This is a genomic window from Arthrobacter sp. Y3221087 (genome assembly GCF_059089905.1).
In genome coordinates, this window is record NZ_JBNHFE010000002.1 from 1 (window position 1) to 55808 (window position 55808).

Sequence of the window (55808 nt, forward strand, 5' to 3'; positions counted from 1 at the left end):
GTTTGCCGTCGCTGGTGAGGTCGCCGGCGGCGCTGATGGCGGTCATGTTGTTCCAGCCGTCGCCGGCGCTGGTGGGCCAGCCGAGGTGGCCGGTGCCGGTGCCGGGGTAGATCAGGAGGGTGCCGTTGGTGTTGCGGGCGACGAGGTCTGGTTTGCCGTCGCTGGTGAGGTCGCCGGCGGCGCTGATGGCGGTCATGTTGTTCCAGCCGTCGCCGGCGCTGGTGGGCCAGCCGAGGTGGCCGGTGCCCGTGCCGGGATAGATCCAGAGGATGCCGCTGGTGTGGCGGGCCAGCAAATCCGATTTCCCGTCTCCCGTGTAGTCTCGTGCGGCCGGGAACGGGGCAGGCACCGCGCCGATGTTCAGCAGCCGGTTTGGAGTGCCTGCCGACGCGTTGCTGATGACGCCGGGGGTGGCCGTGGAGGACAGCTCGGCTGTCATTTCCGCCGGTGTGGCCTCGGGAATCCGGGACAGGATGACGGCGGCGGCACCCGCTGCGTGGGGGGCTGCCATGGAAGTGCCGCTCACTGTTGCCGCGGCGGTGGTGGACGAATGGATGGCGGACGTGATGCCGACGCCGGGCGCAAACAGGTCAACGCAGCCGCCGTGGTTCGAGAAGGTGGCCTGCCGGTCCGAGGAGTCGCTCGCTGCGACCGTGAGAGCTTCGGCAACCCGCGCCGGGGAACTGGTGCAGGCGTCCACGCCCGAGTTCCCGGCCGCCACTGCAGCCGTAATGCCATCGGCCATGACGCCGCGGACGGCGGAGTCCACCATGGTGCTGGCGGGACCGCCGAGGCTCAGGTTGGCAACAGCGGGGGTTCCGGCGCGGTGATGGGACACGATCCAGTCAAGGCCGGCCACGATATCGGACATGTAGCCGTTGCCGTTGCAGTCCAGAACCCGGACCGGGACGACGGTGGCGGCCTTGGCCACCCCGTAGGTCCGGCCGGCGACAATTCCGGCAACGTGGGTGCCGTGGCCGTTGCAGTCGCTGCTGCCCCGGCCGTCCTCAACAGCAGTCCAGCCTGCCGCCACCCGGCCCCCGAACTCCTGGTGCTGGGCGAGGACACCGGAATCTATGACGTACGCATTGACGCCTGCCCCGGAGGACGGAGGCGTGAAGGTGCCGGAGAGCGGAAGAATGCTTTGGTCCACCCTGTCCAGGCCCCACGGGGGCGATTGCTGGGTATCAAAGACCTGGACCGGCTCATCGGGTTCGACGGCGGTCACGCGGGGCGAGCGGGCCAGGGCAGCTGCCTGTGCTTTGGTGGCTGTTACGGCAGCTCCCCGGACCGCTGCGGAGAACGTTTTTCCTACCTGGACACCTTGGGACCGGAGGGACGCGGCCTCCTGGGCGACGTCGGCACCTTTGCTGAAGCTGACGAGGTACCTGCCGCTTTCTGCAGGCGGCGGCACCACAGGTTTATCCGCCGTCGGGATGGATGCGGCGGCGGGCTGGGCTGCCAGCGCCACCGCTGCAACGGCCGCCAGCACCGCGCCACGAGAGCTTCCAAATCGCTGAGGGAATGACATTGGGATCTCCTAAGAACCGATGCGTCCTGGGGTGAACAGGCGCGCATGGTTACGCAGGCTGTGCCCGGCCGGGCCAGGAAAAACTTGCCCCTGGCCACGCCCACTGTCTATTCCCCCCAGCGGCTCCGGCTGAGCCCGGAGCCTGTGCCGCAGCGCAAGCTCCTGCCAAGGAAAACCAACGCTGTGAACCCGGCAATCTTAACAAGGCGGGCCTGCGGGGCACTACCCGGGAGTGCTCGCTTTACCGCCGTCCAGTCCGAGGCCCTCCCACCTTCAGCGGTTTCCCCCTCACCCTCTCGCAGGTACTCCTTCTTCCCCGCCCTTCCTCAAGCGTTACATGTAACATTGACATATGAGCGTCAGGGATCGCGTTGCCCGCCACCGCCTCGCCATGAAGCAGCGGGGGTTCCGGCAGATACAGATGTGGGTCCCGGATGCCCGCACGGAGGAGTTCAAGCGCGAGGCGCTGCGCCAGGCGCAGGCGGTCGCCGCGTCAGACCGCGCCGGGGACGACCAGGACTTCATCGAACAGATCTCGGAAGACTGGCCGGAGTGAACCGTGGTGAGCTGTGGACCGTATCCGGCGGAACTTATGCACAGAAGCCGCGTCCGGCACTCATCATCCAGGACGACCTTTTTACCGCGTCGGAGTCGGTGACACTCCTCCCGCTGACCTCGTTCCTGACGGATGCCCCACTGCTCCGACTGACCGTAAACCCCAGTCCGCTGACGGGGCTGGAACGCATCAGCCAGATCATGGTGGACAAGCTCACCACAGTCCGCCGCGCCAATCTCGGGCAGCGAATCGGCCGGATCGATTCAGAAACCATGGTTTCCGTGGAGCAGTCCCTCGCGGTCTTTCTCGGCCTGGCCCGCTGACCTTGGCGTAACGGCGGGGAGCTCCTGACGCTGGCCTCCTGCCGTCGTCGTGCCCTGTTTGCGTAACTTTTCGCCGGGCCTACCCACCCGGTCCGCGCCAACTCAGGCGAGAGCAACGCTTTGGCCACAAAAGTCACGCATTCTTGCCCACGCTTGACAGCCTGACCGGAGCTTACGAGGATCAGAGTGCCGGCGTAGCCGGCAAGTGGTCCGGCTGTCGAAGGGTTATCGGATGCGGTCAGCACTTCCTCGTGGCAGAGGCTTCCGGAGTGCGGCGGCAGCCCTCGCAGCCCTCCTGGCGGTCACCGTTTCGGGATGTACCGGCGACCGGGAGCCGACCCCCGCACCGGTCGATGTCCGTATCGCTGCCGTGGGTGACATGAACGGTGAGGAGAACACGGACCCGGAGAGCCCGTCAGGCCGGAACGCCGCGGCGATCACCGAACTGGTGGAGAACAACGAGATCGATGCGTTCCTGGGGCTCGGTGACTTCCAGTACGACACCGGCTACTGCGAAGACCTGGTGGACTACTGGACCCCTTTGTGGGGTGGGACGATGAGCAAGCTGTACTGGGTGACGGGCCCCAACCATGACTGGGAACCCGGCCGGAACGAGGACCTGGACAACTTCATGAACGGCCAGTGCCCGGGGTCCACGGCGAAGGCTGCCATCAATCAGGAGCTGGGGTTCATCGGGAACGGGAAGGCGTATTCGAAGGAATTCGGGAACTGGCACTTCGCCTTCCTGCCGTCCGGGCAGTGGCGGTACAACCCCCGGGAGGCCCGGGCGCTGACGAGGTGGCTGGACAGGGACCTCGCTGCCGCCAAGGAGGATGGCAAGCACCTGGCCGTGGTGCATCACGAGCCGTACTTCACGTCGGACACGGAGGCGCATGATCGGGCTGAGGACCACAAGCCCTGGATCGATGTGATGTGGAAGCACCGGGTCCGCCTCACCCTGTCCGGGTCGCAGCACAATTACGAGCGTTCTTGTGCCGTGAACAACAGGGACCGGTGTGATGACGACGGGATCACAGCATTCCAGGTGTCCACGGGCGGCATCGAACTCCGGCCCTTCACCAGCAGCCCGCGGTACATTGAGAAACGGTTCAGCGACACCCACGGGTTCCTCCGGCTGACGCTGCGGACTGACGGGTCCTTCGACTGGAACTTCGTCCCGACAACCGGCGAGAGTACGGACGAAGGGTCGCGTCCGGCACCGGAGCCGGACGACAACTAGCCGGACGACGACCGCGGGGCGCCGCAGGAAAGCCGGCGCCCCGCCGTCGTAATGTCCGGAAGGTTAGCCCCGCGACTGAAGACCCGGAACGCCGTCCTGGATCTCGAAGGAGGCCTTCGTGGACACGGCGGCGCCCGGCGTCGTCACGTAGTCCAGCACCCGGAAGTCCGCGGTCATCGCATCCCTGGTAATCTTCGTGTTCACGTAGCCGCGGTTGTCGTTGAAGAACTTCAGGTGCGGGTTCCACGCCATGACCGGGTCCGTGGTGGAGCCGGTTCCGTTGCCGGTGGAGGTGATGGAGGTGCAGACCAGCTCCGAGCCGACCACGGGGGAGGCCGGGTCCTTGTAGTCCACCTTGAGGTTGCAGGCCCAGTTGCGGTGCACGTCGCCGGTGAGGACGACGGCGTTGCGCACGTTCGCATCAATCCAGCCCTGGGTGATGCGGCGGCGGGAGGCGGCGTACCCGTCCCATCCGTCCATGGAGACGTCGTCGATCTCGGGGGCGGCGTTGCGGTCCCGCTCGGCGAAGAACACCTGCTGGCCCAGGATGTCCCAGCGCTGGGTGGAGTTCCGGAACCCGTCCAGCAGCCACTTTTCCTGCTCGGCGCCGGTAATGCTGCGGTCCTCGGCGAGGCGCTCCGCCACGTTCTTCTTCCAGCCGTCGCCGGCGAGCTGGTCGTCGCGGTACTGCCGGGTGTCCATCATGTGGAAGTTGGCCAGCTGGCCCCACTGGATGGTGCGGTAGATCTTCATGTCGAACCCGGCCGGCACGGAGGAGGCGCGCAGCGGCATGTTCTCGTAGTACGCCTGGAACGCGGCCGCCCGGCGCTGGCGGAAACGCTCGGTGGTGTCGTTCATCTGGCCCGCGTCCGTGTTTTCCGGGATCTCGTCCGCCCAGTTGTTGTCCACCTCGTGGTCGTCCCAGACCACCAGCCACGGGGCGATAGCATGCGCAGCTTGCAGGTCGGCGTCGGACTTGTACTGGGCGTGCCGCTGGCGGTAGCCGGCCAGCGTGACGGTCTCGGGCCCCTGGTGGTCGCGCGGGTTGCCGCCGCCGATCACGTAGCTGTCCTTCTTGTACTCGTAGAGGTAGTCGCCGAGGTGCAGGACCAGGTCCGGGTGGTCCTCGGCCAGGCGGGTGTAGGCGGTGAAGTAGCCGTGCTCGTATTGCGAGCAGCTGGCGAAAGCCATGGCCAGCGCGGCGGGCGTCTCGTGCAGCGCGGGGCTGGTGAGGGTGCGGCCCACCTCGCTGACGTGGCGGCCGCTGCGGAAGCGGTAGAAGTATTCCCGCCCGGGCTTGAGGCCCTTGAGCTCCACGTGGACCGAGTGCGCGGTTTCGATCCGGGCCTGTTCGACGCCGCGGGCTACTACGTTGCGCATGTTCCGGTCTTCGGCCACTTCCCACGCGACGGGGACCTGCCGCGACGGCATCCCGCCCAGGCCGTCCTCGGCAAGCGGGTCCAGCGCCAGGCGCGTCCAGATCACGAAGCCGTCCGGCCACGGCTCGCCCGAGGCGATGCCGAGCATGAAGGGGTCGGTGCGGAGGCCGGCGTCGTCAGCGGTGGAAACCGCGACGGCGGCACCTGGCAGGGCGGCGACTAGGCCTGCCCCAAGGCCGGCGGAAATGAGGGATCTGCGGGAAATGTTGTCCATGCCTCCGACCGTAGGAAGGCCGGTTGGACAGGTTCTGAGAAGGACGTGAACCGGGAATGAACGCTGAGAAGACTGACAGCCCGGGCTCTGCGATGGAGCTCCGGCCGGGAATCCACTGGCCTAACCGAACGTTCAAGCTGCTTGCTTTTGGGTGTCCAGCAGGCCCAGGCAACGCGGGGCCTGCCGTACACCTAAAGAAGGTTCTTTATGAAACAAGCTTGGCGTAGACCACGTAGTTGTCGTCGAATTCGCCCGTTTTCGGGTCGTATCCGTCGCACGTGATAAGCCGTAGTTCAGGTCCCTCCGTATTCCCGTAAACCTTTTCCGTCGGAAATTCTGCTTTCACGTATTGTTCACCACGGTCAAATGCAAATGCGGCGGTTTCACCGTTTTGCGTGGTGACCTTGATGGTGTCACCACTGCCGAGGCTGCGCAGGTCAGCAAACACACCTGGGCCACCATCAGTGGCGTTGACATGTCCGTAAAGGACAGCAGGTCCGACGTCCCCGGGTGTTGGGGAACCGTTGTACCAGGCCGCCGGGGCTCCTGGCGCGTCGGGCGGAACCTCTAAGGATCCATCGTCCCGGAGGCCCAAGCTAATCAACTTGGACTGTGTGCCGGTGGACGGAATCTCTAGAGATACCGGTACGGAAGCCGCTTTCGCATCAGGCGCTGAAGAGGCAGGTGCCGTGGTGGTGATGGTGCCCAGCGCACCGACAGTCTGCGTCGGGCTGCTGGAGGCACAGCCAGTAAGAAGTAGCAAAGCGACCGCCGCAGACGCAGCGTGCCATCTGCGACGGTCGCTTTTTGACCTAATCATGTGTATCGGTCAGTCCGAACGCTATGCCTGGCTTGCCATCCGGCGGCGAACGATGACCGTTCCAGTGGCGGCAGCCGCTGCAAGACCTCCAAGCGCAAGGAACCCTGCGACATTTTCGGTCTCCTGCGGTACGCCAGTAGGAGCGGCACCAACAGGCTTCCTGGCTACCTGGGCCTGGCTCTGGGCAGGAGCCGCGGAGTTCTCGCATCCGATGCCGTCCCTGTCACTGTCAAGGTGTGTGCCGTAACCCGGGCTGCCGGCCGGGATGTTGTACACGCCCACTGCTGCCGCTGCACTGCAGTTCGGGTATGCCCCAACGGTGGCACTGGCCGGGGTTGCTGTCAGCGCTGAAAGACCAACCACTGCCGCCACTGCCAAGATTGATGTGCTCTTCTTCATTGAATCCCCAATCATCTATATAACTTGGAAAGCCGCTCATGCACGGCCGAAGGGGAAGCAAAAACACGACGCCCCCACGGCCCTGTTGAAACTGGCTTCAATCTGGCTTCTGCCATGCAAGTTATATCAATGCGGGGCAGTTAAAGTTCAAATGTGACGGAGGTCGCCTGAGAAATAAAATGTCGCATTTGCGTAAAAATAGTGGATTGTGTAAAGCGCTTTTTATATCGCGGCGCACCCGCCGGGCATCGCCAATCATGCAGAGACGTTTTTCGCAACCCATGTCGAATAGCAGTGGTGGGATGGTGTTGGCCTCCGCGGGTCCATCTGCTTTCCACTTACAGCCTGCGGCGGTTCAGGGCGTCGAACTGCTCCTGCCAGACGGCCAGGTCCCGGTCCACGTAGCGCCGGTGCGCCGCGTTCCACTTGGGCATGATGTCCGGCGTAGCTTCGGGCGTGGCCGGTTGTGGCGCGGGCGATTTTGGCGCCGGAGGTTTGCGGGCCGGCGGCGCGTTCCGTGGGGGAGCAACCGGCCTGGGTGCGGGCCTGACGTTGCGGTTCGGGCCGGCAATCGCCTGCGGGCGGCTCGCCGAGCTGACGAGACCGGTTAGCCAAAGCATGGTCTGGCAGAAGAGCCAGATCACTCCGAAGACCACGAAGGCGGCGAGAAGGAGGCCGATCCAAAGCAGGATCCCCATAGCTGAGAAGAGCACAACCATGGCCTATTTTATCTTCTGGACCCTCGCTTTGGGGCGGGAATCCGCGGGTTTCCCCGGCTCAAGCCAGCGGGCCTTAGACCTCCAGCCGGAACACCCACAGCAGAACGTCCTCGCCCGGCACGTACCAGTCGCGCTCCGGTGCCCGGCGGAAACCCAGGGACTCGTACAGGGCGTGGGCGCGCTCCATGAACGTGGCGCTGGTGATGCTGATCGCCCCGATCTCAGGCAGCGACCGGGCGTGCTCGATCACCCGGCGGACCACGGCCCGGCCCACTCCGCCGCCCTGGAGAGCCGGGTCCACGGCGAGCATGCGGAACTCCAGCTCGCCGTCCACCGCGATCTCACTGTAGGGCTGGCCGGCGAACGTCAGCGTCACCGCCGCAACCACCGACTCGGACCTCTCGGCCACCCACACCTCGGCGTGCTGGGCCCGGTGTTCCACGTCCTCGAGCACCCCCATATACGGGTGGTCGGCCGCGAAGTGCCCGGCGGAAAGGTAGGCGTCCCGCGTGACCCGCCGGACGTCGTCGTAATCCGCCGGGGCCGCCGGCCGGAACGTCAGAGTCACTGTCCGGCCACGTCCGCCCGCGAAACCCCCGCCATGTAGGAAGCCAGCGGGGCCAACGCCGGCTGGGACGACGGGTCGCCCACGGCATCGGCGCCCACGGCGTTGGCAACGGACAGCGCCGCGGCGTAGTCCAGCCCGGATCCGAGCGCCAGGACCAGGGCGGCGCAGAACGCGTCGCCCGCACCAACGGTGTTCACCACGGTCGCGGCGGCGGCCGGAGCCTCGGCAACCTTGCGCCCGCGCTCGAACATGGCGGACCCCTCACCGCCGTACGTCACCGCCACGAGCTTCGCATCAGCGAGGGCGGGAATCAGGGCGTACTCGCTCTCGTTGACGATTACCAGGTCGCAGCGCTCCAGCAGTTCCGCCGGCAGGTCCATGGCCGGTGCCGCGTTCAGCACAAAGACACCCTGCGCCTTGCGGGCCGCCTCCTGCACCACGGGCAGGCCCACCTCCAACTGGCACAGCACTGTCTCGTCCGGGCCGAACTCCGCGCCGTACACCGAGAGGTGCGAGTTGGCGCCCGGGCACACCACAATCTGGTTCTCGCCCTCGCGGTCCACCACGATCAGCGCGGTGCCGGTCGCCGCGGGCAGGACCGCCACGTCAGCGGTGTCGACGCCGGCACCCGCGAGGGCGTCCAGCATCCGCTGGCCCTGCGCGTCCTTGCCCACCGCGCCGACCATGCGCGCCCTCCCGCCCAGCCGCGCAGCGGCCGCGGCCTGGTTGGCGCCCTTGCCGCCAGGCTGCTCGGACAGCACGCCGCCGCCGATGGTTTCACCGGCGGTGGGAAGCCGCTCGGCGGTGGCGATCAGGTCCAGGTTGATGCTGCCGACCACGGTGACGGCAGGAAGTCGATTGCTCATGGAAAGTCTCTTTCGGAGGGGTGCCGGAAGCGGCAGGAACAAAATTCAGTGTACGGCATGGGTTGTACTTGTTGGTCATACATGGTTGTATAACAACTCGAATCTTGCCGAAAGAAATGCAAGAACGCCTGCTCGAACAAAGGAGTTTGATGTGAACACCCCAGCCCCGGCGGCCGCCGCACCTCCAGCGGACGCCGCATCCGCCGTCGTCCTTCCCGACGGCGACGCCAAGTTCTCCGGCCGCCGCGCCGCCCTGCTGATCTCCACCCTGCTGCTTGGCGTGCTGTCCTTCCAGCTCAACGCCAGCATGGTCACCCCCGCGCTGCCGCAGATCGCCGCGAGCTTCGGCCAGGGAGCCGACGCCGCCGCCCCCGTCCAATCCATGTTCTTCCTGGCCGGCGCCATCGCCGGGCCCGTGATCGGCCGGTGGAGCGACTTCATCGGCCGCCGCGCCGCCCTGCTGCTGGTTCTCGGCATCATGGGCGCCGGCACAATTCTCTGCATCACCGCGCCCACGCTGGAACTGCTCATCACCGGCCGTTTTCTGCAGGGCGTCTCCAGCGCGGTCTTCGCCCTGGCCTACATCGTCCTCAGCGAGAACCTGCAGGCAAAGGTGTTCGGGACCTCGGTGGGCATCATCGCCGCCATCAACGGGGGAGTGGGCGGCGTAGACGGCTACGTCGGCGGCCTCATGGCCGAGACGCTCGGCTTCCGGTCCATCTTCGTCGTCGTCCTGGTCCTGACCGCCATCGCTGCCGCCTGCATCATCCGCATGGTTCCGGCCGGGCGTCCGAGCGGCGTCCGCGGCGCCATGGACTGGTGGGGCGCCGGCTCGCTCTCGCTGTTCCTCGTGTTCATCACGTACTTCGTCTCCGGCGGATCCGCCGCGGGCTGGACCGCGCCCGGCACGCTGGCGCTGCTGGCCGCCACCATCGCCTCCTTCGCCGCGTTCTGGTTCATCGAAAAGCGCCGCAGCCACCCGCTTATCGCCGTCCACCACCTGCGCTCCCGCCAGGTGTGGCCGGTCATCGCTACCACCGTCCTCACGCTCGCGGGCATCTTCGCGATCATCAACTTCACAGTGGTGCTGCTCAGCCAGGATTCCGACGGCGGCTTCGGGCTTTCGGCGTCCGTCTCGGCGTTGCTGTTCCTCACCCCCGCCGCGCTGATCGGCGTGTTCGCCGCACCGCTCGCCGGCTGGCTGGCCGACCGCCGCGGCTGGATCAAAACCCTGCGCGCCGGAACCGGGCTGAGCCTGGCCTGCGCCATCGCCGCGGCCGCCTTCTCCGAGAGCCAGGTGGCGGTGCTGGTGGCCATCGCGGCCCTGGGCATCTTCTACAACGGTTTCTTCCTCACCGCCATTAACGGGCTCTCCGTGCTGCTCTCGCCCAAGGAGGCCCCGGCCGCGCTGCCCGGCATCAACGGTGCCTCCTTCGGCATCGGCGCGAGCCTCGGCGTCGTGCTGGTGGCACCCTTCGCCGCCCTGTCCACGTCCGCCGGGTACGCCACCGCCCTTTGGATCTCGGTGGGCATCACCGCCGCCGCGTTCATCGTCAGCCTCTTCGTCGCCGCCCCCAAGGGCGAGACCGTCTGACCCCGTTCCCTTCACCGAACCTGAAAGAAGACCCATGACTGCCACCTTCCCGTTCTACCTGGACTGCGACACCGGGATCGACGACGCCCTCGCCCTGGCTTACCTGCTCGCCGCCCCCGCCGCCGACCTGGTGGGGATCGGGGCCGTCAGCGGCAACGTCAGTGCCGCCGTCGGGGCCCGGAACACCCTTGACCTGCTCCAGCTCGCCGGCGCCGCGGACATTCCCGTTGCTTTGGGCGCCCACGATCCGCTGGCCGGTTCCTTCGGGGGAGGGGCGCCGTGGGTGCACGGGGAGAACGGCATCGGAGAGGTGTCGCTGGCAGCCTCTCCGGCTCCGCTGGCTTCCGAGTCCGCGGCGGAGATGCTGGTGCGGCTGGCGCGGACCTATCCCGGGACGCTGCGGGTGCTTGCCATCGGGCCGCTGACCAACATTGCCGAGGCCCTGCGGCTGGAGCCCGGGCTGCCTTCGCTGGTCCACTCCGTGACGGTGATGGGCGGGGCCGCGTTGGCCCCCGGCAACATCACCTCCGTGGCCGAGGCCAATATCCACAACGACCCCGAGGCCGCCGCCCTGGTACTCGCCGCCGACTGGGACATCACCCTGGTGCCGCTGGACGTGACCATGGCCTCCGTCCTGGAGGAGCACCACCGGCAGGAATTGCTGGCGTCCTCCGCTCCAGTGCCGCGGGCGCTGGGGGAGATGCTGGGCTACTACTTCCGCTTCTACGAGGGCATCTACGGCCGGCCCTGCTCCGCGATGCATGATCCGCTGGCCGCGGCGCTCGCCGTCGGTGCGGTGCAGGCGGCGGTGGCCCCGGTGGTGCGTGCCGCCGTCGACACCTCCTCCGGGCCCTCCCGCGGGCAGACGGTCTGCGACATGCGCGGGCTGTATGCCGGCTACCCGTCAGTGACGGGAGCGAGGTGCCGCGTGGTGCTGTCGCTGGAGGAGGACTTCGCGCCGCACCTGGTGGACACGTTGTTTGGGCACTTCGAGACTCGGGTGGTCGAGCCTGCCGGATCCCTGGTGGTTGAGCCGGTCTAAACCTCGATTGATGTGGAGGGAAGGGCAAGCTCCCTTAGCCGGGACTTCCGCCCAGTACGTCCACATGCACATGGTCGAGGTGGCGAAGGACCTCGTTGCCCGGTTCAGGTGCGTCGTAGTCCCGCCATTGCGCCCGGGAACTCTGTGCGCTCCAAAACCGGTCGTCGAAGATAACGTACTGGATGTACAGGTCCTCGGCGTGGGCGACGAGCCAGTGAGCCAGTATCCACCCCTGGCGGCGGTTCTCCTCAGTCACGGGGCGGAAGAAGATATCGATGGCCCGCCCGTCGTAGTGCGTGGAGTCCGCCCCGTGGCCCTGATCAACGCCGCCCGGGGCGAACCCGCCCAGGCTTTGGTTGCCGAATACCTCGGTCATTGCTGCGCGCAACTGCTCGGCGCGCGGTGTCAGGCCGATGGCACCGATGTCTTCTACCGGCAGGTCCCTGGCGGCCGAGCCCCGGCAGGCCAGTGAAGGGCCGGCGCCGCCGGAAGGACCGCCGGCCAGCTGCTGCAGCACCGCCGCGCCGATGCCGGAGGTGTCCGGCGCTGCAACTCCGCGGGCCTGGAGTGCCACCGCTGTTGTGGCCAGCTTCGCTTGGTCCCGGCTCAGCCCCACTTCCCCCTCCGGGGTTTCGACCACGCACTCCGGCCGCCAGAGCAGGGAGCCGTCCTCGGTGCGCAATGCACTGAGTACGCCGGGGCCGAAGAATGCCAGCACTGTTGCGAGCCCTACGAGCAGGAAAACGCTCAAGAGCAGCTGACGCGCACCGTGCTGGCGCCGATCGGTTTTGTTGCCAGTCATCGGCAGCCTTAGGACTGGAACTGCTGCATCACGGAAAGGTGCCCGGCCCGGGCGGAGACCAGGCACTTGGCGAGGTAGAAGGGCCGGTTGTTGTGGCGGACGTACTGGGTGAGGACCAGTACCGGGTCCGATGGGCGCAGGTCCAGCAGCTTTGCCCGGCTCGGCCCTACCTGGCTCAGGCTGATCTGGCACTCGCCCGGCCCGGCTAACCTGCCCAGCTGGTTGTTGAGCGTGGAAAGCAGGGTGGCGGCGCCGTCGTCGTTAATCTCCAGGGGCGCGGCGGGGCTCTTACCGAAGTTGATCGGCTGGGCGGTCACGTTTTCCTGCAGGTGCGCGATGGCTTCGCCGTCGCGGATCAGGATGGACTCCCAGAGCCAGCATTCAGTGCCAGGCTCGACGCCGATGCCGGGGGCGACGAATTCGGAGGCGGCCTGCCGCACTACCTGGGTGCGTTTGACCTCCACCCGCTGGCCGGGGGAGCCGAGGACGTCCTCAAAGGGCTGGATGCGTTCGATGCCAATGCGGGGGAGGGTGTCCGAGACGAACCGCCCGACGCCGCGCCGCGCCCTGATCAGCCCGTCCTCCTCAAGCAGCATGAGGGCTTCGCGGACAACCGTGCGGCTGACCTTCATGTCGGCGCCGAGTTCGGTTTCGGTGGGGATCATGGAGCCGGGCGTGAGGAGGCCGTTGCGGATCGCTTCGGCGATGCGCGAGTACACGGCAACACGGAGCGGCGAGCCCGATTGGGCGGCCACCGGCTGGGACAGGAACCGGGCGGCGTCCTGATGCACGTCTGCCTCGCTTTTCAGGTGGATTCGGGGGATTCCAGCCTAACAAGTGCTACGCGTTTGTTGGACAAGCCGCCGACGCTAAAAGCAGTAAGGCCGTGTGCCGCGCGGTTCGCGCGGCACACGGCCTTACCCATACCAGCTGCGGTCTAGCTGCGCGCCGATTCCTTCTCGCGCTCCGCCGGCTTGTAGGACTCCCAGAAGGTCGCCCCGGTGATGCCGAGGGGCCGCGGGTCGAAGACGGGGTCGAGGCCCAGCTTCTGCTGCCGCTCGAAGTCCTTCAGCGCCTTGAAGGCTGGCTTCTGCAGGACCAGGATGCCCACGATGTTCAGCCAGGCCATAAGCCCGACGCCGATATCGCCCATCACCCACGCGTCGGCGGCCGTGTTCACGCAGCCGTAGGCAGCGGCGACGAGGATGGCCACCTGCAGCGAAATGGTGGTCGCGCGGCCCAGGCTGGTCCGCAGGCCGGGAATCATCTTGGCCGAGGAGTTACCCAGGAGGAAGCGCAGGTTGGTCTCGGCCATGTAGTAGTAGGCGATGACGGTGGTCAGGCAGAAGAAGACCAGCGTGATGGCGATGAACGCCGCACCGACGCCGGGGAAGACGGAGTCGAATCCGGCCTGGACATACTGCGGCCCGACGACGGCACTCGCCGACAGCAGTCCGCCCTCGGCGAGGATCTCGCCGTCTTCGCTGCCGCCGGAGAAGATGCGGTAGGCGCCGGTGGAGAGGATCAGGAAGCCGGTGGCCGAGCACACAAACAGCGTGTCGATGTAGACGGCGAAGGCCTGGACCAGGCCCTGCTTTGCCGGGTGCGAGACCTCGGCGGCAGCGGCGGCGTGCGGGCCCGTGCCCTGGCCGGCCTCGTTCGAGTAGACGCCACGCTTGACGCCCCACATCACGGCCAAGCCGATGATGGCGCCGAGGGCCGAGTCCATGCCGAAGGCGCTGCGGAACACCAGCGAGAGGATCTCCGGCAGCTGGGCGGCGTTGATGAAGACGACGATCAGGGCGAGGAGGATGTAGCCGGCGGCCATGAACGGCACCACGAATGCAGCAACGCTGGCGATGCGCTTTACGCCGCCCATGACGACGAGTGCCAGGAGGATGACGGAGCCGACGGCCACGGCCCAGGACGGGATGGTCCAGGCGCCGCTGATCGCGGTGGCCATGGAGTTGGTCTGGACACCCGGCATCAGAACGCCGCAGGCAAGGACTGTCACGGCCGCGAAGACGTAGCCGTAGACCTTGAAGAAGCCGGCGCCCTTGGTGTGGGCGAAGGCGCGGGAGAAGTAGTAGGCCGGGCCGCCGCGGTACTCGCCGGTCAGCGGGTCGCGGGTCTTGTACATCTGGCCGAGCGTCGATTCGACGAACGACGTGGACGCGCCCAGGAAGGCGACAGTCCACATCCAGAACAGGGCGCCCGGCCCGCCGAAGGCGATGGCGGTGGCGACGCCGGCGACGTTGCCGGTGCCGACGCGGCCGGACAGGGACATGGCCAGGGCCTGGAACGAGGAAACGCCCGAGGCGGACTTCTCGCCGTGAACCAGCTGCTGGAACATGCCCTTGACGTGGCGGACCTGAAGGAAGCGTGTCCGGACGGAGAAGTAGACTCCGGTGGCGAGGCAGAGATAGACGAGCCAGTCACTCCAGATCACGTTATTGATGTTTGATAAGGCATCGCTCATAAGTGTGGGTTCCCTCCATGAAGAGCGTGGCTGATGCGGGTGGTGCCTTTGCGCCGCCGTGGATGTCGTGGCGCGCACCACACAAAACCTGTGAAGCATCTCACAAAGTGGCGGGGGAGTCCATTTGGCCCTGCGGCAAGGGGTTGCCCGTCCTCTGAGCGGCTGCGTCGCTGTCGTTAGCGGGCTTAAATGCCTGCCGCATGACCCGTGCGAGGCGAATAATGGGGGCAAGCCGGAAAGGAGTGGCGGTGGAACGTGGAACGGAGCGCCTTCAGCACCCGCTCTTTGCCCGCGCCTTCGCACGGGGGGTGGAGGAGATGGACCGGCGCGGGGCAACCGAGCACCGCCGGCGCATGTTGGCCGGCCTGCACGGTTCAGTCATTGAGATCGGTGCCGGGACCGGATCCTCCTTTGCGCTGTACCCGCCCGCTGTCACCCATGTCCTGGCGCTGGAACCCAACGACTACCTGCGGAACCTGGCCGTGGAACGGGCCGCCACTGCCGGCGTCCCCGTGACTGTGGTCTCCGCGGCTGCGGAGCACATCCCGGCCCGTAGCGGAAGCGCCGACGCCGTGGCAACGAGCCTTGTTCTGTGCAGCGTTGAGGACCAGGCCGCCGTCCTCGCGGAAATCCGGCGCGTCCTGCGGCCCGGCGGAACCCTGGCCTACTACGAACATGTCCGTTCAGACCGCCCGCTCCTTGCTGCAGTTGAAGACCTGATCACGCCGGTATGGCGGCATTTCATGGGCGGCTGCCACCTCAACCGGGACACGCTCGCGGCGATCAGTGCAGCAGGCTTCACGCTCCAGGACAACGAGCGCTTCAGGTTTGTGGTGCAGCAGCTGAACCCGCCCCTGACCCACATCCTGGGCACGGCCACGAGCCCTGGGCCTCCCGACTGACGCTTGCGCGTCGCGTGGTCAGCTGCACCCGATTGGAGAAGACGGGGGCTTTGGACCCTACTTCAGGTTCCGGCGCCGCCCCTAGCCTGAGAGAAGCAGAGCGGCGCACGGCCGCCCTGCCGGACTCCGGGAGGCACACGGTGAAATCGGCAAACACAAGCATCATCGGCGGCCTCGTTTTGATGGTGGTGGGTGTGCTGTGGCTGCTGGACCGGCTGGGCGTGGTGGAGAGCGCGGCCGTCCTGGCGCCGCTGGTTTTCGCCGGCGCCGGGGTGTTGTTCCTGTCCCTGTTCGCCCGGCGCCGGGAGAACTGGTGGGCGGCCATCCCCGGCTCGGTATTCCTGGGCCTGGCGGCCGTAGCCGCCGCCACACAGTTCACCGGGAACGGTGCGGCCGGAGCCTTCCTGTTCCTCTTCATGGGTGCAGGGTTCGCGGCGGTCTACCTTCGGGAGCGCGCCAATTGGTGGGCGCTGATCCCGTGCGGCGTGATGCTGACACTGGCACTGATCGTGACGCTCCCGCAGCAGCTGCAGGGCACGCCTGTCGCGGCTGTCCTGTTCCTGGGGCTGGCGACCACTTTCGGTTCCCTGTCCCTCGTCCCGGTCCGGACTGCTGACCACACAGAACGCATGAAGTGGCCCCTGATTCCCGCTGCCGTGCTTGCAGTGCTGGGAGTGATTTTCGCGCTGCAGTCCATGGCACAGCTCATTCCCCTGGACTTTGCCGTTCCGGCGGTCATGATCCTCGCCGGGATCGCCCTGATGGTATACGCCTACTTCGCCCGTCACGACAGGCAGCACAACATCCAGGGACCCAGCGCCGGCTGACCCGGCGCCCGGCAGCGGTTTTAGGCCGTCCTCGATTCCTCGGCCACGTGCCGTCCGCCGGATTCCGCCTCGGCCAACTCCCAATGCCGCCGGAGCCCTTCGGCGAGCCGCTGGGGTTCGATGCGGTGCGGGGGGTCGAAGTGGTGGCGCCGGGGGAACACTTCCAGGTGGAAGTCCGGGAAGAAGACCCTGGCAAGCCTTGCTGCAACGTCACCGTAGTCGTCCGGATGGCTCAGGCCGCCAAGGGCAAAGAACACCGGATGGCTGAAGGCGGCCAGCCGGGACCTGTCCAGGTTGTAGTCTTCGAAGGTCCTGAGGAACGCCTTGATGCCTGCCGGCCGCTTGGCCATCCACGGCGGCGGGGGACCGGGCTCCGGCGGCGGAAGGACGACGTCGGGCCTCACCCCGAGCCGCATGAAGGCGGGCAGGAACTCCCCAGGAGGGAGGGCTTCCAGTTGCTTGTACCCCTTCCGGTGCTCTGCGTAGGCCGGGCTCCAGTCCCAGTTTCCCGCCCAGGCCGGCTCGAGCAGCGCCAGGCTCTGCAGCCTGTCGGGGTGTGTGGCGGCCAACGCCAGCGCCACGGAGCCGCCACCTGAGTAGCCCGCCAGATGGAACGTGTCCCAGCCCCGCGCATCAGCCTCGCGCAGGACGCCGTCGACCTCCGTGTCCAGGGTCCAGTCCGCGGAAGGTTGGTCGTCCTTGTAGAGCTCGAGGTCTTTGGCGACCGCCTGGACACCGGGCCCGAGGGCCTCAACCAGGGCGGTGTAGGCGAGGTCTGCGGGCAGGACGGCACCGGGTAGCAGGATGGCCCGAATCGGTTGCATGGGAAAACCCTACGCCGCAACCGGCGGTAAACAAGGGGGTTTCAGCAGCAGGCTGCCGCTACTTTTTGACGCTTTTCGGCGCCCTGGCCTTCGGTTCTTTCGCCGGGAGCGTCGACACGAATTCGTAGGCCTTGGTGACCCAGGCCTTGGCCCGGGCGTCGTCGCCGTCGCCCTCCTCGTTCCACACCTCGGGGAGACCGGAGTAGCCGGCCATGGGGCGGTCGGCCGGGCCGAACGGGACCGTGCGCTCAGAGGATTCCAGCATCACCCGGTCCTCGTCCGAGAGCTTGACGCCGATGGTGGGGCCGAAGAGTCCGGCGAACATGTTGCCGTTGACGAACGCGCCCAGGTTGCCGAACATCGGCTTCACGACGACGCCGGGCTGGTCCGGCACCACTGACCGGAAGCGTTCCTTGGCTTCCTCGCTTGCCTTGGGCATCTCCATGGCTGGTTCCCCCGTTCAAAGAGTGCTGCTCGATGTGAGTGCAGACTATGCCCATTCGCCGGGCTGGTCGAGGGGCCCTGCCGGTGCCCTGTGACCTACCCGGCTAGGCAAATCTGAAAAGTCCTGTAGTGTTGAGCCTGTTGTTGTGTTTATGCAGTTGGTAGTTCAGGCAGTACGCGCGGTCGAAAGTCCGTGTTCTTCTGAAGTAGCGGTTTTTGAACACCCCACACCGGAGGGCCCGAAAGTCGGGACGTTCCCTCCACCTTCACGAAGGACAAAAATAATGGCTACTGGCACCGTCAAATGGTTTAACGCTGAAAAGGGCTTCGGCTTCATCTCCCCGGACGACTCCTCGCAGGACGTTTTCGCGCACTACTCCGCGATCAACTCCAACGGTTTCCGCTCCCTCGAAGAGAACCAGAAGGTTTCCTTCGACACCGAGCAGGGCCCCAAGGGTCCCCAGGCCACCAACATCCAGGCTCTCTAATCACTTAGAGTTCCGGGACCGTTAGGTTTCTTGAAGCAGGGTCTGTCCACTGGGCAGGCCCTGCTTTTGTTAACCCAGGCGCGCTTCACTCATCAGGGCTTGGGCTACGCACGTCCTTCTCGCCGATATCGGCCGCACCCAGAGCGGCGGCTGCCGCGCTGTGCGTGGGCTCGTGCTCGCGGACGCGGATTTCAGGGTGGTGCAGGTCCAGTGCTGGGCGTTCCGAACGGATGCGCGGCAGGGACGTGAAGTTGTGCCGCGGCGGCGGGCAGGACGTTGCCCACTCGAGCGAGGCACCGAAGCCCCAGGGATCATCCACTTCAACCTTACGAGTGCTGCGCGCGGTGATGAAGACGTTCCAGAAGAACGGAATCAGCGAGGCACCCAGCAGCATCGACGAAATGGTGGAGAACTGGTTCATCCAGGTGAAGTTGTCCTCCACCAGATAGTCCGCATAGCGGCGGGGCATGCCTTCCACGCCCAGCCAGTGCTGGATGAGGAAGGTGCCGTGGAAGCCCAGGAAGAGCATCCAGAAGTGGATCTTGCCCAGGCGCTCGTTCAGCATCTTGCCCGTGAACTTGGGCCACCAGAAGTAGAACCCGGCGAACATCGCGAACACCACGGTGCCGAACACCACGTAGTGGAAGTGGGCCACCACGAAGTAGGAGTCGGAGACGTGGAAGTCCAGCGGCGGGGAGGCCAGGATGATGCCGGTCAGGCCGCCGAACAGGAACGTGATGAGGAAGCCGATGCTCCACAGCATGGGCGTTTCGAACGTCAGCGAGCCGCGCCACATGGTGCCGATCCAGTTGAAGAACTTCACGCCGGTGGGCACCGCAATCAGCATGGTCATGAACGCGAAGAACGGCAGCAGGACCGAACCGGTGACGTACATATGGTGCGCCCACACCGTCATGGACAGCGCCGCGATGGAAATCGTGGCGTACACCAGGCCCTTGTAGCCGAAAATCGGTTTGCGGCTGAAGACCGGGAAGATCTCGGACACGATGCCGAAGAACGGCAGGGCGATGATGTACACCTCTGGATGGCCGAAGAACCAGAACAGGTGCTGCCACAGAATGGGGCCGCCGTTCTCCGGATTGTAGATGTGTGCACCGAAACGGCGGTCTGCGCCGAGCGCGAACAGGGCGGCCGCCAGCGGCGGGAAGGCCATGATCACCAGCACGGACGTAATCAAAGTGTTCCAGGTGAAGATCGGCATCCGCCACATGGTCATGCCGGGGGCGCGCATGCAGATGATGGTGGTGATGAAGTTGACGGCGCCGAGAATGGTGCCGAAGCCGGAGAGCGTAAGCCCGAAGACCCACAGGTCCCCGCCCAGCCCCGGACTGAACGTGGTGTTCGATAGCGGGGTGTAGGCGAACCAGCCAAAGGATGCGGCGCCCTGCGGGGTAATGAAGCCGGACACGGCGATGGTGGAACCGAACAGGAAGAACCAGTACGCCAGGGCGTTGAGCCGCGGGAACGCCACGTCCGGGGCGCCGATCTGCAGCGGCATGACAAAGTTCGCGAACCCGGCAAACAGGGGCGTGGCGAACATGAGAAGCATCACGATTCCGTGCATGGTGAACAGCTGGTTGTACTGTTCCTTGGTCTGCAGGATCTGCATGCCGGGCTGGAAGAGCTCGGCGCGGATAAGCAGCGCCATCACGCCGGCCAGGCTGAAGAACACGAAGGACGTGATCAGGTATAGGAACCCGATGGTCTTGTGGTCCGTGGTGGTGATCCAGTTGACCACCACGCGGCCCTTGCTCCGGGGAACGACGGCAGGCGCCGTTACGGATCCTGTACGTGACTGTCCGGTGATGGCCATTTTCCACCTCACAGCTGTTCCTGCACGGCCGGGCGACCTTGCTTGGGCCCTACTAGCAGGCTACTCAGGATCGGGACCCCCGGAAAGGGGCCGGACGGATCCCTTGCTCCTCTGGCGGTTCCCTAGTGCAGCCCCATCGCCTCGCGCACTTCGTCCAGGATGTGGTGCATGGCCCGTTCTGCTACAACGGTGTCCCCGCGCGCCACCGCCGCCGCAACATCCTCATGCGCCTGCAGCGCCTCATTCCGTGGCTTGAACGGCATGAGCCCCTGCTTGGTGCGGCTGGTCAGTACCTCCGCCACCATGTCCTCCAGCGCCCGGAACATCTCGTTGCCGCAGCTCCTCAACAGCAGGCGGTGGAATTCGATGTCCGCGGCGAGGAAGGCCTGCAGGTCGCCCGCCTCGCCCAGCCTGCGCAGTTTAGTTCCGAGGGCAACGAGCTGGGCTCGTTCCGCCGCGCTCGCCCGGCGTGCGGCGCCGGCAGCAGCGATGGGTTCGACGGCGATGCGCAGCTCGGTCAGGCTGCTGTACTGTTCGGCGCGCCGCTCGGAGGCAAGGCGCCACCGCACGAGCTTGGGATCGTAGACGTTCCACAGGTCCGGCTCCTGCACCACGATGCCCACGCGGCGGCGTGAGTAGACGAGGTTCATGGATTCCAGGACCTTCATGGTGTCCCTCGCGACCGTGCGGGAAATGCCGTATTCCTGTTGCAGTCCTTCAAGGGTCAGCCGGCTGCCGGGGGCCAGCCTGGCTGAGGCAATGGCGATGCCTACGGCCTCCAGGACACGCTCATGCATGGCGGGGGACGCCCCGCCGTCGTTCGCGTCATCCGCGTCCTGTACTGTCGCCGTCGACATTCTGTTCCGCCTTCCCGCGCCGAAGCGCATCCTCAGGATAGCGAAGAATGCACAAAAGGTATGACTTGTGACACGAAAAGATAGTATCTATCTCAATAAAAGGTGATACCTTATCGCGTAGCCCAGTTCATCACGGGCCCGCAGCGAGCTTCTTCGAAAGCCAAAGACGTCTTCTCCGGAGGTATGAAAACATGCAGTATCCACCCACGCATCTCGTGGTGATGGGCGTTGCCGGATCCGGCAAATCCACCCTGGCGGCAGCCCTGTCCAAGCGGCTGGGCTGGGCCTGTGCCGAGGCAGACGAATTCCACCCGCCGGCCAACATCGCCAAGATGACCCAGGGCATCCCGCTGCAGGACGAGGACCGCTGGCCCTGGCTGCGCCAGATCCGCGACTGGATGAGCGGGCAGGCGCAGGCCGGCCGCAGCACCGTCCTGACCTGCTCGGCGCTCAAGAAGAGCTACCGGCAGCTGCTGTCCGAGGCCGAAGGTAGGGTCCTCTTCCTCCATCTCGAGGGCGGCGCGGACCTGATCAGCCAGCGCATGCAGGGCCGGGAAGGCCACTTCATGCCGCCCACGCTGCTGCCCAGCCAGCTCGCCACGCTCGAGGCGCTCAGCCAGGAAGAGCTCGACGCCGGCAGCCTCCGACTCGATATCTCCCGCTCGCCGGAAGAGCTGGTTGCCGCCGTCGTGCAGGCACTGAAGCTTCCCTCCGGACAGGCGCCCTGCGACCCGTAAAGCCCCAAAACCCCAACACAAAGTTCTGTTTCAAAGGAGAACCATGACCATCGAAGGATGGACCCAGACGCTGGGAGCAGGCCCCCTGCTGCTCATCGCCGCCGCCGCGATCCTCGCACTGCTGTTCCTGATCATCAAGTTGCGCGTGCACGCCCTGATCGCACTGATCCTGATCAGCCTCGCCACCGCCTTCGCCACAGGCATCCCGGCCAACCAGGTGGTCCCGGTGCTGATCAACGGCTTCGGCACCACGCTTGGCACCGTGGCACTCCTGGTGGGGCTGGGCGCCATGCTCGGCCGCATCGTGGAAACCAGCGGCGGCGCCAAGGTGCTGGCCGACTACCTCATCGGCGTCTTCGGTGAAAAGCGCGCCCCGTTCGCGCTCGGCCTCGCCTCACTGATCTTCGGCTTCCCCATCTTCTTCGACGCCGGCCTGGTGGTCATGCTGCCGGTGGTCTTCGCCGTCGCCCACCGTTTGGGCGGGGGAGTGCTCCGCTTCGGCCTCCCCGCGGCCGGTGCCTTCTCCGTGATGCACATCTTCCTGCCGCCGCACCCGGGCCCCGTCTCCGCCTCCGCGTTCTTCGAGGCCAATGTCGGCCTGGTGACCATCGCCGGCCTTCTCGTCGCCATTCCCACCTGGTACGTCACGGCCTACCTGTATGGCCTGTACGCCGGCAAGAAGCTGGTCCTGCCCGTGCCGGAAATCCTGGGCCACGCCTCCGCAGAAGCCGAGTCCCACCCGCCCCGCTTCCGCACCATCGTGGGGCTGCTGCTTCTGCCGCTGGTCCTGATCTTCATGAACACCGGCCTGAACACCCTCGCCACCGCCGGCGTCCTGCCCGAAGGAGTAAAGGACGAGCAGTGGTACCAGGTCCTGCGGACCCTCGGTGAAACCCCGGTGGCCCTGCTGATCGCCGTGCTGGTGGCGATGTTCGTACTCGGCGCCAGGCGCGGCAAGGACGCCGGAGCCCTGGAGAAGCTGCTCGAGTCCTCCCTCGGCCCGGTATGCTCCGTCATCCTGATCACCGGCGCCGGCGGCATGTTCGGCGGCGTGCTCCGCACCTCCGGCATCGGCCAGGCACTCGCCGACGTCCTGGGCAACCTGGGCATCCCGCTGATCCTGGCAGGCTTCCTGATCTCCTCCATCCTCCGCATTGCCCAGGGTTCGGCAACGGTTGCCCTCACCACCACCGCGGGCCTCATCGCCCCGGCCGTGGCAGCGGCCGGGCTGAACGGTATGCAGGTGGCCGCCATGGTCCTGGCCGTGGCCGCCGGTTCCGTGGTGGTGTCCCACGTGAACGACTCCGGCTTCTGGCTGGTGGGCCGCTTCTTCGGCATGGACGTCAAGACCACGCTGAAGACCTGGACCGTCATGGAAACCCTGATCGGTGTGATGGGCTTTGCCATCGCCGCGCTGATCTTCCTGGTGGCCGGGCTGGCGGGCTGACCCTCCCAACTACCTACTTACTTTGCGGCGGTCCGGCGGGTGGGAACACCTGCCGGACCGCCGTCGTTGTCTACTTTTGTGCGTCTCCGCCAGGTGCGCCGTCCGCCAGACTAAAGGAAACCTCTTGACTCCTCGCACCATCGTGATCACCGGCGCCAGCGACGGTATCGGCGCGGCATCCGCCCGTTCGCTTGCGAAGGCTGGGGAGCAGGTGGTCATCGTGGGCCGCTCCGCCGAGAAGACGCGCGCCCTCGCCAAGGAATTGGATGCGGACTACTTCCTCGCCGACTTCGCGGAGCTGGACCAGGTCCGCACCCTCGCCGCGCAGCTGAAGTCCGACTACCCGCGCATCGACGTCCTCGCCAACAACGCCGGCGGCATCATGGGTAAACGCAGCCTCACCGTGGACGGCAACGAGTCCACCTTCCAGATCAACCACCTGGGCCCGTTCCTGCTCACCACGCTGCTGATGGATACCCTCACGGCCAGCAACGCCAAGGTCATCAACACCGCCAGCGCGGCGAACGGCTTCGGCAGGCTGGACCTGTCCGACCTCACCGCCGAGCGCCGCTACTCCACCAACCGCGCCTACGGCACCGGCAAGCTCGCCAACATCCTTTTCACCTCCGAGCTGCACCGCCGGTTCAGCAACAACGGAATTACGACGGCGGCGTTCCACCCGGGCGTGGTCCGCACCAACTTCGCTGCGGAGTCCACGAGCCCCTTCCGGCACGCCTACAAGACCCTGCTCAACCGGTTCATGCTGAGCCCGGAGCAGGGCGCGGACACCATGCTCTGGCTCATCAACGGCACGCCGGGCACCGACTGGTTCTCTGGTGCCTACTACGCCAAGCGCGCCCTGGCCAAGGCCAACCCGCAGGCCTACGACGCCGAGCTGGCCCGGGGCTTGTGGGAGAAGAGCGCTGAACTGGTGCGCGCCGGCGACTAGAGGTTTCGGCCTGACCGGAATGCGCGACTTTTAGGCTCCAGCGCAGACGCAGACCCTGAAAGTCCGGGTGCGCCCGAGCTGAGCCAGCTCAAAATCCGCGCGTCTTGGTCGCCGCTGTTGCGGCTACTCGCACCCGACGCCGTCGTTGTCACGGTCCAGCCCATAGGGGTCGCCGCCGATGACCTGCACCGGGCCTCGCACATAGGCCGGTCCATTGCCACTTCCGCCGGCGCAATCGACGTCCGAGGCAATGGGGACGCACCCGGAATAGTTCGGGTCGCAGCCCGAAGGTGCCGGGGGAGCGGCGGATGTGGCCGGTGCCGGAGTAACGTGTTGCGATTCGGAGGGCGTTGCCGGGGCGGGAGTTGGGGTTTCAGGAGGTGCCGGTGCAGCAGGTTCAGGTGTAAGCGGCGCCGACTCGTCCGGCTGGGGTGCTGAACGATGAATCTTGATCGATTCCTGCGGGCTGCAGGTGGACAGCCCTAGCCCTGCCTGGCCAGTGACTCGCCTATGATCCGGGCGCCCTCCGGGTAGGCGCCCGGGTTGGGCCCCGCGAAATTCAGGCGGACGAACGCCCCGGCCGGTTCCGCGGGAAACCACTCCGTCCCGGCGGCGATGATCACGCCGTTGTCCTCGCAGTCGCGTGTCAGCCGGGGCAGGTCCGTCCCGTCCGGCATCCGTAACCACAAGTTCAGTCCGCCCTTGGGCAGGAGCTCGATGTGTGCCTGCCGAACGTGTTCACGGATGCTGGTCACAAGGAGGTCCCGCCGCGACTGCAGCTGCTGGCGCAGGCTGCGCAGATGCGTCTGCCAGCCCGGCTGCGTCACCACATCCAGCGCCGCGGCCTGCAGCAGCCCGCTCACGTACATCGACTCAGCCGCCCGGTGGGCCAGGATGCGCTCGCGTGCGGGCCCGCGGGCCACCACCGCCGCCACGCGGATGGCCGTGGAAACGCTCTTCGTCAGCGAGCGGATGTAGACCACGTGCCCCACATCATCCCGGGTGGCCACCGGCACGGGGTCGGAGGTGATGCCGAAGTCGTGCGCCCAGTCGTCCTCCACAACAAATGCTCCGTGCGCCCGCGCCACCTCCAGCACCGCCTCCCCACGCCCCGGCGCCCACTGCGCGCCGGTGGGGTTGGCATAGTTGGGCTGCGCGTAGAACACCCGCGCCCCGGTTTCCGTGAATGCCCGGGCCAGTTCTGCCGGAGCCGGTCCCTCGGGTCCGCTCGGCACCGGGACCACCCGCACACCGGTCTGCGCCGCGGCAAGGATCGCGCCCCAGTATGTGGGTGACTCCATCAACAGCGGCTGTCCGGCACCCACCAGCGCCCGGAAAATCGAACTGAGCCCGCTCTGGCTTCCGGGCAGCACGATCACATCATTAGGCATCGGGGGAGTGAAGCCGGCAGGAGTAGCGGAACCCAGTTCATGCGCGAACCACTGCTGCAGCTCCGGCATCCCGGCCGCCGGCGGGCGGGACAGTGCGGCGCTGCCGCGCGCGGCCCGGGTCAGCGCGCCCCGGACCAGCCGCTCGGGCAAAAGCTCCCGGTCCGGGTATCCCGCGTGGAACGAGATGGCGCTGTTCGGCACGTCGCGCATGGTGCTGGAGGAGGGCAGGATCGACGACGGCGAGCGCAGCGCCGCCGTCTGCCAGCCGTAGTCGGAGGGCCGGGCCGTCCGGACGGCACGCACGAACGTCCCCACCCCCGGCCGGCTCTCGATCAGCCCCTGCGCCGTCAATGCCTGCAGCGCCTTCTGCACCGTCACGGGGCTGGCCTGGTACTCCGCCACCAGCTGCCGGGTGGAGGGCAGCCGGGCGCCGGGGGCAGCACCGGAAATCCAGCCGCGGAGTGCCAGGACGATCCGCGAACTGCTATCGTTGTTCATGAGAGACAATAGTAGCGCTACTGTCCAAGTCCGCCCACCGGTACCGCCCGGTGCAAAGGCGCAGACCGGGCTCTGGTGGGGACTCCTGGGCGTGGCGGCCTTTTCCTTCACCGTTCCCTTCACCCGCGTAGCCGTTGAGGGCCTGGATCCGCTCTTCATCGGCTCCGGCCGCGCGGTCATCGCCGCAGGCCTGGCCGCCGCGGCCCTGGCACTCACGCGGCAACGGCTACCCGGGCCCCGCACCTGGGCGAGGCTCGCGCTGGTGGCCGGAGGCGTCGTCGTCGGCTTTCCCCTCCTCACCTCCTACGCCCTGACCGCAGTACCCGCCGGGCACGGTGCAGTGGTTATCGCGCTTCTGCCCGCCGCCACGGCCACGGCCGCCGTGCTGCGGACGGGCGAGCGCCCGCCCCTGGCGTTCTGGCTGGTCGCAGGCCTCGGCTCGCTGGCGGCGCTCGGCTTCGCGTTCCTGCAGTCCGGCGGGATCGGGCACCTGCACTGGGCCGACCTCCTGCTGCTGGGCGCCGTGGCCTGCGCCGCGGTCGGCTATGCCGAGGGCGGCCTGCTGGCACGGGAGGTAGGTTCCTGGCAGACCATCGCCTGGGCCCTGGTCCTTGCCGCCCCGCTGATGCTGGCCCTTGCCGCCGTGTCCGTCGCGGACCGGCCCCCGCAGGCCACACCCGTCCAGTGGGCAGCCTTCGGCTACCTGGCCGTGGTGAGCATGTTCCTCGGGTTCTTCGCCTGGTACCGCGGGCTGGCCGTCGGGCCCATCGCCCAGGTCAGCCAGGTCCAGCTCCTCCAGCCCGTCATGAGCATCTGCTGGGCTGCGCTCCTGCTGGGCGAGGCCCTCACCTGGGCCACCGTCCTCGGCGGCCTTGCCGTGGTCGCCTGCGCCGGCGGCGCCGTGCGCGTCCGGCTGAACCGCCCCGCTTCCTGACAAGCCCCTGCCCAACCTGAAAGGACCCCAGATGTACATTCCCGCCCACTTCGCCGCCGGCCCCGACGCCCTCCAGCACCTCCTGTCCCGCCCTGCGGCGGCCAACCTGGTCACCATGACGGAGCACGGCCTGCAGGCCACGCTGCTGCCGTTCGTCTATGAACCGTCGGTGGGAAAGCATGGCGCGCTGCACGCCCATGCCGCGCGCAACAACCCGCAGTTCTCCAGCCTGCCCGTTGGAGAGGCGCTCGCAATTCTTCAAGGGCCCGATGCCTACATCTCCCCGTCCTGGTACCCCTCCAAGGCCGAGCACGGCCGCGTGGTGCCCACCTGGAACTACTCCACCGCCCATGTGTACGGCCGGCTGGTGATCCATGACCAGGCCGGATGGCTGGCCCGGCATGTGCGGAGCCTCACGGATCTGCATGAGGAAGGGCGGGACCATCCGTGGAGCGTGGACGATGCACCGGAGCGGTTCATCGCGGGGCAGCTGCGCGCCATCGTGGGGGTCGAACTGCTGATCACCCGCATCGAGGCAAAGGAAAAGTTGAGCCAGAACCGCTCCGCAGCCGACGCCGGCGGAGTCATCGCCGGCCTGCGGGCAGCCGGGCAGGAAGCCAGCGCCGCCGCCGTCGAACGCGTGCGCGGCTGAGCCGCAGGGGAAAGGTCAGCTGGCGCGCTCCAGCAGGACCATCACCTCGTAGTGCATGGTCTGCGGGAACATGTCCAGGACCCGGGCACGCCGGGCCGTGAACGAGGGGAGCGCGGCCAGGTCGCGGGCCAGTGACTGGGCGTTGCAGCTGGAGTAGACCACGTGCTGCACGTCCGAGGACTCCAGCCAGCCGCAGAGCTCCTTGCCGATGCCGCGCCGGGGCGGGTTGACGATGACCAGCTCCGGCGAACGGTCCGCCCCGAGGGCAAACGCGGTGGCATCGCCAGCCTGGAAACTCACGCGATCCAGGCCGGCCTCCTTGCTGCTGAGTTTGGCCGAGACGATGGCCTCCCGGCTTGTTTCGATCCCGGTGACGTCCCGTGCGGGTCCGGCGCAATGCAGGGCGAAACCGCCCACGCCGCAATACAGGTCCCAGACCGACGCCGGATCCAGCTCATCCACCCATTCCCGCCCCTGCCGGTAGAGCGCTGCGGCCATCGGGGTGTTCGTCTGGAAAAAGCTTTGCGGCCGCAAGTGCAGGTCCAGTCCGTTGACCCGCATCCGCAGCGTGGACTGCTCCGTCAGCAGGATCTCGCGCTCGCCCTCCAGTACCGCCTTGTGTTCCGGGTGCAGATTGACCGAGACCACCTTCACCTGCGGCAGCGCGGCCAGGAGCGAGGGGAAGTGTTTCCGGATCCGGGGCAACAGCTGCTCGGAGCGCAGGACCAGGCGGAGCATCACCTCGCCGTCGGGGGACTCGGTGATGATGATGTGCTTGAGCTCGCCGCGGCGCTGCGGCACGTCATAGGGGGTCAGCCTCGCCTGTCCGATGAATCCGGCCAGCACCGGAAAGCAGGCCAGCAGCCCCGGCGAGCAGACGCCGCATTCACGCAGGTCCACGCCCTGGCCGTCGGCATCAAGGATGCCGATGGTCGGGTTTTGCGCCGTCCCGCCGATCACCATTTTGGCCTTGTTGCGGAAGCCGGACTCCTGGCTCCCGACGGGCAGCAGCCACTCCAGTTCGGTGTGCGGTGAGAGGAGCGTCTCGCAGTGCCCCTGCTTGCCGGCGAGCTGCTGCGCGTAGGGCACGCCCATCTGGGTGCAGGAGCGGCAGGCGGCGGCGTCGAAGTAGGAACAATGCATGACCGGACAATTTTACCCGCCCGCGGAAACCTCGACGGCGGCACCCGGCCCAGCGCCACCGTCGTACCCCGGTTCTGCGGCCGCAGCCGAAGGCAACGTAACAACGTGCAATATAAGCATGCATCCATGTATTTGGAGACCGTTTCTTCGGCAAGCGTGCTAGTTTCGGCACTGCCGCCGTTCACTTCTTCGGTGACCACTGCCGCAGGCGCGCGGTGCACCACACCCCTACTGGAGACGCCCATGGAACCCTCATCACCGCTGACCCTGGCCTCACCGCCGGATACATCCCCAGCCGAGTCGGGGCTCCGGCGCTCCATGGGGCCGCGGCACCTGGTGATGATCGCCATGGGCGGCGTGATCGGTTCGGGACTGTTCCTGAGCTCGGGCTACACCATCTCGCAGGCCGGACCGCTCGGCGCGGTCATCGCCTACCTCATCGGCGCCTTCGTGGTGTACCTGGTGATGGCCTGCCTGGGCGAACTCGCCATTGCCTACCCGGTGTCCGGCGCGTTCCATATCTACGCCGCCCGCTCCATCGGACCGGCCACGGGATTCGCCACGGGCTGGCTGTACTGGCTCTGCTGGGCCGTGGCCATCGGCTCCGAGTTCACCGCGTCCGGCCTGCTGATGCAGCGCTGGTTCCCGGACGTGGAGGTCTGGGTCTGGTGCCTGGTGTTCGCCGCGGTCCTGTTTGGCTTCAATGCCGTGTCCTCGAAGTTCTTCGGCGAGGCCGAGTTCTGGTTCGCCATTGTGAAAGTGGCCGCGATCATCGGCCTCATCGTCCTGGGCGGCGCGGCCCTGTTCGGCTTCCACCCGCTAAGTGCCGGTGGCAGCCACCCCCACCTGTTCGAGAATTTCAGCACCGAAGCCGGGCTCTTCCCGAACGGATTCACCGGCGTCCTGGTCACCGTGCTCGCCGTCTTCTACGCCTTCTCCGGTTCCGAACTGATCGGCGTCGCGGCGGGTGAAACAAAGGACCCGGCCACCAGCATCCCCAAGGCGATGCGCACCACCGTGATCCGCCTGCTCATCTTCTTCGTCGGAGCCATTGCCGTCATCGCCGCCACCATCCCCTACACCGAGGTGGGACTGGACGAGAGCCCGTTCGTGACAGTGTTCTCCGCCGTTGGCATCCCGTTCGCCGCCGACATCATGAACTTCGTCATCATCACCGCACTCCTGTCCGCCGGCAACAGCGGCCTCTTTTCCTGCGCCCGCATGCTCTACTCCCTCGCCGACGAAGGCCACGCACCCCGCGCCTTCATAAAGCTGACGCGCCGCGGCATCCCGCTGGTGGCACTCGCCGTCAGCATGGTGGGCGGCCTCGCCTCCCTGGTTAGCAGCGTGGTGGCCCCGGAGACGGTGTACCTGGTCCTCGTGTCCGTGGCCGGCTTCGCCGTGGTGGGCGTATGGATGTCCATCACCGCCTCGCACTTCTTCCACCGCCAGGCGTTCGTCCGCAGCGGCGGCAACGTGGCGGACCTCGCGTACAAGGCCCCGCTGTTCCCGCTGGTGCCCATCCTGGCGTTCACCCTGTGCGTGGTTTCGCTGGTGGGCATCGCCCTCGACCCCACCCAGGTGGCCGCGCTCTACTTCGGCATCCCCTTCGTCGCTGCCTGCTACGCCTGGTTCCACGTCCGGCACGGGCGCAAGGCTGCCGCTGCCAGGCAGGGCTAGGGACGGACGACGGCGGCCGCGCCGCAGGTGCGCTTCAGGCACCTGCTCTACTGGGCGCCGTCGTTCATTGTCCCTTTCTTCCCCGCCGGGCGTGGCGCTGCCGTGGAAGAATGGGGCGGGATTACCGGCCGGAAGGGGCATGTGAGCGTGGAATCGTCCGCCGAGGCGTCGTCGATGGCGCAAGGGCTGCGCCTTGTGCGGCTGGTGGCGGACCGGGAAATCCGCGGCCGGCAGCTGCTCGGGGTTTCACAGCTCGCCGCCGAGCTGGGCATGGACCAGAGCAGGGTCTCGCGGCTGGCCCAGGAACTGTGCGACGTGGGCCTGCTGGAGCGCGCGGACCGCGGCCCCTTCCGGACCGGCCCGCGTTTCTTCACCCTTGCCGCCTCACTCAACACCGGTTGGGTCCGGCAAGGGAAGACCGAGCTTGAGGCGCTGGTGGCCGCCCTGGGGCTCCGGGCAAGGCTCTCCGTTCGGGACGGCTTCCGCGTGGTCCTGCTCCGTGCCTCCAGCAACGACGCCGGTCCCGGAAGCTTCGTGAAGCCGGGGATGGTGACGCCGGTGTGGTGCACCGGTGCCGGGCGGGCACTGTTGTGGGACTTTGACCGCCCCGGCCTGGACGCGCTGCTCGGCGGGGTGAACTTTATCGGGATCGGCGGTCCGGGGGCTGCCCACACCACCGCCGAGGTCTGGGGGCTGATGGAACGGGACCGGGCCGCCGGGTTTGCTGCCGCCTACCAGGAATTCGAGCACGAGGTGGTGGAAATTGCCCTTCCCATCCGCGATGCCGCCGGCCGCATCACCGCTTCGCTGAGTGTCCTGGGCAGCCGGGCCGAGCTGGCGTCCGGCGCTGTTGCTGCCGCCGCCGCTGCCCTGCACGGGGCGGCGGAGCGGCTCGGGGCATCTCCAGCCGCCGGCTGATCGGCTTGTAACTAGCCCTCGGGCCGGTAGCCCAACCGGGTCTCGAGCCACTGTCCCTGCGGCACCAATGCCGCGGCGCAGCTGTCCCGCTTCGGTTCCAGCCGGTCCTTGATGCCCACAATCTGCAATGCCGCCACTACGTCGCCCTTGAAATCGCGAACCGGGACGGCCAGTGAGTAGAGCCCCGGTTCGGCCTCCTCGTCAACGATCGAGTAGCCGCGTTGCCGCGCTGCCTCCAGCCGGGCGAGGAAGTCTTCAATGCCGGTGGGAGTGTTGGGACCGTGGCGGACAAAGTCGACGCCGGCAAACACCGTCCGCACTTCGGCCTCCGACGCTTCCCACAGGACGGCCTGCCCGGCGTCGCTGCAGTAGGCGGGGTACGGGCGGCCCAGCCAGGATCCCACCAGGTTGCTGCTGGCGGGGACGCTCTCACCGATGGTGACGGTGCTGTCACCGTGCAGCACCCCGAGGAAGCAAGCCTCATCAGTGGCTGAAGCGAGGCTGTCCAGGGCTGTGCCGCCGTCGGTCTGCAGCCGACGTTCGGTCAGGATCTGGGCGTCGGTGAGGAGCGACCAGTCAAGGGCGTAGCTGCGGGACGTGCGCGAGAGGAAGCCCTCGTGCTCGGCGCTGCGGAGGTTGCGGGAAACCTGGCTGCGGTCCCTTCCCAGGTCCGCCGCGATGTCGGCAACCGTGCCGCCCGGAAGCCCTGCCGCATGCCGTGCCCCCACGGCCAGGACCGCCTGGATTCCACGGCCCATGCTGGAGGTTTTCGACATGGATGTGAGTCTAGTGGACCGGCTCTCCCGGCCACCGGTTCAGCAGATGGCAAACACCCGCGCCGGGAACCCGCTGCCGTCCAAAGGCTTGGCCCAGGTTGCGACGACGGCGGCTCCGGCCTCGGGCAGCCCGTCCAGGTTGGCCAGCAGTTCGATCTGCCAGCGGTCCTGCTCCAGCACATAGGTTTCCAGGCTGAAGTCCTGGCGGGAGGTGGCGAGGCCCGGGTCCGTGTCGGTCTGCTCGTGGCCGACAGCAGCAACCGACCGCTCGTTGACCAGGAAGGTCAGCACTTCCAGTGACCAGCCCGGTGTGTGGCTCAGCCCGTCAGCGTCCCGGTTGGCCATGGCCTCGGCGTCCGGCCAGCGGTGGCTCCAGCCGGTGCGGAGGGCCACGAAGCTGCCCGCCGGGATGGTGCCGTTGCGGCTCTCCCAGCCACGTACGTCCTGCAGGGTGGGGGTGGCATCCGGGTTGCCGGCCACCTGGTGGGAGATGTCCAGGACCACCAACGGCAGGATCATCTCCTGGACCGGGATCCGGTCCAGGGTCCGGCCGCCCCGAATGAAGTGCGACGGCGGGTCCACATGCGTGCCCCACTGGCCCACAATCGAATAGCGGTGGGCGGTGAAGCCGTCCCCCTTTTCAAGGTCGAAGAGGGCTTCCCGCTCCTCGTCCGGGAAGGCGGCGAAATGCGGCTGGCCGGGGTGGAAGGCGTGGGTCAGGTCAATGAACCGGCGGCCCGCGAGCACCTGCTGCAGTCCTTCCCACAGGGAGGTGGTGAGGGTTTCCGTCATGATGCTGCCGCTCCTTGGGTGACCGGTGCCAGTGCCGTGCTGGTTACGCTGAGGGGTCCTTCGAGTTCGATCACTGGAACTTCCCACGGGTGGATGTCCACGATCTGCCGCATGAACCGGTCAACGACGGCGTCTTCCAGCGAGGCATCGAAGTAGGTGGTGAAAACGAAGGTGGGGGACAGGGTCTGTTCGCCGACGCGCCCCAGTGTGGGGTTGGCTCCCTCTGCTGTGGTAAACCCTTCGAAGCCAAGCCCGGATTCGAACACGTGCTTGTAGGTGCCAAAGTCGCCCAGTTCCTGGAACTGCGCCAAGGCCCGGAGCAGGGCTGCGATGCCCGGATCGTCCCGGAAGGCATCCGCTTTCCCCTGGGCCAGCTGCGCAAACGTGGCGCCGCTGATGGGCCAGTGGACGCGCAGCTTGCGCACCGCGTGTAGTTGAACGTCCAAGAACCTGTCCTCTTTCCTTCCTCCGGGCTGGCGGCTGCCTGCCATCGTGGCAGAAAGAAACATTCATTACAAGCATAAGGAAATGCGTATGATGACTGTCATGCCTGTAAACGCGTTGTCCTCCCTCCTCGAATCGGGGGAGTACCTTCCGTCCGACGGCGCCCTGGCAACAGAGCTTGAGGCCCGGGGCTGCAATCTGGACGACCCGTTGTGGTCTGCCAAGGTCCTGCTCGAACAGCCCCACCTGATCAGGGACGTCCACCGGGACTACTTTGCGGCGGGAGCGAGGATCGCCACCACAGCCAGTTATCAGGCCACGCCCCAGGGGTTTGCCCCGCGGGGGATCAGTGAGCAGGAGGCGCTGGAGCTGGTGGCATTGTCGGTCAGGCTTGCCGACGAGGCCCGCCGCGAACACCTTGCCGCCCACCCGGAAGCTAAGCCGTTGCTGGTTGCCGGCTCTGTGGGACCCTACGGCGCCTACCTTGCGGACGGTTCCGAGTACCGCGGGGACTACTCCCTGTCTCCCGCAGAATTCCGCGACTTCCACTATCCCCGGGTCGCAGCCCTCGTGAGCGCCGGCGCCGATGTTCTCGCCTTCGAAACACTCCCGTCCTTCGCCGAGGCGGAGGCGCTGCTGGTACTCAGCAAGGAGTTCGACGTCGACTCCTGGTTCTCCTTCTCGCTCCGGGACGGCGGACACATCAGTGACGGCACTCCGCTGACGCTGGTGGCCGCACTGCTGGACGGCGAGGCGTCCGTTGCAGCTGTCGGCGTGAACTGCGTGCCACTGGAGCTGGTCACCCCGGCGCTCGCCGCTTTGGGGGCGGCCACCAGCAAGCCGCTGGTGGCCTACCCGAACTCGGGTGAGACCTACGATCCCGGTACCAAGACCTGGAGCCCTGCCGCACCGTCCGAAGGCGCAGGGCTCGGGCATCCGGCCAGCCTTGCCGAGGGCAGGGCAACCTGGCAGGACCTCGGTGCCCGCATCATCGGCGGGTGCTGCCGGACAACCCCGGGTGACATCGCCGCCGTCGGACGCCTGCTGTTCCCCCAGGTACTGAACGGCACTGACGGCCTCCTGTTTGCCGCCACGGGCGAGGGGTACGGAATGTCCTGTCACCGTTCCAGAATCAACAGGAGGAGCCATGGCCCAATCACGCGGCCAAGTGTTACTTGCGGCGGCTGCACGAGGTGCTGTTTGCGGCCTTGCCGGCGTCGCTGTGATGACGGCGGGGGAGAAGCTTGAACAAACCCTGACCAAGCGTCCCAACTCCTACGTTCCCGCCCGGACACTGCTGACCCTGCTGGGGCAGCGGGCCGACGACGCGCAACAGCCCCTTGTTTGGAACCACATCATGCATTGGGGGACCGGCGCTGCTTTGGGGTCGCTGCGGGGGATCTGGGCTGTCACCGGCATCCGGGGTCCGCTGGCCCATGTCAAGCACACTGTTGTCCGGCTCGCGTTCGACCAGACGCTGGAAAACTCCACAGGCGCCGGCGCCCCGCCCACCAGTTGGCCTGCCAGGGAACAGCTGGTGGACGTGACGCATAAGGCCCTCTACTCGGTGGCCACCGGACTATTGGCCGACACCTGGATCCGGCCGGTCCTGGAATCCCGGCGGGGGACCGTCAGCCACTAGCCGGCGATGGCCTGCCCCGGCTTCAGCCCTCCAGCCGGCTGTAGGTGCTGAGGACGTTGCCCTTGCTGGTGCGCTTTTCGTCCTGCAGCACCAGGCGGGTTGTCGGATCGCCGTCCTCGAAGAGCCTGCGGCCACTCCCGGCGATCACCGGGTGGGTCACCAGCGTGAGCGAGTCCAGTAGCCCGGCGAACAGCAGTTGCCGGGTCACGGAGATGCTGCCGCAGACGGCGATCTCGCCGCCGTCGCGCTCCTTCAGCTTTGCCACGAACTCTTCCAGCGGGGCATCCATCAGGTGGGAGTTCTGCCAGGCGAGCGGTTCGGTGAGGGTTCGTGAGGCCACGTGCTTCTCCACCGGGTTGATGAAGGCCGCAAAGTCCTCGTCCACCGACGCGTTCGGCCAGTAGCCGGCCCACTCCTGGTAGCTCACCCGGCCCAGCACCACGGTGTCCACGTTGTCCATCATCCTGGTGAGGCCTTCACCAAGCTCGTCATCGAAGCTGTCGAACTGGAATTTGTAGGGATCTGACACCACGCCATCCACGGAATGGAACAAGCCGGCAGTTACTTTGCGCATATGGAAAGCCTCCTAGAATCGGGCGGACAAACTCACCGTAACGGCGCTGCCCGCAGCGGGGAAGATCCAGACCAGCACGCCCGACCGCGGGGCCGCCAGTTATGTTCATCACTCAAAACGGTGTCTTGCCGTGTTTCGCCGCAAGCCAGCCCCATACTTGTGTTGATGCGGCCACTTTCCGCAGCCCCCGGCCAGGCAGGAGGAAGTGCATGGAAACCCTGAAAAAAGTCGTGACCAACCAGTATTTTCCCGCCGCTGCCGTATTGACGGCAGTGATTCTTTTCTGGGCCGTGGGACTGCTGGGCGGGCTGTCCCTGCTGCATAACAACCAGCCGCCGCTGACCACGCTGACCTGGATGCTGTTCGTCTACGGCGCCGCGGTGCTCACGCCCCTCGCGGGCATGCTGGCCGCCGCGGACCTGCTCCGCCGCTGGCGCCGCAACCGTGCGGCCGAGGCTGCTGAAGCTGCTGAAGCTGCCGACGGCGGTGCCGACGCCAGTGCGGCAGTTCCGGACCGTGCCGCTGAGGCAGCGCTTTCCGCCGAAGCGGCAGATCTGCGCCAGGAGCCGAACCCGTACCCGGAAGGCCCGGTCCAGAGGGAGGCGGCCGTGAAGAAGCCCGGCATCAGGAAGCCCGCCGTGAAGAAGACCGGCAGCAAGAAAGCAGCCTGACCGCGCGGGAAAGGCGGCTACCCGGCCAGTTCCACCCTGTCCCGGCCGGCCGTCTTCGCCGCGTAGAGCGCTGCGTCCGCAGCACCGAGCAGTGTCTCGGCGTCCCGGCCCTCAGCGGGGGAAAACGTCGAGATCCCGGCGCTGAGCCGCAACTGGCCTGACGGGTCGCCGCAGTGGGGGATGGCAAGATCCCGCACGGCGTCCAGCGCACGCTCCATGCAGGCCTTCGCGCGCAGCAGGCTCTGGTGCGGGAAGACCAGCAGGAACTCCTCGCCGCCGAACCGGTACACGCCGTCGGACTTCCGGGCCTGCCCCGCGAGGGCCGCGGCCACAGCGCGCAACGCAAGGTCGCCGGCCTGGTGCCCGTAAACGTCGTTGTAGGCCTTGAAATTGTCCACGTCGCACATGGCCAGGCTGTACTGCTCCCCGTAGCGGACGCTGCGGGCATGCAACTGTTCCAGGTCCTCAGCCAGCTTCAGCCGGTTGTGCAGCCCGGTCAGCGGATCAGTGCGCGCCTGCTGCGACAGCACCTTCCGGTAGTGGGCCAGGTCCGCATGCAGGGTGGTTATCCGCAGTGCCACCAGCAGCCTGGCCCGCAGCACGAATGGATCCAGCGGCTTGGTGACGTAGTCGTCAGCCCCGGCCTCGATCCCGGCCAGCACGTCATCACGGGAGTCCTGCGAAGTCAGCATCACAATGTACGTGTACAGGTCCGCGCCCCGGGACCGGATGGCGCGGCAGAGGGCCAGCCCGTCCATGCCGGGCATCATCCAGTCCGTAACCACCACATCCGGCTGGTGCTCAAGGTACAGTCCCCACGCCTCGTCACCGTCCGCGGCGGCCAGGCAATCGTGCCCGGCGCGCTCGACGGCGGCCTGGGCCACCAGCAGCGAACCCGGATCGTCATCGGCAACGAGGACTTTCATCCGTCCACCCCCAGCGCCGCATCGAGTTCAATATCCACCCGCCGCAGCTCTGCCTTGAGGCGGCGCAGCAGGTCCGTTCCGCCGTCGTGGTTTCCTGCCCGGCCCAGCCCTTCCAGGTCGGCGCAGATGGCGGCCGCCCTGCCGGCGCCGATGTTGGCCGCCGACCCCTTCAAGGCATGCGCAGCCTGCACCAGTGCCTCCCCGCCGCCGTCATCCAGCGCGGCCTGCAGTGCTGCCATCCGGGCGGGCACGTCCTTCCGGAACGCTTCCACCGTGGCCGGCAGCAGCCCGCGGCCGTCGTCGGGACCCAGGCCGCGGAGCATGGCGAGCCGGTCCTGGTCCACAGCCGGGGGCTCTGTGGCAGCGCGGGTGGCGCCGGTGGCTGCCAATACCTGGGCGGCCGGTTCAGGAACCCACCGGGCCAGTGCAGCCTGCAGTGCTGCCGCATCCACCGGCTTGGCCAGGTAATCATCCATGCCCGCGGCGAGGCACCGTTCCCTGTCCCCGTCCAGGGCGCCGGCAGTCATGGCGATGATCGGCAGGCGGAAACTTCCGTCGCGCGCGCGGATCACGCGGGTGGCCTCGAATCCGTCCATGACCGGCATATGGCAGTCCATCAGGACGGCGGAATAACGGGTGCTTGCTGTGGCGTCCACGGCCTCGGCCCCGTTGGAGGCAACGTCCACCGCGTAGCCAAACTTGCTGACCGTCGCCTCGGCCACCAGCTGGTTGACCTCGTTGTCCTCCACGATCAGGACCCGCCCGCGGTCGGGGCCGGTGCCCGTGATTGCCTCCTGGAGGCCGGAGGCCCCTGCCGGCTGCACGGTTTCGCTGCTGGACATGAGGCGGACAAGCCGGTTGTAGAACTCGGAGCTGCGCACGGGCTTCATCAGCCATTCGCGGACTCCCGCCCCGGTGATCTCGGCGGTGTTCACCTGCATGGTGGAGGTAAGCATGATCAGTTCAATGCCGGCCAGGCGGGGATCGGACTTCATGCGCCGGGCCAGCTCCAGGCCGTCGATGTCCGGCATGCAGAAGTCCAGCACCGCCAGCTGGAACGGCTCGCCGGCGGCACTTGCTTCCCGGGCGCGGTCCAGTGCTGCAGCGGCGTCCGGAACGGCCTCCGGTTGCAGCCGCCAGCCGCGCAGCTGCGACTCCAGCACCAGGCGGTTGGTGGCGTTGTCGTCCACCACCAGGACGCGCAGGCCGTTGAGGAAGCCCGCAGCGGGAACGGGATCGGTGGACGGCGGCGCCACGGGCAGGGGCAGCCGGAACCAAAAGGTGCTGCCCTTCCCGGGGACACTTTTCAGTCCGATATCGCCGTCCATCGCCTCGGTGAGCCGGCTGCTGATGGCCAGGCCAAGGCCGGTTCCGCCGTAACGGCGCGTGGTGGAGGCATCCGCCTGCGAGAACGATTCGAACAGTTTCCGGTGGTGCGCGGGATCGATGCCGATGCCGGTGTCCCGGACTTCGAAGTGGACCACGGAAATGGTTCCGGGGGCGGCGCCGGGGTTCTGTGTTGTCACCCGGATGGACACCTCCCCGGATGCCGTGAATTTCACCGCGTTGGAGGCGAGGTTCAGCAGGACCTGCCGGATCCGCCCCGAATCGCCCAGCAGGCGCGCCGGCACATCCGGCTCGCAGTATCCGATCAGCTCCAGGTTCTTGGCGAGGGCCGGCTCGGCCAGGAGCCCGGCCACCTCTTCCACGAGGAGCCGGGGATCGAACGGACGGACATCCAGGTCCACCTTGCCGGCTTCCAGCTTGGAGAAATCCAGGATGTCGTTGATCAGGGCAAGCAGCGACTCGCCGGCGCCGCGGACCCCCTGGGCGTACTGCTTCTGGGTTTCGTCCAGCGGTGTTTCGAGGAGGAGTGCGGTCAGGCCCACCACGCCGTTCATGGGGGTCCGGATTTCGTGGCTCATGGTGGCCAGGAACTCCGACTTGAGCCGGCTGGATTCCATGGCCGCCTCCCGTGCCGTCTCCAGTTCCCGGGTCCTGGCCGCCACTTCCTCCTCGAGTCCGCCGGTGAGCGTGATGTTCTCAAACACAATCAGCACCTGCCGTATCAGGGCGGATACCAGCACGGCGGCTCCCACCACCAGCGGGAACGGATCGTGTGTGGCCAAATCAGGCCCGGCCAACAGGATCACGGCCGCCAGCAACGGCCCGTATGGCAGCAGTTCAAGCGCCAGCGTGGCACCCTTCCCCACCGGGCCTGGCTTGTCCTCATCCGGCACCAGGGTGGCAAAAGCGATCAGGAAGAAGGCGGCGACCCAGCCCAGGGTGAGCAGCGAACCGGTGGCACCGGTGAAGCCGTCAAACGTCATTCGCACATAAATGCTGTCCGTGACCGCAAGGACCAGCATGCCGCCCCCGAAGCACAGGAAAGGAAGCCGCTCACCGGGCTGCCGGCGCATGGCCAGGACCAGCACCAGGGATGTGATCACCAGGTCCACCACGGGGTAGGCCATGCCGGTGAGCCGGGCCAGGGCGTCCCCTTCCGTATTGAACGCAGCTCCGAGCACCGTGTACCAGCTGACCACCAGCAACGAACCGGCGATGACCGCGGCGTCCATCAGGGCCCGGTAAAACGCTACGGGGTTTCCCGCCCGCCTTGCGAAGGCGAAAATCGCGATGACGGCGGGCACCGCGTAACCGATAAACCCGGCGTCGGCCAGCGACGGGAACGGGTAGACGTGATTGAAGGCCAGGCCGTAGTACGCGTACACGGCCATTCCGGCCGCCCAGACGAACACGGCTACGGCCATGAAGGTCCAGGCCCGGGCGTTCACTCCGCCCTGCCGGGCTGCACGGGCGCAGCTGGCCCCTGCCAGCAGCGATGCCGCGAGAATCAGGAAATCGCCCGTCACCAGCGCATGCGGCGTGCCGTTGTTCGCGGCGAAATACAGCCCAAGCGCCGCAAGCCCTGCGGCCGCCAACAAGCCAAGCAGGCCCAGCCGCGTCCTGCCGCCCGTGGCGGGACTTTGTTCCAAGAGACCAGCCTGAGACACGGACAAACCCTTCCCCTACCGGCGCCCTGAGCCCCCAGCCGGGCCCACCCGAGACCTGGGTGGAGACGCCTCCCTATGGTATCCCTCACACCTCAAGGGCGGCGGGCTGCCTGTGCCTGAAACTTACCTCCCATTGAGGGCCTGGAGGGCTTCCTCGGCCCGCCGCAGGGCGTGGTCCAGACGTTCACCTGGCTCGGGGAGCGAGAACAGGTACCCCTGCAGGGAGTCGCATTCCAGTGCTGTCAGGTAGTCCGCCTGCGCCGCCGTTTCCACGCCCTCCGCCGTCACCGTCAGGCCGAGGCTGTGGGCCATGTTGATCATGGAGCTAAGGATGGGCAGGCGTTCCTCGCCGGTGCGGACCATGGACACGAAGGTCTTGTCGATCTTCACCGTATCCACGGGAAGGTCCTGCAGCCTGCCGAGGGAGGAGTAGCCGGTTCCGAAATCGTCCAGGGCCACCCGGGCGCCGGCGTCGCGCAGCGAGCTGAGTTGTCTGATCAGGCTGCAGTCGGCGTCGAAGAACACGCTCTCGGTCACCTCCAGCACCAGCTGGTAGGCCGCCACGCCGCTGGCCTCCGCAAGGTGGAGCACCCCTTGGGCAAACTCAGGGTCCTGGAGCTGGGCCCCGGAGACGTTGACTGCGAGGGACCGCGAGGGATCCTCGCTGAGCCACCGTGCCAGCTGCACCATCCCCAGCGCCATCACCTCCGCACCAATTTCGTTGATGAGTCCGGTGCGCTCAGCCAGCGGGATGAAGATCGACGGCGGGACCCGCTCGCCGCCGCGGTCCCACCGGGCCAGCACCTCGAACTTCACCACTTGCCCCATGCGGTGCGACACGATGGGCTGGAAGTCAACGGTGATCTGGCCGCGAGGAACGGCCAGCTGCAGGGCGCTTTCCATGTCCGTGCGCTGCACGAGTGCAGTCATCATGTCCGGGTGGAACCGCAGGAACCGGTTCTTGCCGGCGGCCTTCGCCGCGTACATAGCGATGTCCGCCTGGCGCAGGAGTTCGGACGGGCCCACGCTGTCCTGGGCCAGCGATGCGAGCCCCAGGCTGAGGCGGGGGCGCAGCACCGTGCCGTTGATGGTCAGCGGTACATGCAGGCAGCGGACGATGCAGGCAGCGATGTCATCGGCGTCGGGGCAGGCGGTGAGCAGCACCACGAATTCGTCGCCGCCCAGGCGTGCCACGACGTCGGCGGTGGGGACGCAGCCGCGGAGCCGGCGCGATACCTCGATCAGCATGTCGTCGCCGGCCTGGTGGCCCAGGATGTCGTTGACTTCCTTGAAGTCGTCGAGGTCCAGGAGGAGGACGTCCACGGCCTTCAGCCGCGGCTCCTGCAGCGCCTCGGCTAGGGCGTCGTTGAAGACTGCCCTGTTGGCCAGCCCGGTCAGGGGGTCCTGGAAGGCCATGGCACGGAGTTTTTCTGTTTGCGCCGCTAGGTCCAGCATGGCCTGCTGGGCCTGTTCCTGGGCCTTCCGCCGCGGCGTCACATCGCGGAAGCTCCATACCCTGCCCACAACGTTCTCGCCCACCCGCTGCGGCCGGGAGTACCGCTCGAAGGTCCGGCCGTCCTTGAAGTCCAGGACGTCGTGGCTTTCGGCTGCCGGGTCCTCTTCCAGCTTTGTCAGCCGGGCCATGAAGGCAGCGGGGTCCGCCAGCTGCGAAACGATCAGCCGCATAATGGGTTCTTCGCTGTCGCCCTTTAGGAGCTCCGCCGGGATGTTCCACATGGTGAGGAACTGGTCGTTAAAGCCGGCCACGTGTCCCTCGGAACTAATCACCAGGATCCCGTCGGCGGTGGACTGCAAGGTGGCCGTGAGCAGGGACATGGCCTCCCGCAGGTCCGCGTCCGCGGCCTGGCGGTGTGACGTACCCCGGACGGACAGCAGCAGGCACGTACCGGCGGGCATCCCGCCGTCGTGCCCCGCCTGCGTGGGCTGGATTGCCTGGCCCACTGCCTCATCGCGCCCGCCGGAAGGAACCAGGGAACACGCCACCTCCGCGGGGAATTCCGTACCGTCGCGATGCTTCCCCCGGATCTCCACGGGCGGTGGGTAGCGGCCGGGCTCGAGGGCAAGCCGGCGGAGCAGCCGGTCCACGTCGTCACCGAACCCGCCGGCCAGCAGCGTCCGGTAGTTGCGGCCGGCCAGTTCCTCAGGTGGAAACCCGAAGAGCCGGGCCGCCGCGGCATTGGCCATGGTGATGGTGCCGTCCGCAGAAAGGGCCAAAAGGGCGTCCGGATTCGCGTCCAGGATTGCACTGAATGCCCGGACCGCCACATTTTCCGCGTGGCTTGAATCAGCCATGAGACCACCCCCCTCGCACATCATAAATGCGGACCTGGGACTTTCACCCGGAAAGGGGAAATCGGTTCCCATTAAGTTATCCGGAAGTTTGCTCCCGGAAGGCCGGGACGCAAAAACGCCGTCCCCCAAACGGAGGACGGCGTTTTGCGTTGGGAATTATGGTGCGGCTACACCCTGCGGTGGCTGCGGTTGGTGACTGCCCCGTAGACCAGCAGCACAATGACGGAACCGAGGATGGCCAGGAGCCAGGTGCGGATGTCAAAGAATTCCGCCAGCCCGCCACCGAAGATCAGCGAACCGATCCAGCCGCCGAGGATGGCCCCGACAACCCCGAGGACCATGGTGATCACCCAGCCGCCGCCTTGGCGGCCCGGCAGGATTGCCTTTGCAATAGCTCCGGCGATCAGGCCCAAAATGAGAAATCCGAGAATGCCCATGTTGTCACTCCTTAGTCAGTAAGTTGTGCCGGGCCCCCATATTCCGGTGTGCTAATTCAATCAGTGTGCTTACTTGCCTGCAAGGCTTCAAACATCACAGGATGGCTATCACTTTGCCCGTCGGGCCGCAGGGTTTTGGGGGCCCTGAACGGCAATAATCTGCCGCGGTTCCCGCCTTGGATAGGATGAAACGGTCCCCGTAACAGACCAAGGAGTCCGGCATGTCCAGCCAGCGAACCGTCCGGCCGCGTGCCATCTTCCTCGACATCGACGGTACCTATGCCGACCACGGGCTGGCCCCGGAAGCCCACGTTGAGGCCGTCCAGGCCGCGCGCCGGAACGGCCACCTGGTATTCGTCTGCACCGGACGCCCGCTGTCCATGGTCCCCGGCCACATCTTGGCGGCGGGATTCGACGGCGTGATCACCGGCGCCGGTGCCCGGGTGGAAATGGACGGTGAGATCCTCAAGGACTCGCGCTTCGAGCCGGGCGTGGCTGCCCGCATCGTTGAGACCCTGGACGCCAACAACGCCGCCTACATCCTGGAAGCACCCGAGGCGCTGCACGGACGCACCGGCGTGGACCAGCGCCTGCGGGAGGTTCTGGGACCCATCTTTGCCGGACGTCCGCAGCACGACGGCGTCCTGAGCACCGACGTGGATCCCCTTGAAGACATCCTCGGACCCATGCAGTACGGCGACGACCTCACGTCCGTATCCTTCGCCAAAATCTCCTGCTTCGACTCGCCGGTGCCGCTGACCGACCTCATGCACGACTTTGGTCCCGGGGTGGGGCTGATCCCGAGCTCCCTCTCCGCGCTGGGCGACCGCGCTGGGGAGATCTACATGGCCGGAACCCACAAGGCGTTGGGGATCCAGGTGCTGGAGCAGCGCCTGGGGCTGAAGCGGGAAGACATCGTGGCGATCGGGGATAGCGCCAACGATATCGAGATGCTGGAGTACGCTGGCACGGGCATCGCCGTGGAAGGCGGCCACCCGGGCGTGCTGGCAGTCGCAGACCGGGTTACCCCAGGCCCCGCCGGCAACGGCGTGGCGCTCGCATTCGCCGAACTGGGGCTGCTTACTTAAAAGGTCTTACCGCGCCCGGGAGGCCGGTACGCGTTCAGCGGCAGGTGCGGCAGGTACCGCGGGTGCGGCACTGCCGGTTGACGTCCCGGCCGCCGTACCCAGGCCGCGCACCACCCAGCCGCCTGCCTGCCAGGCAGCGGCGTCCAGCACGTTGCGTGCGTCCAGCACCACCCGCCGTCGGACAAGCCCGCCGGCAATGGTGGGGGAAAGCTGCCGGTATTCGTCCCACTCTGTCAGGAGCAGGACCAGTTCCGCGCCCTCGAGCGCACGTCCGGTGGAGGTTTCGAACCGCAGCCGGGGGTACCGCCGCCAGGCATTGTTCACCGCTTTGGGATCCGTCACCGTTACGTGTGCCCCTGCGGCTGCGAGCCTGTCCGCCACGTCAAGGGCGGGGGAGTCCCGGATGTCATCCGTGTCCGGTTTGAAGGACGCCCCAAGCACGGTCACCGAACGGCCGGCCAGGGTTCCGCCGCACAGCTCCGCTGCCAGGTCCACCGTCCGGGACCGCTGCCCAAGGTTCACCGAGTCGACCAGGCGCATCCAGTCCTCCACGGCAGTGACGCCGTGCCCGGCGGCCTGGGACCGGAAGCTACGGATATCCTTAGGCAGGCAGCCGCCGCCGAAGCCCAGCCCGGCATGCAGGTACCGGTTCCCGATCCTCGGGTCCAGGCCCATCGCCTCGCTGAGTTCGCCCACGTCCGCCCCGGAGGCGTCGCAGAGTTCGGCCACGGCGTTGATGAAGCTGACCTTGGTGGCCAGGTACGCGTTAGCCGCCGACTTGATGAGTTCCGCCGTCGCGAAATTGCAGACCAGCCGCGGAATCCCGGCCCGGAGCAGCGGCTCATACACCGCATCCAGCGCGGCCGTCACGCCCAGCGGCGCGCCGGTGGACGGGTTGAACGCGGCGGTCCGGCCGCCGTCCACGCCGTAGACCAGCCGGTCAGGCACCAGCGAGTCCTTGACCGCGGTGCCCTGGCGGAGGAATTCGGGGTTCCAGCCCAGCAGCACGTCCGGCCGCCGGGCCAGGACGCCGCGGAGCATCTGAACGGTGCCCACGGGCACGGTGGATTTACCGACGACGACGGCGCCCGCCGCCAGGTGCGGCAGCAGCGTTCTGGCGGCGGAGACCAGGAAGGTGAGGTCGGCGGCGTCGGACGTTTTGTCCTGGGGAGTCCCGACGCAGAGGAAGTGGACCTGCGAATCCTTGGCATCCGAGGCATCCGTGGAGAAGCGCAGCCTGCCGTTGCTGTGCCCGTCCCGGAGCAGTTCGTCCAGTCCGGGCTCGTGGAAGGGGGCGGCCCCGCGGCCCAGCTGTTCAACTTTGGCGGGATCGACGTCGATGCCCACCACCGTGTGGCCCATCGACGCCAGGGTGGCAGCGTGGACGGCACCAAGGTAGCCGCAGCCGATGACCGAGATTTTCATTATGCTGCCCCTGTCTTTGAAGCGGATGTCCAGGACCCGGATGTCCGTCCTGCCGGTGCGTCCGCCAGGACGTCCCTGTAGTGGCGGACCAGTTCGGCACAGAGTGCAGGCCAGGTCCTGTCCTGCACTGACGCATGGGCTGCAGCGGCGAACGCCCCGCGCTTCGCGTCATCACCCATCAGGTCCAGGACGCGGGCGCGCAGGGCGGACAGGTCACCCGGTTCGTAGAGCCAGCCCGTCCGGGAGTTCTCCACCAGGTCCAGGGGGCCGCCGCGGCCCGTGGCCACCACCGGCACACCCGATGCCATGGCCTCCTGGATGGTCTGGCAGAACGTCTCGAACTCGCCGGGATGGACGAACAGGTCGAAGGATGCCATGGCGCGTGCCAAGTCCTCGCCGCCCAGGAATCCGGTGAACGCGGCAGCCGGCAGGGCTTCCTCCAGTGCGGCCCGCTGGGGACCGTCGCCCACGATCACCAGTTTCGTGTTGGGTATCCCGGCGACGGCTGCGAGGTCCTCTACCTGCTTCTCTACGGCGAGCCTGCCAACGTAGCCGATGATCCGCTCGCCGCCGGGGGCCACCGAAGCCCGCCACCCGTCGTCGCGCTTTTCCGGCGAGAACCGGGCGGTATCCACGCCGCGGCGCCACATCTGCACCCGGGGGATGCCGCGGCCGCGCAACTGGTTCAGCGCGAACGTGGACGGCACCAGGGTGCGGGAGGCCAGAAAATGGATGTTTTCCACGCGGTTCCAGGCCCAGTTCTCCAGGAAGGGCACCCCGTAGCGGGCCGCATAGCTGGGAACCTCTGTCTGGTAGATGGCCACGGTGGGGATCCCCAACTGACGTGCTGCCTGCGCCGCCCGCCAGCCGAGGACGAACGGTGAGGCAAGGTGGACAACGTCCGGTGCGTAGTCGGCAAGGATTCTCTTGACCCGGTACACACCGCCCATCGCCACCCGGACATTCGTGTATCCCGCCAGCGGCACGGCGGGCAGCCGATGGACCTCGGCACCCTTGACCTGATCGGGCGCGTCTCCGTCCTGGGTGGACGGCGCAATGACCAGGACGTCATCGCCCCGGTCCTGCAGGTGGTCCAGCACCCTCAGGATGGAGTGCGTTACCCCGTTCATCAGCGGCAGGAATGATTCAGCAACAATTGCGATCCTCACCCCACCACCGTGGGCTCTGGCCCTGACGTGGCGGGGGAGAACGCGTTACCCGGAGGGAAAGCTTGGGTGAACGGCAGGCGGTCCGGTTTAAAAAAATTACTAAGTAGGCTTTGCATATGATGCTAAGCATGCTTACGGTAGAGGGGCAGCCAGCACAAAAGCCTCAAGCAGCCGGGGCCCGGCCGGAGAGCGGGCAACCCCTGCACCGGACCATCCGCAGCTGGTGAAAACCCAGTGCAACGACACATCCAAGGAGACGTCATGCTCAATCGGGAAAACATTGAAGACCTGCTCAACCGGAACGGCAACGTCATCGGCTCCGATGGCGAGAAGATTGGTTCGATTGGCCAGCTGTACGCGGACGACGACACGGGTGAACCGACGTGGGTCACTGTGAAGACGGGGCTCTTCGGCACCTCCCAGTCCTTCGTCCCCGTCGAAGGCGCGCACACCCAGGGCGATGACCTAGTGGTTCCGTACACCAAGGAACACGTCAAGGACGCACCCCGCGTGGACGTGGACGGCCACCTCACCCCCGAGGAAGAGGATCGCCTCTACACCTACTACGACCGCGGAGCCCGCACCTACTCCGAGTCCCGGAATGATGTGGACCTCCAGGGCGATGCCGACCTTAACACCGGCACCCCCACAGCCGGCATCGGCCGGGACCGCGACTTCACTGACCGCGACACCGATCGTGGAACGGTGGGCCACGACACCTCGGGCCCCAACACCGACGATGCCATGACCCGTTCCGAGGAACGGCTGCACGTCGGCACCGAGCGCGAAGCCACCGGCCGCGTCCGGCTGCGGAAGTACGTCACCACGGAAAACGTCACCAAGACCGTACCCGTGCAGCGTGAGGAGGTCCGCCTGGAGCGCGAACCCATCACCGAGGCCAACCGCGGCGCTGCAATGTCCGGACCGGACATCAGCGAGGAAGAACACGAGGTGACCCTCCATGAGGAGCGCCCCGTGGTGGAGAAGGAAGCTGTCCCGGTGGAGCGCGTCCGCCTGGACAAGGACGTCGTCCAGGATGACGTCACGGTCAATGAGGAAGTCCGCAAGGAACAAATTGATGCTGACGGCGTGGACCGCGACCGCCGCGTGTAGTTGGACGTCAGCAAAAGGTCTTGACGCGCCGCTGACAGCGCTCGCGAAGGGACTTGCGGCAATCCGCCGTATATAACAGACGACGCCGGGAGCCTACTTGGGGGCTCCCGGCGTCGCTGTGCTTGCAGAAATATGAAAACGCTGGTGCAGCCTCCGCCGAAACGGTGACTGCACCAGCCAGTAGGACGAATATCTTCAGAACTTAGTGTTCATCTCTCATTCGCGGCTCCTGTTTCCCGGCTTACGGTTTCCGGGCCCTCGCTGGCCTGCTCGCGATGCTGCTGTTCGATCACACGACAGGGGCCAGGCGTACTCTCGATGCACCTTTGCGGTGCCGGCGCTTGCAGTAAATCCCATTTTACGGCGGACCCCTGTAAAAAGCGCCGGGAAAAGCCATGTAAGTCTCGGTTGATGCGGGCCGGAAGCCTGTCGCTTCCGGGCCTGGCGGACCCGCCGTGACACCATGGACACGATGAAACTGCGCGCCGACCAGACCGGAGACCGTGGCCTCCCCATGCCCCTGTGGCTGCAGGGTGCCCTTGAGACAGCCCAGGCAGCGGTCATTTCCGCGCTCGTGGTGATCGCACCGATCATTGCCGTCTGGGCGACTGCAGGCTTCCGGGACGGGCAGTTCGAAACTCTGGCACGGCTCGCCGGGCAGTCCTGGCTGCTGGTCCATGGCGTGCCGCTCGCACTCACGGCCGCGGGATCGGACACCGCGGCCCGCGGTGACGCCGGCCTCCTGACGCTCGTTCCCCTGGGGCTGACCCTGATCCCGTTCCTGCTGGCGTGGCGCGCGGGCCGGCGCCTGGCGCGGGCGTCCTACACGGACCAGCTCTGGCAGGCGCTCCTCGGATCGTGGCTTGTCTACTCCGCCTTTGGTGCCGCTACCGGATTTGTCTGCCGCACGGCCGACGTCGGTATTAACCTGGGGCACGCGATGCTGTTCCCCCTGATTCCCTACGCCCTGGGAATGGTGATCGGGGCCCGCCGTGAGGCAGGGTCCTGGAGCCGGCTGATCGGCGTCGACGCCGTGGACTGGATTTCACGCACCAGCCAGCATTCCCGCTGGGCCGGCTCGTACCTCGCTTCCGCTGCCAAAGCCGGCTTTGTGGGCGTGGTGTCCGCCCTGGCACTTGCTTCTGCGTTGCTGGCCGTGGATTTGTTCATCCACTGGAACCTCGTGGTCGCCGTCTATGAAGCGCTCGACGCCGGCGCCATCGGAGGCGCGGCACTCACCGTCGCGCAACTCGGCTACCTGCCCAACCTGGTGGTCTTCGCCCTCGCGTGGACGTCCGGTTCGGGCTTTGCGATGGGGGTGGGCTCCCAGGTTGGTCCGCTCGGCACCGCCGTCGGACCGCTGCCCTCCATCCCCGTCCTGGCGGCGATTCCGAGCGGGCCGCTCGATTATGCCTTCGTTGCCCTGATCGCCCCGGTTCTTGCCGGTGTCCTGGCCGGGTGGTGGTTCCTGCGGGAAGGCGAAAACCACTTTGACGAGTGGCTTTCCATCAAGGTCCGCGCGCGCTGGTTTACGGCCACCGTCTCCACCCTGGTGCTCGGCGCACTGACCGGGCTCGCGGCCGGGCTGCTGACCATGGCGCTGGCGTGGATGGCGCGGGGCTCGGCCGGGATCGGACGGCTGACGGAGATCGGGCCCGACCCTTTGTGGACGGGAGTGTGGGTGGCAGCCGAGGTAGGGGCCGGCGTCGTCATCGGCTACGCAGCCGGACCCTGGCTGGAACGCGAGCGGGCCGCAAAAGAAGCGGATGCAGAACTGATCCACTAGTGTGGATGCCTTTTGTGGGTCCTAGGGGAGCTGCGCGGGCAGCGACTTCTCAAGCTGTACGCGGCACGCAGTCTGGGCCTGGTCCGTCAGCGCCCGGCCCACGCACGCCTGGTAGTCACGGATTTCCCCAAAGAAAACTGCTGTAACAACGATCAGCAGCACCAGGATGGCCGCAACCACCATCCCTGAGATGGTGCCGATAAGGACTAGTTTGGACTCCCGAAACCTCGCTGCCCGGATCAACAGCACCACCCCCAGGGCCAGGCTGGCGGCCGTGAGGATGGCTGTCAGCCAGAGGTAGTTGACGTCCAGCTGGTAGACGAAGAACGCGCCCAGGACTGAGACGACGAACATCCGGAACAGCGTGTGGGTCCTGGCGAGCGAGGCTTTTGCCGCCTCGCTGAGCGGAGCTCTGGTCCGCTGCTGCTGCGCCGGTTCGGGGTTGCTGTTCATGTTTTCCAGCCTACGCGAGGCTGCCCATAAGCTAGACCAATGCGCATCGTAGTCCTCGTTTCCGGCACCGGGTCCAATCTTCAGGCAGTAATTGACGCGGTGAAGGCCGGCGAACTGGACGTGGAAATCGCCGCTGTGGGTGCCGACCGCCCGGGGACTTACGGCGTGGAGCGCTCCGCCGCCGCCGGCATCCCAACGTTCGTGGTGGACTTCAAGGCATACCCGGACCGGGCGGAGTGGAACAGCGCGCTGACACAGGCTGTGGCTGCCTTCGAGCCGGACGTTGTGGTGTCTTCGGGGTTCATGCGGATCGTGAGCCCGGAGTTCATCGACGCGTTCAACGGGAAATACCTGAACACCCACCCGGCGCTGCTGCCCGCCTTTCCGGGCGCCCATGGCGTGCGGGACGCGATGGCATACGGCGTGAAAGTTACCGGCTGCACGGTGCACTGGGCCGACGCCGGCGTGGACACGGGCCCGATCATCGCCCAGGAAGCCGTGGCCATCGAGGACGCCGACACCGAGGAAACCCTCCATGAACGGATCAAGGTGGTGGAGCGCCGGCTGCTGGTCTCCACCCTGGCAGACCTCGCCGCCGCCCCCGCCCAGCCCAACTGACTCGCAGTTAACGTCGCGAAAAACCGGTTTCGCGACGTTAACTGCCAGTCACATCCACGGCGCGCGTACTCCTGTGGATAAACCGAGGGGCGCCGCCTCAATTCTTGCAACCATGGGGCATGAGGATTCCCCCACCCTTACCGGCAGGCCTCGGAATGCTGCCGTTTACTGTCGCCCAAGCGATTGATGCCGGTGTCAGTACAGGGCGCCTGCGCTATAGGGGCTTCTCCATCCCATCAAGAGGGATTCGTGTCCCTGTTGCTGCTATCGAGGAGAGCGTTTTCTCAAGCATCAGGCCCTACACGCGGGTCACCTCATTTTCGGCCGCCTCCCATGCATCTGCCTTCGCTCTTTGGCGCTTTCCCGGATACCTGCCAGGGGCCGACCGTCCGACCATCCATATCTCCCGCCCGGACACCATGGCAATCGTGCGGCGCCGCGGTGTGACTGGACATGTCGGGCAGTTCTTCCAGGACGAGATCGTCAGTCACAAAGGGCTCCTCGTCACTTCGAGAGTCCGCACATGGCTCGACTGTGCCCGCAGGATGTCAGTAGAGGAAATCACAGTTGTGGCTGACCATCTGCTCCGGATACCTAGGCTGGCGCTCGAAGGAAGGGATGCGCCGTACGCTACACCGGAAGATCTTGAGGAGATGCTGGATCGGCACAAGGGCACACCGGGCATCCGGAAAGCCCGGCTGGCTTTGGAATTGGCACGGGTGGGAGCGGACTCCGCCCCGGAAACGAGACTTAGGCTGGCACTGGAATACGCTGGTATGCCAGAACCCGAACTGAACGTGCCCACCCCCTTGGGGGCCGGCGTCGTACGCCAACCTGACCTGAGCTATCCGGAACTGAAGGTTGCCGTAGAGTACGACGGCGAGGTGCACTCGGAGACGGACCAAATAGTCCGTGACATCGCCCGGGAGGAGGACTTCCTCCGGGCAGGCTGGCTCGTGGTCAGGATTTCCAAGCGTCATATGGAAAACGAGGCAAAGGCGGCCGTTGGGAAAGTCGTCCGCGCGCTTCGATCCCGCGGCTGGGCATCAAACTGACTCGCAATTAACGGTTTGAAAGTGCGGTTTCGCGACGTTAACTGCGAGTTAGTTGGGTGGGGGAGGGCTATTCGAGGCGGCGCTGCTTGGTCTCTGGGGAGAAGAACGCCATCCACAGCACCGCCAGCAGCACCAGCCCGCCGGCCAGGGCGAAGGATGTTGCGAGCCCCAGCTCGGGCCAGAAGTAGTTGGCGAATATGAGCGGGCCGAAGCCTGCGCCCAGCCGTGAGAACGTGGACGCCCAGCCGAAGCCGCTGCCGCGCAGCTCCGTGGGGTAGAGCTCGGACACGTAGGCGTACAGCACCGGAATGGCCACCTGCACCACGAACCCGAACACCAGCAGCCAGAACACCGCCGCTGTGGGGATGTCCACCACGAACGCCACGATCACCAGCGTCAGTGCGGACAGCGGACCGGTGATGGCCAGGATCCACTTACGGCCCACCCGCTCCACCAGGAGGGCGGCCACGATCACACCCAGCAGGCCGACGGCGGCCATGGACGCGGTGGTCACGAACGCCTTGTACTCCGCGAAGCCGGCGCCGATGAGGATGCGCGGCATCCAGGTCAGGGACAGGTAGTAGACCAGCAGGATGCTGAAGAACAGCGCCCATGCCGCAGCGGTGATCTTCCAGTTGAACTGCCACACGGACCGCAGCTGGGTCCAGGCGCTGCCGGCGGAGAGCCGCGGTACGTCCTTGGCGTCCGGCAGGCTGTAGGCGCGGGGCTCGGCCCCGGTTGCTTCCACCAGGCCGTCGATGACCTTGGCGGCCTCCTCCCGCCGGCCCTGGCGGATCAGGAACAGCGGTGACTCCGGCACGCTCCGCCGTACCCAGAAGACGAGCAGTGCTGGCAGGACCATCACCAGCATGGTGAAGCGCCAGTCGCCGTACAGGGCCACCAGGCCCGCCGAGACGAAGCCCGCAAGCGCGGCTCCGATGGGCCACCAGCCGTCCATGGCGGTCAGCACCCTGCCGCGCTGCTTCCGTGGCGTGAACTCACCCACCAGAGCATAGTCCACGGGAATGCACCCGCCCAGGCCAAAGCCGGCCATGAACCGGAACACACAAAACCAGATGAAGTCGGGGGAGAAGGCACCGAACACGGTGAAGAGCGAGAAGATCAGCAGCGTGGCCGTGAATGCCTTCTTGCGCCCGATGGTGTCCGCGATGGTGCCCCAGACGAAGGCGCCGAGGGCCATGCCGATGAGGTTGGACGTTCCCACCCATGCCACTTCACCCGGAGTCAGTGCCCAGTGCGTGGAGAGCAGCGGAATGAGGATGCCGTTCAGGGTCACATCCCAGGCATCGAACATGAACCCGAGCCCGCCGATCAGGAAGATCCTGCCCTGGACTTTCCATCGCCAGGGCAGTTCCTGGACCACCTGCTCGCCGCTCGGCACAGTGGTGTAAGTATTCATCGCAGCCTCCTGGGAAAAACTTTAGCCGGGCCCACTGGCGTTCACACTCAGGCTGACACGCGGGGCAACCTGCGCTTCGCGATAAACTGGCCCTATCCCCACCAACCGCGGCACTGATCCGCGAGATAAGACGGAGACATTTGTGAGCTTCACGCAGCATGAGCGCGTATCCATTGACCGTGTTCCCATCCGCCGGGCGCTGATCTCGGTATACGACAAGACCGGTCTGGAGGAACTCGCCCAGGGCCTGCACGCAGCTGGAGTGAAGCTGGTCTCCACCGGCTCCACGGCCAAGAAGATCGCCGTCGCCGGCATTCCTGTCCAGGAGGTTGAGGAAGTCACCGGCTCGCCGGAGATGCTGGACGGCCGCGTCAAGACGCTGCACCCGCGGGTCCACGGCGGCATCCTGGCGGACCGCCGCGTGCCCGCCCACATGGAAACGCTCAGCCGCATGGAGATAGAACCTTTCGACCTGGTGGTGGTGAACCTCTACCCGTTCGTGGAAACCGTCAAGTCCGGCGCGGCCCAGGACGACGTCGTCGAGCAGATCGACATCGGCGGCCCTGCCATGGTGCGGTCGGCAGCAAAGAACCACGCCGCCGTCGCGATTGTGGTGGACCCCTCCTTCTACGGCCAGGTGGTTGCCGCGGCCGCGGAGGGCGGCTTCGACCTGAAGACCCGGCGCCGGCTGGCCGCCAAGGCGTTCGCCCACACCGCTTCCTACGACAACGCCGTGGCCACCTGGACGGCCAGTCAGTTCCTGGACGAGGACGGCGACGGCGTCATCGACTGGCCCGCCTACGCCGGCCTCTCGCTGGAGCGCTCCGAGGTCCTGCGCTACGGCGAGAACCCGCACCAGCAGGCAGCCCTATACGTGGACAAGGCCGCGCCGGTAGGCATCGCCCAGGCAGACCAGCTGCACGGCAAGGCCATGAGTTACAACAACTTCGTGGACGCCGACGCCGCCCTGCGCGCAGCCTTCGATTTCGGGGAGCCCGCCGTGGCCGTCATCAAGCACGCCAACCCCTGCGGCGTGGCCGTGGGATCCGCGGACGCCGCGGACCCCATTGCAGATGCGCACGCCAAGGCCCACGCCTGCGACCCCGTTTCCGCGTTTGGCGGCGTGATCGCAGCCAACCGTCCGGTCACCGCCGGCATGGCCAACACCGTCAAGGACATCTTCACGGAGGTGGTCATCGCCCCGGGCTTCGAGCCGGAAGCCGTTGAGATTCTCTCCAAGAAGAAGAACATCCGCCTGCTCGCCCTGCCCGAGGGTTACGGCCGGTACCCCACGGAGTTCCGCCAGGTGTCCGGCGGCATGCTGGTCCAGGTCAGCGACAAAGTGGACGCCGACGGCGACAACCCTGCCAACTGGACGCTCGCAGCGGGTGAAGCGGCGGACGAGAAGACCCTCGCGGATCTTGCGTTCGCCTGGACCGCCTGCCGGGCGGCGAAGTCGAACGCCATCCTGCTTGCCGCTGACGGTGCCGCCGTCGGCATCGGCATGGGCCAGGTCAACCGCCTGGATTCGTGCCGCCTGGCTGTGGAGCGGGCCAACACGCTGGGCGTGACGGTGGAGTCCGACGTCGACGGTGCCGGCGGCGCGTCCAACGCCAGCGGTTCGAACGCCCCTGAGCGTGCCCGTGGGGCCGTTGCCGCCTCCGACGCGTTCTTCCCGTTCGCCGACGGGCTGCAGATCCTGATCGACGCCGGCGTCCGGGCCGTGGTCCAGCCCGGCGGTTCCGTCCGGGACGATGAAGTGATCGCGGCAGCCAACGCGGCCGGCATCACCATGTACTTCACGGGTGCGCGCCACTTCTTCCACTGATCCCCGCCGGGTCCCTAACCTCGCTGCCGCTCGGCCAGGGAACCCGGGCGGCGTGGGCCCAGCGCCTGCAGAATGGACGACGGCGCCTGTCCCCGCGAAGGGGACAGGCGCCGTCATCGTTAAGGGCAGGTGGTCTAGGACCCGGCTTCACCAGCGTCCGCGTCCCTCTGCTTGAGACGCGGACCCTCCGCCGGAAGCCGGAGCTCCCGGGGCTTGGCTTCTGCCATCCGCTGCTTTGTCCAGTACTCGAGGATCTCCTCGTGCGTCTGCGTCACGTCGCTGCGGGTGACCGAAGGGTCCTGGCCGGATTCGTTGCTAGGAGAGTGCTGCACTTTGGTAAGTTGCCTGGATGGCCGTGCCCCAGTACGGGCCGTACATCACGCTGGAGCCGGTGTAGCCGTAGCTGTTAACGGAGTTCTGGACGCCGGAGGAGCTGGTGCCAATGAACCACGGGCCGCCGGACGAGCCGCCGGTCATGTCGCAGGGGATGCCCTGCGTGCCGAACTGCGGGTTGTTGCCGTCAGGGCTGGCCGTTCCGGTGCAGCTTTTCAGGGTCTCGCCGTTGAACGGGCGGGCCGCGGGGTAGCCGAAGGACTTATAGGTGAGGCCGTACGCCTGGTTGAAGGCGACGCCGGACCCGCCAACCACGTCGGTCAAGTTCTGGTTGTTCAGCCGGTTCATCACGGCGAAGCCGGTGTCGTAGGCCATGTCCCCGCCGGCGCTCCACTGGGTGGGGGCGAAGTACTTCCGGGCCGTCCATTTTCCGTACGGCGTAGCCCCGTTGTCGTAGGCAGGAACAAAGATGAAGTTCGTGGCGAACGCACCCGGGCCCTCGTTGAGGCAGTGCCCCGCCGTCGCTACCGTGCTCTTATTGACCGACGACACCGCGTTGGCAGAACACACATAGTTCGCGCCACCCAGGGTGAAGAAGACCTTCCCGATGTGCTTCACCGGGGCCTCACTGGCAGCGATGGTCTGCTTGCCGCGCGTGGGGCTGACCTGCGAGCCCTTTCCCTTTTCGACGGGAACAGCTGAGCGGTTGCCGCGTTCCAGGGCCTTGCCGGCCAAAACATCGCCCGGGATGGCGCCCTTCATCTTGTCCGCCGTCCAGTATTCGGCCGCGCCGGTGCCGTCGACGGTGACGCTG

Annotated in this window: 53 protein-coding genes and 1 pseudogene (1 of these 54 running past the window's edge); 24 read left to right on the forward strand and 30 right to left on the reverse strand. The window is 66.8% G+C overall.

Annotated elements, in window-relative coordinates:
• The coding region (locus AC5RUO_RS09735) for a S8 family serine peptidase (RefSeq protein WP_494103401.1) at positions 1 to 1531 on the reverse strand (1531 nt) is incomplete at its 3' end.
• Positions 1532 to 1883: 352 nt separating this feature from the next.
• On the opposite strand from AC5RUO_RS09735, the gene AC5RUO_RS09740 reads away from it, so the two are divergent.
• From AC5RUO_RS09740 to AC5RUO_RS09750, 3 genes are all read left to right on the forward strand, one after another.
• A complete protein-coding gene (locus AC5RUO_RS09740; RefSeq protein ID WP_494103402.1) occupies positions 1884 to 2087 on the forward strand; it encodes an antitoxin MazE-like protein in 204 nt (67 codons plus the stop codon).
• On the forward strand, positions 2084 to 2410 hold the full coding sequence (locus tag AC5RUO_RS09745) for a type II toxin-antitoxin system PemK/MazF family toxin (RefSeq protein WP_494103403.1): 327 nt from the start codon (positions 2084 to 2086) through the stop codon (positions 2408 to 2410). Before AC5RUO_RS09740 ends, AC5RUO_RS09745 begins: the two co-directional genes overlap by 4 nt.
• 232 nt (positions 2411 to 2642) lie before the next feature.
• A complete protein-coding gene (locus tag AC5RUO_RS09750; protein ID WP_494103404.1) occupies positions 2643 to 3650 on the forward strand; it encodes a metallophosphoesterase family protein in 1008 nt (335 codons plus the stop codon).
• Between the two features lie 63 nt (positions 3651 to 3713).
• On the opposite strand, the gene AC5RUO_RS09755 is transcribed toward AC5RUO_RS09750, so the two are convergent.
• The 6 genes from AC5RUO_RS09755 to AC5RUO_RS09780 form a co-directional block, all read right to left on the reverse strand.
• Entirely contained in the window at positions 3714 to 5303 is a 1590-nt protein-coding gene (locus AC5RUO_RS09755) for an alkaline phosphatase D family protein (RefSeq protein WP_494103405.1), read from the reverse strand.
• A 205-nt stretch (positions 5304 to 5508) separates the two neighbouring features.
• The gene (locus tag AC5RUO_RS09760; RefSeq protein WP_494103406.1) at positions 5509 to 6123 is read right to left on the reverse strand and encodes a sortase domain-containing protein; all 615 of its coding nucleotides are present in this window, start codon (positions 6121 to 6123) and stop codon (positions 5509 to 5511) included.
• A gap of 21 nt (positions 6124 to 6144) precedes the next feature.
• The gene (locus AC5RUO_RS09765; protein ID WP_494103407.1) at positions 6145 to 6522 is read right to left on the reverse strand and encodes an excalibur calcium-binding domain-containing protein; all 378 of its coding nucleotides are present in this window, start codon (positions 6520 to 6522) and stop codon (positions 6145 to 6147) included.
• 338 nt (positions 6523 to 6860) lie between these two features.
• Positions 6861 to 7235, reverse strand: coding sequence for a hypothetical protein (locus AC5RUO_RS09770; RefSeq protein WP_494103408.1), 375 nt, complete (start codon positions 7233 to 7235; stop codon positions 6861 to 6863).
• 79 nt (positions 7236 to 7314) lie between these two features.
• Positions 7315 to 7809 (reverse strand): GNAT family N-acetyltransferase, encoded by a 495-nt coding sequence (locus tag AC5RUO_RS09775; RefSeq protein ID WP_494103409.1) that lies wholly within the window; start codon positions 7807 to 7809, stop codon positions 7315 to 7317.
• Complete coding sequence (locus tag AC5RUO_RS09780; RefSeq protein WP_494012203.1) at positions 7806 to 8675, reverse strand: ribokinase; 870 nt, start codon at positions 8673 to 8675, stop codon at positions 7806 to 7808. The genes AC5RUO_RS09775 and AC5RUO_RS09780 overlap by 4 nt, the downstream gene beginning before the upstream one ends.
• Before the next feature lie 151 nt (positions 8676 to 8826).
• Here AC5RUO_RS09780 and AC5RUO_RS09785 point away from each other — a divergent pair, with 151 nt between their 5' ends.
• Together AC5RUO_RS09785 and AC5RUO_RS09790 are read left to right on the forward strand one after the other, a co-directional pair.
• Positions 8827 to 10269: an MFS transporter gene (locus tag AC5RUO_RS09785; RefSeq protein WP_494012202.1), complete on the forward strand. Its 1443-nt coding sequence runs from the start codon at positions 8827 to 8829 to the stop codon at positions 10267 to 10269.
• 34 nt (positions 10270 to 10303) lie between these two features.
• Positions 10304 to 11311 carry a nucleoside hydrolase gene (locus AC5RUO_RS09790; RefSeq protein ID WP_494103410.1) on the forward strand — a complete coding sequence of 336 codons (1008 nt, stop codon included), beginning with the start codon at positions 10304 to 10306 and terminating at the stop codon, positions 11309 to 11311.
• Between the two features lie 34 nt (positions 11312 to 11345).
• Here the strand turns inward: AC5RUO_RS09790 and AC5RUO_RS09795 are convergent, their stop codons facing one another.
• The 3 genes from AC5RUO_RS09795 to AC5RUO_RS09805 form a co-directional block, all read right to left on the reverse strand.
• Positions 11346 to 12113 carry a VldE C-terminal domain-containing protein gene (locus AC5RUO_RS09795; RefSeq protein WP_494103411.1) on the reverse strand — a complete coding sequence of 256 codons (768 nt, stop codon included), beginning with the start codon at positions 12111 to 12113 and terminating at the stop codon, positions 11346 to 11348.
• A gap of 8 nt (positions 12114 to 12121) precedes the next feature.
• Complete coding sequence (locus AC5RUO_RS09800; protein ID WP_494103412.1) at positions 12122 to 12904, reverse strand: GntR family transcriptional regulator; 783 nt, start codon at positions 12902 to 12904, stop codon at positions 12122 to 12124.
• 146 nt (positions 12905 to 13050) lie between these two features.
• Positions 13051 to 14592: an alanine/glycine:cation symporter family protein gene (locus AC5RUO_RS09805; RefSeq protein ID WP_494103413.1), complete on the reverse strand. Its 1542-nt coding sequence runs from the start codon at positions 14590 to 14592 to the stop codon at positions 13051 to 13053.
• Positions 14593 to 14840: 248 nt separating this feature from the next.
• Between AC5RUO_RS09805 and AC5RUO_RS09810 the strand changes: the two genes are divergently transcribed.
• Complete coding sequence (locus AC5RUO_RS09810; protein WP_494103414.1) at positions 14841 to 15494, forward strand: class I SAM-dependent methyltransferase; 654 nt, start codon at positions 14841 to 14843, stop codon at positions 15492 to 15494.
• 140 nt (positions 15495 to 15634) lie between these two features.
• A complete protein-coding gene (locus AC5RUO_RS09815; protein WP_494103415.1) occupies positions 15635 to 16321 on the forward strand; it encodes a hypothetical protein in 687 nt (228 codons plus the stop codon).
• Positions 16322 to 16341: 20 nt separating this feature from the next.
• Here the strand turns inward: AC5RUO_RS09815 and AC5RUO_RS09820 are convergent, their stop codons facing one another.
• Together AC5RUO_RS09820 and AC5RUO_RS09825 are read right to left on the reverse strand one after the other, a co-directional pair.
• A complete protein-coding gene (locus AC5RUO_RS09820; protein ID WP_494103416.1) occupies positions 16342 to 17145 on the reverse strand; it encodes an alpha/beta fold hydrolase in 804 nt (267 codons plus the stop codon).
• Positions 17146 to 17203: 58 nt separating this feature from the next.
• Entirely contained in the window at positions 17204 to 17590 is a 387-nt protein-coding gene (locus AC5RUO_RS09825; RefSeq protein ID WP_494103417.1) for a TfoX/Sxy family protein, read from the reverse strand.
• Positions 17591 to 17873: 283 nt separating this feature from the next.
• On the opposite strand from AC5RUO_RS09825, the gene AC5RUO_RS09830 reads away from it, so the two are divergent.
• On the forward strand, positions 17874 to 18077 hold the full coding sequence (locus AC5RUO_RS09830) for a cold-shock protein (RefSeq protein WP_009372930.1): 204 nt from the start codon (positions 17874 to 17876) through the stop codon (positions 18075 to 18077).
• A gap of 85 nt (positions 18078 to 18162) precedes the next feature.
• Here the strand turns inward: AC5RUO_RS09830 and ctaD are convergent, their stop codons facing one another.
• Positions 18163 to 19911: an aa3-type cytochrome oxidase subunit I gene (gene ctaD / locus AC5RUO_RS09835; RefSeq protein WP_494103577.1), complete on the reverse strand. Its 1749-nt coding sequence runs from the start codon at positions 19909 to 19911 to the stop codon at positions 18163 to 18165.
• 122 nt (positions 19912 to 20033) lie between these two features.
• Entirely contained in the window at positions 20034 to 20768 is a 735-nt protein-coding gene (locus tag AC5RUO_RS09840; RefSeq protein WP_494103418.1) for a FadR/GntR family transcriptional regulator, read from the reverse strand.
• 191 nt (positions 20769 to 20959) lie between these two features.
• Between AC5RUO_RS09840 and AC5RUO_RS09845 the strand changes: the two genes are divergently transcribed.
• From AC5RUO_RS09845 to AC5RUO_RS09855, 3 genes are all read left to right on the forward strand, one after another.
• On the forward strand, positions 20960 to 21505 hold the full coding sequence (locus AC5RUO_RS09845) for a gluconokinase (protein ID WP_494103419.1): 546 nt from the start codon (positions 20960 to 20962) through the stop codon (positions 21503 to 21505).
• Positions 21506 to 21548: 43 nt separating this feature from the next.
• A complete protein-coding gene (locus tag AC5RUO_RS09850) occupies positions 21549 to 22952 on the forward strand; it encodes a GntP family permease (RefSeq protein ID WP_494012191.1) in 1404 nt (467 codons plus the stop codon).
• A 124-nt stretch (positions 22953 to 23076) separates the two neighbouring features.
• A complete protein-coding gene (locus AC5RUO_RS09855) occupies positions 23077 to 23901 on the forward strand; it encodes an SDR family NAD(P)-dependent oxidoreductase (RefSeq protein ID WP_494103420.1) in 825 nt (274 codons plus the stop codon).
• Positions 23902 to 24383: 482 nt separating this feature from the next.
• Here AC5RUO_RS09855 and AC5RUO_RS09860 read toward each other — a convergent pair whose 3' ends face one another.
• A complete protein-coding gene (locus AC5RUO_RS09860; protein ID WP_494103421.1) occupies positions 24384 to 25790 on the reverse strand; it encodes an aminotransferase-like domain-containing protein in 1407 nt (468 codons plus the stop codon).
• On the opposite strand from AC5RUO_RS09860, the gene AC5RUO_RS09865 reads away from it, so the two are divergent.
• Both AC5RUO_RS09865 and AC5RUO_RS09870 read left to right on the forward strand, forming a co-directional pair.
• Positions 25789 to 26724, forward strand: coding sequence for a DMT family transporter (locus AC5RUO_RS09865; RefSeq protein ID WP_494012188.1), 936 nt, complete (start codon positions 25789 to 25791; stop codon positions 26722 to 26724). The genes AC5RUO_RS09860 and AC5RUO_RS09865 overlap by 2 nt on opposite strands.
• Positions 26725 to 26755: 31 nt before the next feature.
• Positions 26756 to 27376: an FMN-binding negative transcriptional regulator gene (locus AC5RUO_RS09870; RefSeq protein ID WP_494103422.1), complete on the forward strand. Its 621-nt coding sequence runs from the start codon at positions 26756 to 26758 to the stop codon at positions 27374 to 27376.
• A 15-nt stretch (positions 27377 to 27391) separates the two neighbouring features.
• Here the strand turns inward: AC5RUO_RS09870 and rlmC are convergent, their stop codons facing one another.
• Positions 27392 to 28519 carry a 23S rRNA (uracil(747)-C(5))-methyltransferase RlmC gene (gene rlmC / locus AC5RUO_RS09875; protein ID WP_494103423.1) on the reverse strand — a complete coding sequence of 376 codons (1128 nt, stop codon included), beginning with the start codon at positions 28517 to 28519 and terminating at the stop codon, positions 27392 to 27394.
• A 243-nt stretch (positions 28520 to 28762) separates the two neighbouring features.
• Here rlmC and AC5RUO_RS09880 point away from each other — a divergent pair, with 243 nt between their 5' ends.
• Positions 28763 to 30199 (forward strand): amino acid permease, encoded by a 1437-nt coding sequence (locus AC5RUO_RS09880; protein ID WP_494103424.1) that lies wholly within the window; start codon positions 28763 to 28765, stop codon positions 30197 to 30199.
• Positions 30200 to 30346: 147 nt separating this feature from the next.
• Positions 30347 to 31117 (forward strand): IclR family transcriptional regulator, encoded by a 771-nt coding sequence (locus AC5RUO_RS09885; RefSeq protein WP_494103578.1) that lies wholly within the window; start codon positions 30347 to 30349, stop codon positions 31115 to 31117.
• A gap of 11 nt (positions 31118 to 31128) precedes the next feature.
• Here the strand turns inward: AC5RUO_RS09885 and AC5RUO_RS09890 are convergent, their stop codons facing one another.
• The 3 genes from AC5RUO_RS09890 to AC5RUO_RS09900 are packed head-to-tail and all read right to left on the reverse strand — an operon-like array spanning position 31129 to position 33176.
• On the reverse strand, positions 31129 to 31893 hold the full coding sequence (locus AC5RUO_RS09890; protein ID WP_494103425.1) for an IclR family transcriptional regulator: 765 nt from the start codon (positions 31891 to 31893) through the stop codon (positions 31129 to 31131).
• Between the two features lie 39 nt (positions 31894 to 31932).
• On the reverse strand, positions 31933 to 32685 hold the full coding sequence (locus AC5RUO_RS09895) for a cyclase family protein (protein WP_494103426.1): 753 nt from the start codon (positions 32683 to 32685) through the stop codon (positions 31933 to 31935).
• A complete protein-coding gene (locus AC5RUO_RS09900) occupies positions 32682 to 33176 on the reverse strand; it encodes a hypothetical protein (RefSeq protein ID WP_494103579.1) in 495 nt (164 codons plus the stop codon). The genes AC5RUO_RS09895 and AC5RUO_RS09900 overlap by 4 nt, the downstream gene beginning before the upstream one ends.
• Positions 33177 to 33231: 55 nt before the next feature.
• Between AC5RUO_RS09900 and mmuM the strand changes: the two are divergent.
• Both mmuM and AC5RUO_RS09910 read left to right on the forward strand, forming a co-directional pair.
• A pseudogene (mmuM, locus tag AC5RUO_RS09905) lies at positions 33232 to 34173 on the forward strand (homocysteine S-methyltransferase); the annotation flags it as partial.
• Positions 34174 to 34354: 181 nt separating this feature from the next.
• The gene (locus AC5RUO_RS09910) at positions 34355 to 34771 is read left to right on the forward strand and encodes a hypothetical protein (RefSeq protein WP_494103427.1); all 417 of its coding nucleotides are present in this window, start codon (positions 34355 to 34357) and stop codon (positions 34769 to 34771) included.
• Positions 34772 to 34793: 22 nt separating this feature from the next.
• Here AC5RUO_RS09910 and AC5RUO_RS09915 read toward each other — a convergent pair whose 3' ends face one another.
• Positions 34794 to 35345, reverse strand: a complete 552-nt coding sequence (locus AC5RUO_RS09915; protein ID WP_494103428.1) for a dihydrofolate reductase family protein — start codon at positions 35343 to 35345, stop codon at positions 34794 to 34796.
• 209 nt (positions 35346 to 35554) lie between these two features.
• Between AC5RUO_RS09915 and AC5RUO_RS09920 the strand changes: the two genes are divergently transcribed.
• Complete coding sequence (locus AC5RUO_RS09920) at positions 35555 to 36016, forward strand: hypothetical protein (protein ID WP_494012180.1); 462 nt, start codon at positions 35555 to 35557, stop codon at positions 36014 to 36016.
• Between the two features lie 17 nt (positions 36017 to 36033).
• On the opposite strand, the gene AC5RUO_RS09925 is transcribed toward AC5RUO_RS09920, so the two are convergent.
• From AC5RUO_RS09925 to AC5RUO_RS09940, 4 genes are all read right to left on the reverse strand, one after another.
• Positions 36034 to 36942: a GGDEF domain-containing response regulator gene (locus AC5RUO_RS09925; protein ID WP_494012179.1), complete on the reverse strand. Its 909-nt coding sequence runs from the start codon at positions 36940 to 36942 to the stop codon at positions 36034 to 36036.
• A complete protein-coding gene (locus tag AC5RUO_RS09930) occupies positions 36939 to 39938 on the reverse strand; it encodes a response regulator (RefSeq protein ID WP_494103429.1) in 3000 nt (999 codons plus the stop codon). The genes AC5RUO_RS09925 and AC5RUO_RS09930 overlap by 4 nt, the downstream gene beginning before the upstream one ends.
• Before the next feature lie 141 nt (positions 39939 to 40079).
• Positions 40080 to 42269: a sensor domain-containing protein gene (locus AC5RUO_RS09935; RefSeq protein WP_494103430.1), complete on the reverse strand. Its 2190-nt coding sequence runs from the start codon at positions 42267 to 42269 to the stop codon at positions 40080 to 40082.
• 167 nt (positions 42270 to 42436) lie between these two features.
• Positions 42437 to 42706 (reverse strand): GlsB/YeaQ/YmgE family stress response membrane protein, encoded by a 270-nt coding sequence (locus AC5RUO_RS09940; protein ID WP_494012176.1) that lies wholly within the window; start codon positions 42704 to 42706, stop codon positions 42437 to 42439.
• A 221-nt stretch (positions 42707 to 42927) separates the two neighbouring features.
• Here AC5RUO_RS09940 and AC5RUO_RS09945 point away from each other — a divergent pair, with 221 nt between their 5' ends.
• Entirely contained in the window at positions 42928 to 43794 is an 867-nt protein-coding gene (locus AC5RUO_RS09945; RefSeq protein WP_494103431.1) for an HAD hydrolase family protein, read from the forward strand.
• 6 nt (positions 43795 to 43800) lie between these two features.
• Here the strand turns inward: AC5RUO_RS09945 and AC5RUO_RS09950 are convergent, their stop codons facing one another.
• Complete coding sequence (locus tag AC5RUO_RS09950) at positions 43801 to 45219, reverse strand: UDP-glucose dehydrogenase family protein (protein WP_494012174.1); 1419 nt, start codon at positions 45217 to 45219, stop codon at positions 43801 to 43803.
• On the reverse strand, positions 45219 to 46388 hold the full coding sequence (locus tag AC5RUO_RS09955; protein ID WP_494012173.1) for a glycosyltransferase family 4 protein: 1170 nt from the start codon (positions 46386 to 46388) through the stop codon (positions 45219 to 45221). Before AC5RUO_RS09955 ends, AC5RUO_RS09950 begins: the two co-directional genes overlap by 1 nt.
• A gap of 261 nt (positions 46389 to 46649) precedes the next feature.
• On the opposite strand from AC5RUO_RS09955, the gene AC5RUO_RS09960 reads away from it, so the two are divergent.
• Together AC5RUO_RS09960 and AC5RUO_RS09965 are read left to right on the forward strand one after the other, a co-directional pair.
• The gene (locus AC5RUO_RS09960; protein ID WP_494103432.1) at positions 46650 to 47501 is read left to right on the forward strand and encodes a DUF2382 domain-containing protein; all 852 of its coding nucleotides are present in this window, start codon (positions 46650 to 46652) and stop codon (positions 47499 to 47501) included.
• Positions 47502 to 47973: 472 nt separating this feature from the next.
• Positions 47974 to 49287 (forward strand): cell division protein PerM, encoded by a 1314-nt coding sequence (locus AC5RUO_RS09965; RefSeq protein ID WP_494012215.1) that lies wholly within the window; start codon positions 47974 to 47976, stop codon positions 49285 to 49287.
• Between the two features lie 21 nt (positions 49288 to 49308).
• Here AC5RUO_RS09965 and AC5RUO_RS09970 read toward each other — a convergent pair whose 3' ends face one another.
• Positions 49309 to 49740, reverse strand: a complete 432-nt coding sequence (locus tag AC5RUO_RS09970; protein ID WP_494012171.1) for a hypothetical protein — start codon at positions 49738 to 49740, stop codon at positions 49309 to 49311.
• A 39-nt stretch (positions 49741 to 49779) separates the two neighbouring features.
• Here AC5RUO_RS09970 and purN point away from each other — a divergent pair, with 39 nt between their 5' ends.
• On the forward strand, positions 49780 to 50358 hold the full coding sequence (purN, locus tag AC5RUO_RS09975) for a phosphoribosylglycinamide formyltransferase (protein WP_494103433.1): 579 nt from the start codon (positions 49780 to 49782) through the stop codon (positions 50356 to 50358).
• A gap of 119 nt (positions 50359 to 50477) precedes the next feature.
• Positions 50478 to 51413 (forward strand): endonuclease domain-containing protein, encoded by a 936-nt coding sequence (locus AC5RUO_RS09980; protein WP_494012169.1) that lies wholly within the window; start codon positions 50478 to 50480, stop codon positions 51411 to 51413.
• 67 nt (positions 51414 to 51480) lie between these two features.
• Here the strand turns inward: AC5RUO_RS09980 and AC5RUO_RS09985 are convergent, their stop codons facing one another.
• A complete protein-coding gene (locus AC5RUO_RS09985; RefSeq protein WP_494103434.1) occupies positions 51481 to 52833 on the reverse strand; it encodes an MFS transporter in 1353 nt (450 codons plus the stop codon).
• 142 nt (positions 52834 to 52975) lie between these two features.
• Here AC5RUO_RS09985 and purH point away from each other — a divergent pair, with 142 nt between their 5' ends.
• Positions 52976 to 54661 carry a bifunctional phosphoribosylaminoimidazolecarboxamide formyltransferase/IMP cyclohydrolase gene (purH, locus tag AC5RUO_RS09990; RefSeq protein WP_494103435.1) on the forward strand — a complete coding sequence of 562 codons (1686 nt, stop codon included), beginning with the start codon at positions 52976 to 52978 and terminating at the stop codon, positions 54659 to 54661.
• Positions 54662 to 54795: 134 nt separating this feature from the next.
• Here the strand turns inward: purH and AC5RUO_RS09995 are convergent, their stop codons facing one another.
• Positions 54796 to 54993, reverse strand: coding sequence for a hypothetical protein (locus tag AC5RUO_RS09995; protein WP_494012166.1), 198 nt, complete (start codon positions 54991 to 54993; stop codon positions 54796 to 54798).
• Positions 54977 to 55808, reverse strand: the 3' portion of a protein-coding gene (locus AC5RUO_RS10000; RefSeq protein WP_494103436.1) for a trypsin-like serine peptidase. 128 nt of this gene lie beyond the right edge of the window; 832 of the gene's 960 nt are visible here — the last part of the coding sequence; its start codon lies off the right edge, out of view — the gene reads right to left on this strand; the stop codon is at positions 54977 to 54979. The genes AC5RUO_RS09995 and AC5RUO_RS10000 overlap by 17 nt, the downstream gene beginning before the upstream one ends.

Coding starts and splice junctions, on each gene's coding strand:
- AC5RUO_RS09740 (WP_494103402.1), top strand. CDS start 1,884: ATGAGCGTCAGGGATCGCGTTGCCCGCCACCGCCTCGCCATGAAGCAG.
- AC5RUO_RS09750 (WP_494103404.1), top strand. CDS start 2,643: ATGCGGTCAGCACTTCCTCGTGGCAGAGGCTTCCGGAGTGCGGCGGCA.
- AC5RUO_RS09755 (WP_494103405.1), bottom strand. CDS start 5,303: ATGGACAACATTTCCCGCAGATCCCTCATTTCCGCCGGCCTTGGGGCA.
- AC5RUO_RS09760 (WP_494103406.1), bottom strand. CDS start 6,123: ATGATTAGGTCAAAAAGCGACCGTCGCAGATGGCACGCTGCGTCTGCG.
- AC5RUO_RS09765 (WP_494103407.1), bottom strand. CDS start 6,522: ATGAAGAAGAGCACATCAATCTTGGCAGTGGCGGCAGTGGTTGGTCTT.
- AC5RUO_RS09780 (WP_494012203.1), bottom strand. CDS start 8,675: ATGAGCAATCGACTTCCTGCCGTCACCGTGGTCGGCAGCATCAACCTG.
- AC5RUO_RS09790 (WP_494103410.1), top strand. CDS start 10,304: ATGACTGCCACCTTCCCGTTCTACCTGGACTGCGACACCGGGATCGAC.
- AC5RUO_RS09795 (WP_494103411.1), bottom strand. CDS start 12,113: ATGACTGGCAACAAAACCGATCGGCGCCAGCACGGTGCGCGTCAGCTG.
- AC5RUO_RS09805 (WP_494103413.1), bottom strand. CDS start 14,592: ATGAGCGATGCCTTATCAAACATCAATAACGTGATCTGGAGTGACTGG.
- AC5RUO_RS09820 (WP_494103416.1), bottom strand. CDS start 17,145: ATGCAACCGATTCGGGCCATCCTGCTACCCGGTGCCGTCCTGCCCGCA.
- AC5RUO_RS09825 (WP_494103417.1), bottom strand. CDS start 17,590: ATGGAGATGCCCAAGGCAAGCGAGGAAGCCAAGGAACGCTTCCGGTCA.
- AC5RUO_RS09830 (WP_009372930.1), top strand. CDS start 17,874: ATGGCTACTGGCACCGTCAAATGGTTTAACGCTGAAAAGGGCTTCGGC.
- ctaD (WP_494103577.1), bottom strand. CDS start 19,911: ATGGCCATCACCGGACAGTCACGTACAGGATCCGTAACGGCGCCTGCC.
- AC5RUO_RS09840 (WP_494103418.1), bottom strand. CDS start 20,768: ATGTCGACGGCGACAGTACAGGACGCGGATGACGCGAACGACGGCGGG.
- AC5RUO_RS09845 (WP_494103419.1), top strand. CDS start 20,960: ATGCAGTATCCACCCACGCATCTCGTGGTGATGGGCGTTGCCGGATCC.
- AC5RUO_RS09850 (WP_494012191.1), top strand. CDS start 21,549: ATGACCATCGAAGGATGGACCCAGACGCTGGGAGCAGGCCCCCTGCTG.
- AC5RUO_RS09865 (WP_494012188.1), top strand. CDS start 25,789: ATGAGAGACAATAGTAGCGCTACTGTCCAAGTCCGCCCACCGGTACCG.
- AC5RUO_RS09860 (WP_494103421.1), bottom strand. CDS start 25,790: ATGAACAACGATAGCAGTTCGCGGATCGTCCTGGCACTCCGCGGCTGG.
- AC5RUO_RS09870 (WP_494103422.1), top strand. CDS start 26,756: ATGTACATTCCCGCCCACTTCGCCGCCGGCCCCGACGCCCTCCAGCAC.
- rlmC (WP_494103423.1), bottom strand. CDS start 28,519: ATGCATTGTTCCTACTTCGACGCCGCCGCCTGCCGCTCCTGCACCCAG.
- AC5RUO_RS09880 (WP_494103424.1), top strand. CDS start 28,763: ATGGAACCCTCATCACCGCTGACCCTGGCCTCACCGCCGGATACATCC.
- AC5RUO_RS09890 (WP_494103425.1), bottom strand. CDS start 31,893: ATGTCGAAAACCTCCAGCATGGGCCGTGGAATCCAGGCGGTCCTGGCC.
- AC5RUO_RS09895 (WP_494103426.1), bottom strand. CDS start 32,685: ATGACGGAAACCCTCACCACCTCCCTGTGGGAAGGACTGCAGCAGGTG.
- AC5RUO_RS09900 (WP_494103579.1), bottom strand. CDS start 33,176: ATGGCAGGCAGCCGCCAGCCCGGAGGAAGGAAAGAGGACAGGTTCTTG.
- AC5RUO_RS09910 (WP_494103427.1), top strand. CDS start 34,355: ATGACGGCGGGGGAGAAGCTTGAACAAACCCTGACCAAGCGTCCCAAC.
- AC5RUO_RS09915 (WP_494103428.1), bottom strand. CDS start 35,345: ATGCGCAAAGTAACTGCCGGCTTGTTCCATTCCGTGGATGGCGTGGTG.
- AC5RUO_RS09920 (WP_494012180.1), top strand. CDS start 35,555: ATGGAAACCCTGAAAAAAGTCGTGACCAACCAGTATTTTCCCGCCGCT.
- AC5RUO_RS09925 (WP_494012179.1), bottom strand. CDS start 36,942: ATGAAAGTCCTCGTTGCCGATGACGATCCGGGTTCGCTGCTGGTGGCC.
- AC5RUO_RS09935 (WP_494103430.1), bottom strand. CDS start 42,269: ATGGCTGATTCAAGCCACGCGGAAAATGTGGCGGTCCGGGCATTCAGT.
- AC5RUO_RS09940 (WP_494012176.1), bottom strand. CDS start 42,706: ATGGGCATTCTCGGATTTCTCATTTTGGGCCTGATCGCCGGAGCTATT.
- AC5RUO_RS09945 (WP_494103431.1), top strand. CDS start 42,928: ATGTCCAGCCAGCGAACCGTCCGGCCGCGTGCCATCTTCCTCGACATC.
- AC5RUO_RS09950 (WP_494012174.1), bottom strand. CDS start 45,219: ATGAAAATCTCGGTCATCGGCTGCGGCTACCTTGGTGCCGTCCACGCT.
- AC5RUO_RS09960 (WP_494103432.1), top strand. CDS start 46,650: ATGCTCAATCGGGAAAACATTGAAGACCTGCTCAACCGGAACGGCAAC.
- AC5RUO_RS09965 (WP_494012215.1), top strand. CDS start 47,974: ATGAAACTGCGCGCCGACCAGACCGGAGACCGTGGCCTCCCCATGCCC.
- AC5RUO_RS09970 (WP_494012171.1), bottom strand. CDS start 49,740: ATGAACAGCAACCCCGAACCGGCGCAGCAGCAGCGGACCAGAGCTCCG.
- purN (WP_494103433.1), top strand. CDS start 49,780: ATGCGCATCGTAGTCCTCGTTTCCGGCACCGGGTCCAATCTTCAGGCA.
- AC5RUO_RS09980 (WP_494012169.1), top strand. CDS start 50,478: ATGAGGATTCCCCCACCCTTACCGGCAGGCCTCGGAATGCTGCCGTTT.
- AC5RUO_RS09985 (WP_494103434.1), bottom strand. CDS start 52,833: ATGAATACTTACACCACTGTGCCGAGCGGCGAGCAGGTGGTCCAGGAA.